At 38.9% G+C, this 57,671-nt stretch carries 55 protein-coding genes, 4 pseudogenes and 1 riboswitch (2 of these 60 cut by a window edge); of the genes and pseudogenes, 27 read left to right on the top strand and 32 right to left on the bottom strand.

The window, feature by feature from the left end; genetic code table 11:
- From NON16_RS08550 to NON16_RS08535, 4 genes and pseudogenes are all read right to left on the bottom strand, one after another.
- Nucleotides 1-149: the beginning of a GNAT family N-acetyltransferase gene (locus NON16_RS08550; RefSeq protein WP_257348447.1), read on the bottom strand. It extends 355 nt beyond the left edge of the window; only the first 149 of its 504 coding nucleotides appear in the window; it begins with the start codon at nt 147-149; its stop codon lies off the left edge, out of view.
- A gap of 5 nt (nt 150-154) precedes the next feature.
- A complete protein-coding gene (locus NON16_RS08545) occupies nt 155-796 on the bottom strand; it encodes an NUDIX hydrolase (protein ID WP_257348445.1) in 642 nt (213 codons plus the stop codon).
- A 202-nt stretch (nt 797-998) separates the two neighbouring features.
- A pseudogene (locus NON16_RS08540) lies at nt 999-2,024 on the bottom strand (ATP-binding protein).
- Nucleotides 2,021-2,692, bottom strand: coding sequence for a response regulator transcription factor (locus tag NON16_RS08535; protein WP_257348444.1), 672 nt, complete (start codon nt 2,690-2,692; stop codon nt 2,021-2,023). Before NON16_RS08535 ends, NON16_RS08540 begins: the two are co-directional and overlap by 4 nt.
- 219 nt (nt 2,693-2,911) lie before the next feature.
- On the opposite strand from NON16_RS08535, the gene NON16_RS08530 reads away from it, so the two are divergent.
- Together NON16_RS08530 and NON16_RS08525 are read left to right on the top strand one after the other, a co-directional pair.
- Nucleotides 2,912-3,679, top strand: coding sequence for an ABC transporter ATP-binding protein (locus tag NON16_RS08530; RefSeq protein ID WP_257348442.1), 768 nt, complete (start codon nt 2,912-2,914; stop codon nt 3,677-3,679).
- Nucleotides 3,666-5,621 carry an ABC transporter permease gene (locus NON16_RS08525; RefSeq protein ID WP_257348441.1) on the top strand — a complete coding sequence of 652 codons (1,956 nt, stop codon included), beginning with the start codon at nt 3,666-3,668 and terminating at the stop codon, nt 5,619-5,621. Before NON16_RS08530 ends, NON16_RS08525 begins: the two co-directional genes overlap by 14 nt.
- 109 nt (nt 5,622-5,730) lie before the next feature.
- Here NON16_RS08525 and NON16_RS08520 read toward each other — a convergent pair whose 3' ends face one another.
- On the bottom strand, nt 5,731-6,270 hold the full coding sequence (locus tag NON16_RS08520; protein ID WP_257348440.1) for a DUF1572 domain-containing protein: 540 nt from the start codon (nt 6,268-6,270) through the stop codon (nt 5,731-5,733).
- 91 nt (nt 6,271-6,361) lie between these two features.
- The gene (locus NON16_RS08515) at nt 6,362-7,462 is read right to left on the bottom strand and encodes a CdaR family transcriptional regulator (RefSeq protein ID WP_257348439.1); all 1,101 of its coding nucleotides are present in this window, start codon (nt 7,460-7,462) and stop codon (nt 6,362-6,364) included.
- 149 nt (nt 7,463-7,611) lie between these two features.
- Between NON16_RS08515 and NON16_RS08510 the strand changes: the two genes are divergently transcribed.
- The gene (locus NON16_RS08510; protein WP_257348438.1) at nt 7,612-8,751 is read left to right on the top strand and encodes a glycerate kinase; all 1,140 of its coding nucleotides are present in this window, start codon (nt 7,612-7,614) and stop codon (nt 8,749-8,751) included.
- Between the two features lie 28 nt (nt 8,752-8,779).
- On the top strand, nt 8,780-10,126 hold the full coding sequence (locus NON16_RS08505; RefSeq protein WP_257348436.1) for a GntP family permease: 1,347 nt from the start codon (nt 8,780-8,782) through the stop codon (nt 10,124-10,126).
- A 404-nt stretch (nt 10,127-10,530) separates the two neighbouring features.
- Here NON16_RS08505 and NON16_RS08500 read toward each other — a convergent pair whose 3' ends face one another.
- The 11 genes from NON16_RS08500 to NON16_RS08450 form a co-directional block, all read right to left on the bottom strand.
- Nucleotides 10,531-11,514, bottom strand: a complete 984-nt coding sequence (locus tag NON16_RS08500; protein WP_257348550.1) for a Gfo/Idh/MocA family protein — start codon at nt 11,512-11,514, stop codon at nt 10,531-10,533.
- A 44-nt stretch (nt 11,515-11,558) separates the two neighbouring features.
- On the bottom strand, nt 11,559-11,933 hold the full coding sequence (locus NON16_RS08495; RefSeq protein WP_257348435.1) for an MmcQ/YjbR family DNA-binding protein: 375 nt from the start codon (nt 11,931-11,933) through the stop codon (nt 11,559-11,561).
- Nucleotides 11,934-11,986: 53 nt separating this feature from the next.
- On the bottom strand, nt 11,987-12,388 hold the full coding sequence (locus NON16_RS08490) for an SRPBCC family protein (protein ID WP_257348434.1): 402 nt from the start codon (nt 12,386-12,388) through the stop codon (nt 11,987-11,989).
- A gap of 23 nt (nt 12,389-12,411) precedes the next feature.
- Nucleotides 12,412-12,846: an NUDIX hydrolase gene (locus NON16_RS08485; RefSeq protein ID WP_257348432.1), complete on the bottom strand. Its 435-nt coding sequence runs from the start codon at nt 12,844-12,846 to the stop codon at nt 12,412-12,414.
- Between the two features lie 161 nt (nt 12,847-13,007).
- The gene (locus NON16_RS08480) at nt 13,008-14,060 is read right to left on the bottom strand and encodes an ATP synthase beta subunit C-terminal domain-containing protein (RefSeq protein ID WP_257348431.1); all 1,053 of its coding nucleotides are present in this window, start codon (nt 14,058-14,060) and stop codon (nt 13,008-13,010) included.
- A 287-nt stretch (nt 14,061-14,347) separates the two neighbouring features.
- On the bottom strand, nt 14,348-16,204 hold the full coding sequence (locus tag NON16_RS08475) for an LTA synthase family protein (RefSeq protein ID WP_257348430.1): 1,857 nt from the start codon (nt 16,202-16,204) through the stop codon (nt 14,348-14,350).
- Between the two features lie 4 nt (nt 16,205-16,208).
- A complete protein-coding gene (locus tag NON16_RS08470) occupies nt 16,209-17,819 on the bottom strand; it encodes an aminotransferase class V-fold PLP-dependent enzyme (RefSeq protein ID WP_257348429.1) in 1,611 nt (536 codons plus the stop codon).
- 13 nt (nt 17,820-17,832) lie between these two features.
- A complete protein-coding gene (locus tag NON16_RS08465; protein WP_257348428.1) occupies nt 17,833-18,423 on the bottom strand; it encodes a glycerol-3-phosphate acyltransferase in 591 nt (196 codons plus the stop codon).
- Nucleotides 18,424-18,909: 486 nt separating this feature from the next.
- Nucleotides 18,910-20,037 carry an MGDG synthase family glycosyltransferase gene (locus NON16_RS08460; protein WP_257348426.1) on the bottom strand — a complete coding sequence of 376 codons (1,128 nt, stop codon included), beginning with the start codon at nt 20,035-20,037 and terminating at the stop codon, nt 18,910-18,912.
- Nucleotides 20,034-20,624, bottom strand: coding sequence for a DedA family protein (locus NON16_RS08455; RefSeq protein WP_257348425.1), 591 nt, complete (start codon nt 20,622-20,624; stop codon nt 20,034-20,036). The genes NON16_RS08460 and NON16_RS08455 overlap by 4 nt, the downstream gene beginning before the upstream one ends.
- The gene (locus NON16_RS08450; RefSeq protein ID WP_257348424.1) at nt 20,621-21,364 is read right to left on the bottom strand and encodes a polysaccharide deacetylase family protein; all 744 of its coding nucleotides are present in this window, start codon (nt 21,362-21,364) and stop codon (nt 20,621-20,623) included. Before NON16_RS08450 ends, NON16_RS08455 begins: the two co-directional genes overlap by 4 nt.
- 345 nt (nt 21,365-21,709) lie before the next feature.
- Here NON16_RS08450 and NON16_RS08445 point away from each other — a divergent pair, with 345 nt between their 5' ends.
- Nucleotides 21,710-21,832, top strand: a complete 123-nt coding sequence (locus NON16_RS08445; RefSeq protein WP_257348423.1) for a hypothetical protein — start codon at nt 21,710-21,712, stop codon at nt 21,830-21,832.
- On the opposite strand, the gene NON16_RS08440 is transcribed toward NON16_RS08445, so the two are convergent.
- The 4 genes from NON16_RS08440 to NON16_RS08425 all read right to left on the bottom strand — a co-directional run bounded on the left by NON16_RS08440 (nt 21,825) and on the right by NON16_RS08425 (nt 24,834).
- Nucleotides 21,825-22,163 (bottom strand): DUF3147 family protein, encoded by a 339-nt coding sequence (locus NON16_RS08440; RefSeq protein WP_257348422.1) that lies wholly within the window; start codon nt 22,161-22,163, stop codon nt 21,825-21,827. The genes NON16_RS08445 and NON16_RS08440 overlap by 8 nt on opposite strands.
- Nucleotides 22,151-22,573: a MarR family winged helix-turn-helix transcriptional regulator gene (locus NON16_RS08435; RefSeq protein ID WP_257348421.1), complete on the bottom strand. Its 423-nt coding sequence runs from the start codon at nt 22,571-22,573 to the stop codon at nt 22,151-22,153. The genes NON16_RS08440 and NON16_RS08435 overlap by 13 nt, the downstream gene beginning before the upstream one ends.
- A 282-nt stretch (nt 22,574-22,855) precedes the next feature.
- The gene (dnaN, locus tag NON16_RS08430; RefSeq protein WP_257348420.1) at nt 22,856-24,043 is read right to left on the bottom strand and encodes a DNA polymerase III subunit beta; all 1,188 of its coding nucleotides are present in this window, start codon (nt 24,041-24,043) and stop codon (nt 22,856-22,858) included.
- Entirely contained in the window at nt 24,016-24,834 is an 819-nt protein-coding gene (locus NON16_RS08425; protein ID WP_257348419.1) for a sugar phosphate isomerase/epimerase family protein, read from the bottom strand. The genes dnaN and NON16_RS08425 overlap by 28 nt, the downstream gene beginning before the upstream one ends.
- 279 nt (nt 24,835-25,113) lie before the next feature.
- On the opposite strand from NON16_RS08425, the pseudogene NON16_RS08420 reads away from it, so the two are divergent.
- From NON16_RS08420 to NON16_RS08405, 4 genes and pseudogenes are all read left to right on the top strand, one after another.
- A pseudogene (locus NON16_RS08420) lies at nt 25,114-25,677 on the top strand (GNAT family N-acetyltransferase); the annotation flags it as partial.
- Between the two features lie 10 nt (nt 25,678-25,687).
- Nucleotides 25,688-25,831 (top strand): annotated as a pseudogene (locus NON16_RS08415) (YiaA/YiaB family inner membrane protein); the annotation flags it as partial.
- A gap of 135 nt (nt 25,832-25,966) precedes the next feature.
- A complete protein-coding gene (locus NON16_RS08410; protein ID WP_257348417.1) occupies nt 25,967-27,013 on the top strand; it encodes an ArsR/SmtB family transcription factor in 1,047 nt (348 codons plus the stop codon).
- 11 nt (nt 27,014-27,024) lie between these two features.
- Nucleotides 27,025-28,245 carry an MFS transporter gene (locus NON16_RS08405; protein ID WP_257348416.1) on the top strand — a complete coding sequence of 407 codons (1,221 nt, stop codon included), beginning with the start codon at nt 27,025-27,027 and terminating at the stop codon, nt 28,243-28,245.
- An 8-nt stretch (nt 28,246-28,253) separates the two neighbouring features.
- On the opposite strand, the gene NON16_RS08400 is transcribed toward NON16_RS08405, so the two are convergent.
- Complete coding sequence (locus NON16_RS08400) at nt 28,254-29,156, bottom strand: DMT family transporter (RefSeq protein WP_257348414.1); 903 nt, start codon at nt 29,154-29,156, stop codon at nt 28,254-28,256.
- 187 nt (nt 29,157-29,343) lie between these two features.
- Here NON16_RS08400 and NON16_RS08395 point away from each other — a divergent pair, with 187 nt between their 5' ends.
- Nucleotides 29,344-30,186, top strand: coding sequence for a YihY/virulence factor BrkB family protein (locus tag NON16_RS08395; protein WP_257348412.1), 843 nt, complete (start codon nt 29,344-29,346; stop codon nt 30,184-30,186).
- A 290-nt stretch (nt 30,187-30,476) separates the two neighbouring features.
- Nucleotides 30,477-30,785: a hypothetical protein gene (locus NON16_RS08390; RefSeq protein WP_257348411.1), complete on the top strand. Its 309-nt coding sequence runs from the start codon at nt 30,477-30,479 to the stop codon at nt 30,783-30,785.
- 19 nt (nt 30,786-30,804) lie between these two features.
- On the opposite strand, the gene NON16_RS08385 is transcribed toward NON16_RS08390, so the two are convergent.
- Nucleotides 30,805-31,353, bottom strand: a complete 549-nt coding sequence (locus NON16_RS08385) for a hypothetical protein (protein ID WP_257348410.1) — start codon at nt 31,351-31,353, stop codon at nt 30,805-30,807.
- A 165-nt stretch (nt 31,354-31,518) separates the two neighbouring features.
- Between NON16_RS08385 and NON16_RS08380 the strand changes: the two genes are divergently transcribed.
- Nucleotides 31,519-32,853 (top strand): tetratricopeptide repeat protein, encoded by a 1,335-nt coding sequence (locus tag NON16_RS08380; protein WP_257348409.1) that lies wholly within the window; start codon nt 31,519-31,521, stop codon nt 32,851-32,853.
- A gap of 300 nt (nt 32,854-33,153) precedes the next feature.
- Here NON16_RS08380 and NON16_RS08375 read toward each other — a convergent pair whose 3' ends face one another.
- The gene (locus NON16_RS08375) at nt 33,154-33,468 is read right to left on the bottom strand and encodes a hypothetical protein (protein WP_257348407.1); all 315 of its coding nucleotides are present in this window, start codon (nt 33,466-33,468) and stop codon (nt 33,154-33,156) included.
- A gap of 271 nt (nt 33,469-33,739) precedes the next feature.
- On the opposite strand from NON16_RS08375, the gene NON16_RS08370 reads away from it, so the two are divergent.
- Nucleotides 33,740-34,744: a S8 family peptidase gene (locus tag NON16_RS08370; protein ID WP_257348406.1), complete on the top strand. Its 1,005-nt coding sequence runs from the start codon at nt 33,740-33,742 to the stop codon at nt 34,742-34,744.
- A gap of 590 nt (nt 34,745-35,334) precedes the next feature.
- Here NON16_RS08370 and NON16_RS08365 read toward each other — a convergent pair.
- On the bottom strand, nt 35,335-36,609 hold the full coding sequence (locus tag NON16_RS08365; RefSeq protein ID WP_257348405.1) for an MFS transporter: 1,275 nt from the start codon (nt 36,607-36,609) through the stop codon (nt 35,335-35,337).
- A 460-nt stretch (nt 36,610-37,069) separates the two neighbouring features.
- Nucleotides 37,070-38,002: a prenyltransferase/squalene oxidase repeat-containing protein gene (locus NON16_RS08360; protein WP_257348404.1), complete on the bottom strand. Its 933-nt coding sequence runs from the start codon at nt 38,000-38,002 to the stop codon at nt 37,070-37,072.
- A gap of 237 nt (nt 38,003-38,239) precedes the next feature.
- Here NON16_RS08360 and NON16_RS08355 point away from each other — a divergent pair, with 237 nt between their 5' ends.
- Nucleotides 38,240-38,701 carry a PaaI family thioesterase gene (locus NON16_RS08355; RefSeq protein ID WP_257348403.1) on the top strand — a complete coding sequence of 154 codons (462 nt, stop codon included), beginning with the start codon at nt 38,240-38,242 and terminating at the stop codon, nt 38,699-38,701.
- Nucleotides 38,702-38,803: 102 nt separating this feature from the next.
- Here NON16_RS08355 and nadA read toward each other — a convergent pair whose 3' ends face one another.
- From nadA to nadB, 3 genes are read right to left on the bottom strand one after another with little or no spacing between them, the layout of a single operon-like run.
- Nucleotides 38,804-39,910, bottom strand: a complete 1,107-nt coding sequence (nadA, locus tag NON16_RS08350; protein WP_257348402.1) for a quinolinate synthase NadA — start codon at nt 39,908-39,910, stop codon at nt 38,804-38,806.
- 1 nt (nt 39,911) lies between these two features.
- Nucleotides 39,912-40,748, bottom strand: a complete 837-nt coding sequence (nadC, locus tag NON16_RS08345; RefSeq protein WP_257348400.1) for a carboxylating nicotinate-nucleotide diphosphorylase — start codon at nt 40,746-40,748, stop codon at nt 39,912-39,914.
- Nucleotides 40,717-42,270 (bottom strand): L-aspartate oxidase, encoded by a 1,554-nt coding sequence (nadB, locus tag NON16_RS08340; RefSeq protein ID WP_257348398.1) that lies wholly within the window; start codon nt 42,268-42,270, stop codon nt 40,717-40,719. Before nadB ends, nadC begins: the two co-directional genes overlap by 32 nt.
- A gap of 117 nt (nt 42,271-42,387) precedes the next feature.
- Between nadB and NON16_RS08335 the strand changes: the two genes are divergently transcribed.
- Nucleotides 42,388-43,512: an IscS subfamily cysteine desulfurase gene (locus NON16_RS08335; protein WP_257348397.1), complete on the top strand. Its 1,125-nt coding sequence runs from the start codon at nt 42,388-42,390 to the stop codon at nt 43,510-43,512.
- A gap of 183 nt (nt 43,513-43,695) precedes the next feature.
- Nucleotides 43,696-44,727, top strand: a complete 1,032-nt coding sequence (ytvI, locus tag NON16_RS08330; RefSeq protein ID WP_257348396.1) for a sporulation integral membrane protein YtvI — start codon at nt 43,696-43,698, stop codon at nt 44,725-44,727.
- 133 nt (nt 44,728-44,860) lie between these two features.
- Here ytvI and NON16_RS08325 read toward each other — a convergent pair whose 3' ends face one another.
- Nucleotides 44,861-45,442, bottom strand: coding sequence for an ECF transporter S component (locus NON16_RS08325; protein ID WP_257348395.1), 582 nt, complete (start codon nt 45,440-45,442; stop codon nt 44,861-44,863).
- A 205-nt stretch (nt 45,443-45,647) separates the two neighbouring features.
- Nucleotides 45,648-45,842, bottom strand: a riboswitch (FMN riboswitch).
- A gap of 153 nt (nt 45,843-45,995) precedes the next feature.
- Between NON16_RS08325 and NON16_RS08320 the strand changes: the two genes are divergently transcribed.
- Together NON16_RS08320 and NON16_RS08315 are read left to right on the top strand one after the other, a co-directional pair.
- Nucleotides 45,996-46,433: a MarR family winged helix-turn-helix transcriptional regulator gene (locus NON16_RS08320; RefSeq protein ID WP_257348394.1), complete on the top strand. Its 438-nt coding sequence runs from the start codon at nt 45,996-45,998 to the stop codon at nt 46,431-46,433.
- Nucleotides 46,434-46,496: 63 nt separating this feature from the next.
- The gene (locus tag NON16_RS08315; RefSeq protein WP_257348392.1) at nt 46,497-48,137 is read left to right on the top strand and encodes an MDR family MFS transporter; all 1,641 of its coding nucleotides are present in this window, start codon (nt 46,497-46,499) and stop codon (nt 48,135-48,137) included.
- Nucleotides 48,138-48,722: 585 nt separating this feature from the next.
- On the opposite strand, the gene NON16_RS08310 is transcribed toward NON16_RS08315, so the two are convergent.
- Nucleotides 48,723-48,932, bottom strand: coding sequence for a hypothetical protein (locus NON16_RS08310; protein ID WP_257348391.1), 210 nt, complete (start codon nt 48,930-48,932; stop codon nt 48,723-48,725).
- A 179-nt stretch (nt 48,933-49,111) separates the two neighbouring features.
- Between NON16_RS08310 and NON16_RS25625 the strand changes: the two are divergent.
- The 7 genes and pseudogenes from NON16_RS25625 to NON16_RS08280 all read left to right on the top strand — a co-directional run.
- Nucleotides 49,112-49,288: pseudogene (locus NON16_RS25625) on the top strand (EamA family transporter); the annotation flags it as partial.
- A 207-nt stretch (nt 49,289-49,495) separates the two neighbouring features.
- Entirely contained in the window at nt 49,496-50,368 is an 873-nt protein-coding gene (locus tag NON16_RS08305; protein WP_257348388.1) for a phosphotransferase family protein, read from the top strand.
- Between the two features lie 93 nt (nt 50,369-50,461).
- A complete protein-coding gene (locus NON16_RS08300) occupies nt 50,462-50,728 on the top strand; it encodes a small, acid-soluble spore protein, alpha/beta type (protein WP_257348386.1) in 267 nt (88 codons plus the stop codon).
- Between the two features lie 317 nt (nt 50,729-51,045).
- Nucleotides 51,046-52,578 carry a carboxypeptidase M32 gene (locus tag NON16_RS08295; RefSeq protein WP_257348384.1) on the top strand — a complete coding sequence of 511 codons (1,533 nt, stop codon included), beginning with the start codon at nt 51,046-51,048 and terminating at the stop codon, nt 52,576-52,578.
- A 614-nt stretch (nt 52,579-53,192) separates the two neighbouring features.
- Nucleotides 53,193-53,990 (top strand): molybdate ABC transporter substrate-binding protein, encoded by a 798-nt coding sequence (modA, locus tag NON16_RS08290; protein WP_257348382.1) that lies wholly within the window; start codon nt 53,193-53,195, stop codon nt 53,988-53,990.
- Between the two features lie 10 nt (nt 53,991-54,000).
- Nucleotides 54,001-54,687, top strand: a complete 687-nt coding sequence (gene modB / locus NON16_RS08285) for a molybdate ABC transporter permease subunit (protein WP_257348380.1) — start codon at nt 54,001-54,003, stop codon at nt 54,685-54,687.
- Between the two features lie 122 nt (nt 54,688-54,809).
- Nucleotides 54,810-55,223: a VOC family protein gene (locus NON16_RS08280; RefSeq protein ID WP_257348379.1), complete on the top strand. Its 414-nt coding sequence runs from the start codon at nt 54,810-54,812 to the stop codon at nt 55,221-55,223.
- 335 nt (nt 55,224-55,558) lie between these two features.
- Here NON16_RS08280 and NON16_RS08275 read toward each other — a convergent pair whose 3' ends face one another.
- Complete coding sequence (locus tag NON16_RS08275; RefSeq protein WP_257348378.1) at nt 55,559-56,044, bottom strand: DinB family protein; 486 nt, start codon at nt 56,042-56,044, stop codon at nt 55,559-55,561.
- A gap of 228 nt (nt 56,045-56,272) precedes the next feature.
- Here NON16_RS08275 and NON16_RS08270 point away from each other — a divergent pair, with 228 nt between their 5' ends.
- A complete protein-coding gene (locus tag NON16_RS08270; RefSeq protein ID WP_257348377.1) occupies nt 56,273-57,349 on the top strand; it encodes a metal ABC transporter solute-binding protein, Zn/Mn family in 1,077 nt (358 codons plus the stop codon).
- Between the two features lie 23 nt (nt 57,350-57,372).
- Nucleotides 57,373-57,671 carry the 5' end (the start) of a permease gene (locus tag NON16_RS08265; protein WP_257348376.1) on the top strand. It continues 694 nt past the right edge of the window, so only the first 299 of its 993 coding nucleotides appear in the window; the start codon lies at nt 57,373-57,375; its stop codon lies off the right edge, out of view.

Genomic DNA, 57,671 nt, shown 5'->3' with positions numbered 1-57,671 from the left:
AAATTATTGGCCACTTGCTCAAGCGGATTCTCCCTTTGTAATGCATCTTCATAGCTTGTCGCAAATGCCTCAGGGTTTTGTTTTAATGCCTCTACTCTCAGTTCCCAATATTGTACCGCATCAGATGATTGTAATTGTCTAATTTCCATTTCTTCTAGCCCCGATCATCATTAATTTGTATAAGTGGATTAATCCCATTTATGATTGCCTTATAGTATGTTTCTTCATATTGCAAAAAGCCGCGTTTACTTACTGTTTTTTCAATGGAAACCTTTTCTCCAACTGCATTCAATTCGAACCCTTGTACTGTTACTTCTTTTTTTCCACCTAACCAAAGTGCTTGGAGGTCATCGAGTTTAACTCTTACAATCCCAGAGACTTCTTCCTTTTGCAGCTGGTAGTCATCGAACGTGTTATTGCTGTAATATAAAAAAACGTTCGCAAATTCGTTATCGATGATTCCCCCGATAGTTTCAGAGTATTTAAGGACCCCGACAGGTACTAGTTCCTCGAAGTAAACATCAATTCCAAGCTCTTCTTTCACTTCACGTACACCATCTTCAATCGTTTCATTAGCTAGAAGATGTCCGGCAGCAGTAATGTCCAATAGGTTTGGATAATCCTTTTTTTGGGGACTTCGAATTTGCAGATAAATATATTCGGTATCGTCTTCTATCTTCACAAACCAGCAATGGAAGGCTTCATGCCAATAGCCTTTTTGATGTACTTCGTCCCGTGGAGCTATGCCTACATGATTGTAGTTCTCGTCAAATATGTTAATTAATTCATTATCCAAAATTATTCCGCCCTTTAAAGAAAACTTGGCTAGCACCAAGCCTTAGCGCAGGTGATCGCCGTAGTTACGCTTATACTATAGAAAGTATTTTTATACTTTCTTAACGTGTAAAGAAAACTTGGCAAGGCCAAGCCTATGCCGATGTGTTTAAAACCCTTCAGGTGATATTCTTCTATAAACAGGACAAGATTCCCTTTACCTATTAAAAATGATAATAATTTCTGATTTTCGGAAAATGGATGGTGACGTTTGTAAACTTGCCTGTTTCCGATTCAATCGATAGATCATGCCCTAATTTAAGTGCTAACTGCTTGGCAAGGTATAATCCCATTCCAGTTGATTTCGTATGTGTTCTTCCAATCGACCCCGTGAATCCTTTTTCAAATACTCGATGAATATCTTCTCGTGGGATTCCGATTCCTGTATCATGAATGAGAAGTCGTTTTTCTTTGCTGTCTTCTTCAAAACGAACGTCAATCCTTCCGCCATCATTCGTATACTTTAATGCATTTGTCGTCACTTGATCGATTATAAACGAAAGCCATTTTCGGTCGGTTTGTACATGATGTTGTTCTTCAAACATTGTAAAGCGTATTCGTTTGTTAATGAAAAGCTTGCTGTATTTTTTTATACTCTCTTTGATAATTTGACTTAACTCAACTTCAGTAATGAAATAGTCCTTTGAGAACGAATTGATCCGTGAGTAATAGAGGGCCTGTTCTACGTATTTATCGATTTTCTGCAGTTCATCTTCGAACTTATCTATAAGATAATCAACAGACTTTCCTGAACTATTTTCTATTAATAACCTCCCTGCAGCGATTGGAAGCTTAACTTCATGAATCCATGACATGATATAATCTTGATGGTCCCTCTTTTCATCATGTAACGTCTGAATATGATCGTTATTTTCTTTATAAAACTATTTGAGTAGATCAAGATACATTGCTTGTGTGTAATTTTGTGGCTCAGGAATCGCTGCAATCATTTCTTCTTTTCCATTTGTAATAATTTCTGTGATTTGTCGATAAAATGAATTGCGATGGAAATAGCCAACGATAATATATGTGCCAGCAAGACAAAAACAAACTATGTTTATATAAATCAAGTTCTTAACAATGTTGCCGTCATTGATGCTCACCATCATCATCAAGGAAACAAAAAACATGATTGCAAAGTACAACAGGAAGAAGTATCGTTTGTCTTTTAAATACTGTAGAAACATCATTGGATTAGATATCCTTGTCCTTTCTTTGTAATAATGTAGTTTTCTTTGCCCAGTTGGGATAGCTTTTTCCGTAGACGAGTAATGTTCACTGTTAACGTATTATCATCTACAAAGCTCTCATCCTCCCAAAGACTACGCATGATCGTTTCCCTGCTCACAATCGTTCCAGTTTTCTGCATAAGGATATGCAGGATTTTGAATTCGTTTTTTGTAAGCTCAGCTTTTTGTTCTTTATAGAAAACATCTCCGTCCTTAATGTTCAATACGACACCCTCATGCTCGATGGCGTTTGGCTGAACCTCGACATAAGAGTAAGTCCTGCGTAGCAAGGCATTGATTTTTGCAACAAGTACATCTGAATAGAATGGTTTTTGTATAAAGTCATCTCCGCCTGTATTCATCGACATCACCATATCCATTGGTGTGTTTCGAGATGAGAGAAAGATGATGGGTACCTTGGATACATCACGTATTTTATTACACCAGTAAAATCCATCAAATGAAGGCAGATTTATATCCATTAGCACGAGATGAGGGTTTTCGTTAAGAAACATCTTCAGTACTTGATTGAAGTCTTCCACTTTCACCGTTTCAAAACCCCATTTAGACAATGCTTCCGCCACCATATCTCTAATAGTTACATCGTCTTCAACAATCATTATTTTCATCACTTCTCCTCCAAATGTGCTAAAGATACGATTAAATTTTGTTACAACACTCGTGATTCAAGTCCTTTAAGTATATTCTTTTATACAAAGGTTTTCATTATGAGTGACAAAAATGTAAGGTTACAATGTGCAGTTGTAAGTTGATTCGATGGTTACCTAATCCAATGCACCGTAGGATAGATCTATAAGCAGTTATCAAATACTCGGAGGAATATATAAATGAAAACAGTTGTAGAAGCAAAAAGAATTAAGAAGGTCTACGGTGCAAAAGGGAATATGTTTACAGCCCTGGATGAGATTGATTTGACTATAGTTGAAGGCGAATTTGTTGGAATTATGGGGCCTTCTGGTGCTGGTAAATCTACGTTACTCAATGTTTTGGCAACAATTGATCAGCCCACATCAGGTGATATCGTCATAGATGGCATAAGTATTTTAAATATGAACGAAGAACGATTATCACGTTTTCGCCGTGATAACCTCGGATTCCTTTTTCAAGATTATAATCTGTTAGATACATTGACGGTTAAGGAAAATATCATCCTGCCGCTTGCTCTAGCAAAAGTGAACATAAAGGAACTAGAACAAAGAGTGAATGAAATTGCCGATACGTTTGGAATCCGACCTATTTTAGAAAAATACCCCTACCAAATATCAGGAGGACAAAAACAACGTACAGCAGCATCCCGTGCTATCATATCGAATCCAAGCTTGCTATTAGCTGATGAACCGACTGGGGCTTTAGATTCTAAATCTGCAACGGACTTATTGGAGAGTTTGAAAGGCTTAAATGAACAAAGGAAAGCGACCGTTTTAATGGTAACGCATGATGCATTTGCAGCAAGCTACTGCAAACGGGTTCTATTTATAAAAGATGGCAAGATTTTCACAGAATTAGTAAAGGGTAATGTATCCCGAAAAGAGTTCTTTAATAAGGTGTTAGATGTCCTTGCTGTTTTAGGGGGCGGTACGAATGACGTTATTTAGTATCGCTAGGAAAAATATCAAAGGAAATTTTCAAAACTATGTAATCTATTTCCTTTCCATGCTATTAAGTGTCGTCATTTATTTCACCTTTGTTTCTTTACAGTATAGTAAGGAAATCCAAAGAAGTATCGAATTGTCTAAAAGTATGCAAACCACATTTATGGTAGCATCTGTTGTCTTAATCCTATTCGTTGCCGTATTTATTTTGTATTCGAATTCCTTTTTCATGAAGAGGCGCAAGAAAGAAATTGGACTATATTCCTTACTCGGTGTACGGAAAAAGAAAATTGGTCAAATGCTCTTTTACGAAAATTTAATTATGGGAGCAGTTGTCCTTATAACAGGGATCTTTCTTGGAACATTGCTTTCTAAATTATTTTCGATGATGTTAATAAAACTGTTAGGTTCAGAGGTTGAAGTAGATTTCACCATTTCGCTTGAGGCAATCATTAATACAAGTATTGTATTTGCTATTCTGATCTTATTTACTTCGATTCAAGGCTATCGGTTGATTTATCGGTTCCAATTAATTGAACTATTTCGAGCTGAAAAGGAAGGCGAGGAAGCTCCTAAAGCTTCGATCATTACAGCCGGCCTGGCAATTGTTTTTTTAGCAATCAGTTACTGGCTTGCTTTAAAGCCGTTTCCTGCAGAACTTACAAATCAGTATTTCTTCACACTTCTTTCTTCCATTTTAGTCGGAATTGTCATCGGAACTTATCTGTTATTCCGATCTGTTACCGTATTCATGTTAAAGATGGCACAAAAAAACAAAACTCGGTATTACCGTGGAATGAATCTAATCGGTACATCGCATTTAATGTACCGGATAAAAGGAAATGCCCGCACATTTTCGATTATTGCTTTACTCAGTGCAATAACATTAAGTGCTATCAGCATCATTTTCAGCCAATATTACAGCAACTCAATACATGCAAACCAGGCTACTCCATTTAGCTACACGCATCTTTCAACAGGGAAGGCGATTGATGAAAAAGTAGAAAGCATTATTACAGCGGATAAAGAACATCCAGTCATAACGCAAATGAGTATCCCAGTCATTAAAGTAGGATTGGACAGTTCAGATACTACTGTTCCAAATTATCTGGCACACATAACAAAAGAGTTTGCTAATGAGAAACCTGTTAAACTCGTTTCTGAAAGTACGTATAATAAGGTAGTTAAAGAACTAGAGAGAGATGAAACTGTACAGCTTTCTCGGAAAGAAGCGGCAGTTATACAACCTCTATATACAGATGAGACTTTTTCTGATTATAAGGGATATTCCATTTCGATAAAATTACCTAAAGATACCCGCAAGTTGGAATTCGTGGAGATGTTAGATGATAGGATAATGAGTTGGAGTTATCCTGATGTTTATGTGGTGGTCAGTGATTCCATGTATACTGACATCGAAAATCAATTGACTCCAATAATCTTCAAAGCCTATGATGTAGCTGATCAGAAAGATACAAAAGAAACCTCGGGAAAACTAAACAAGCTAGCGACAGAAGAGAATCAACTGAGCACGTTCTATACGGGATATAAGGAAGGATTAGAAGGAACAGGATTATTTCTATTTACATTTGGATTTCTGGGACTTGTGTTCTTAGCTGCTACTGGTAGTATGATTTACTTTAAACAGCTTACGGAAGCCAATTCGGATAAGGGGCGTTATGAGATTCTTCGTAAAATAGGCGTAAGTAAAAAGGAAATACGCTCATCAATCGTCAAACAATTATTCTTTGTTTTCGCATTACCTTTAGCTGTAGGAATTATGCATTGTATTGTGATAATCGAAATATGCACGAATTTATTATCGAATTTGATAGGGGTCAATATAACTTTACCCATACTTATTTCCATGTCGGCTTATATAATTATCTATCTTATTTATTACATGTTCGCAGTGAACTCCTACAATAAAATCGTGAATAGGTAAGGGAAGCGCCCTTAATCTATACAACAAAGTTTCATACTTTCTCACCTATAACCATCTAAAGAAAACTTGGCTAGCGCCAAGTTTTCTTTAGACATACAGCCAATTTAATTTATTTTGACTGATGTCGTCTTAGCATTTGTTGAAGGTATTCTTCCGATTTTCCTTTTGGAATACTAAGGCTTTCCCAATACTCACCTTTTAATTGCTTCCCGATATAAACGATTTGTCCAATATGATAAGCATAATGAGCTACCTGTCTTTCTATCGCATCAAGTGCTGTATGACTTTCACCACGAATATATACTTTTTTTAATAAATCTTGCTCTCCTAAATCACTTAATGCTTCAAAAAAAACAGCCCAACCTTTTTCCCATATATTAATCAATTCTTGTTTAGATGATATATTATCTTCAAATTCTTGTTCCCGGTTCCTAAAAGGTTTTTCCCCATCTGATATTAAAAAATCAGACCATCTGGACACCATATTCCCACTTAAATGTTTTACGATAACTGCAACACTATTCGACCCGTCGTTTAAAGTCCAATGAATATTGTCTTCTGATAATTGACTCACTGTCTTATCCCCAAGGCTTTTTATACTCTTACACCTTTCTTGTACAACTTTCAAATACTCATTTTCAAAATTCATAGTCTCCCCCTTATCTGGATTTCATCATTAAGACCAGCTTTTAAACAGTTTCTATACAAAATCCTTCATGATAAATGTTGGCGTATTAACGCTATACTCGTTTCTTATACATCTGATTGATCCAAACAGCAAGTTGTAAGGTAATAACGTCGTTTAATTGCTGTGGATCATAGCCCGTGTGCTCTTTGATTTTTTTGATTCTGTAAATAAGGGAATTTCGATGAAGGTACATTCTTTTTGCACATTTTCCTAGGTTAAGGTTGCTTGCAAAGAAATGTTCTAACGTATCTATCAATTTATCCGATAAATCGCCTAAAATCCTTTCGATAAATTGTTGCTTTGTCTGTTCATCAAGTCCATCTATAAGCGCTTTAGTTTCAACTTCTGTATATGTAATTAAATCTTGTACACTGTTACCTAATGTTAATGCGGATAATGATTGGTCAAACGAATGATGAATATGAGGTTCGGTCTCTACGACCAATCCGATTCCAATTCTTGGGGAGATGATGCCTCTTGATTTCAATTGTTGTATAACCGTCAGCAATTTTTGTTTTACCCGTGTTTCAGGAAGTTTTGAAGTAAGGATGAATAGTCGGTTAGCGTGAAAAAACCCAATCAGTGTATGCGTCTTATCAAAAATATCCTCGAATATTTGAATATAATCACTTCTTTTCAACTGATTCGTTCCAATTTGGAGGACCGCTACTTGATAGGGAGGTTCTAATTTAGTTCCGATTAAATTGAGTCTTTGTTGAACCAATTCTTGATTGAATGAATCCTCTAACAAATCTTCAAAAACAAGTTCTTTTAACCGCTGCTTCCACTCAAGTTGTTCTGTCATGAAGGACTGCTGAATCATCATTTCGGTGATCATTTTTACTAATTCGCCAAACTCCATAATCTCTTTTGGGTTTCCGGTAATCCCGATTACACCAATAATTAACTGTTGAAACTCGATGGGAAGATTGATTCCTGGAAGTGCACCTTCCCATTGATGAGGACCATGTTCATTAATGATCAAAGCCTTTCCGGTCCGAAAAACCTCCACTGCCCCAAAATGTACTTGATTAATTCGGTTTGGGTCGCCCGAGGCTATGATGGTTCCTTTTTTATTCATAATATTGATATTTCTATTAAGCCTGATTGTCGTTTGTTTTACAATTTCTGATGCGATTTCCTGCGTTAACATATAGATCATCCTAAAAAAATTGCCTTTTTGTATAGTATAGATAAAAAATTCGAAAGAGTCATGCTATTTTTTGTTCATGATATACGATGAATAATAAATAACAGAAGATTATAATAAATTAAACAATAGTAAATAAAGGTGGAGGCTACATGAAGATTGTGATTGCACCAGATTCTTTTAAAGGAAGTTTGACAGCATTAGAAGCTTCGTTGGCGATGGAGCGAGGAATTAAAAAGGCATTGCCGAAAGCAGAGACAGTTTTAGTGCCAGTTGCAGATGGCGGAGAAGGTACAATGGATAGTTTAGTAGCCGCAACAAATGGTCGAAAGGTAGAAGTGACGGTGATGGGGCCAATGTTAGATAGTGTTCAGGCTGCCTATGGAATTCTAGGCGATCAAGAAACCTGTGTTATCGAAATGGCCAGTGCTTCCGGTCTAATACTGATCGAGCCAGAGGAACGAAATCCACTGTTCGCCACCACTTACGGAACTGGGGAATTAATAAAAAAAGCAATGGACGATGGCTATCGAAAATTTATTCTTGCTATCGGTGGAAGCGCTACCAATGATGGCGGAATCGGAATGCTCCAAGCTTTGGGGATGAAGTTACTGGATTCAGACGACAATTCAGTCGGTTACGGTGGTGCTAAACTTGCGAGTATTGTTGAAATTGATGAGCAGGATTTTGATCCTAGAATAGCGACGTGTGAATTTTTGATTGCATCCGATGTGCAAAATCCTTTAATAGGACCGAATGGTGCTTCATATGTGTTTGGTCCGCAAAAAGGAGCAACAAATGTCATGGTAGAATTTCTCGATATTCAATTATCTGCTTGGGCCGATTTGGTTGAAAGTAAAAAAGGAATTCGTTTACATGACAAGCCAGGTGCTGGTGCGGCAGGCGGAATTGGCGGGGCATTCCAAGCCTTCTTCCCTGCTAGAACAAAAAGAGGGATTGACATCATCGTTGAATACACAAAACTGAAAGAAAAATTACGCGATACAGGGTGCGTATTCACAGGGGAAGGTCAAATTGATTTTCAAACGGCCTCTGGAAAAACGCCAATGGGAGTTGCCGAGGAAGCGAAGAAGCAAGGGATTCCTGTATTTGTCCTTTCCGGTTCGATTGGAAAAGGGATTGAGGAGTTATATCAACACGGGATTACAAGTGTCCACAGCATTGTAAGCGCCCCCATAACGCTTCAAGAAGCGATAGAAAGAGGGGCTGAATTCTTGGAATCCGCAGCCGAGCAAGTCATGCGCACTTATTTAGCATCTTTTCAAAAGTAGAAAATAGGGAAATTCAGGAGGGAAATACATGTTATTTTTTGTTTTAGTCATTGGGGTTTTATTGATTGTAATTGCAACAACGAAATTTAAGCTACATCCATTCCTTTCACTTTTGTTAGGAACATTATTCGTCGGATTTGCTTCAGGTATGCCATTAGATAAAATCGTAGAAAATATTAACAGTGGATTTGGAGGATTGATGACGAGTATCGGTCTTGTCATCATTTTCGGTACCATCATCGGGACAATATTGGAAAAGACTGGGGCTGCGTTGCGTATGGCAGAGGTCGTCCTTCGTGTTGTCGGTCCCAAAAGACCACAACTTGCGATGAGTTTGATCGGCTATATTGTTTCCATTCCCGTTTTTTGTGATTCTAGTTTCGTCATTTTATCTAGTTTAAGAAAAGCTTTGGCCAAGCGGGCAAAAGTAGCTGTTGCATCGATGTCTGTTGCGCTTGCAACTGGTCTTTATGCCACTCATACGCTAGTACCACCGACTCCAGGTCCAATTGCCGCTGCAGGGAATATCGGTGCAGAGGGGTTCTTGGGTACCATTATCTTAATCGGATTAATTGTGGCGATTCCTGCCGTAGTTGTCGGCTACTTTTGGGCGACAAAGGTTGCCAGCAAAATTAAAGTTGAAGATGATGGAAACGAGATGGATTATGATTATGATGAAATCGTTCGCTCATTCGGTAAAATGCCATCTGCTTTCCAAGCTTTCTTACCCATTATCTTACCAATTGTTTTAATTGGAATCGGTTCAGTCCTAACTGCTCTGGGAATAGAGGGAAGTATTGCGGATTTTTTTATTTTCTTAGGGAAACCTGTAATTGCGTTATTGGCAGGTGTCATTGCCGCACTTACGTTACTGCCTAGATACGATGAAGAAACGTTAACTAAATGGATTGGTGAAGCATTGTTAGACGCCGCTCCTATACTGTTAATTACAGGAGCTGGTGGTGCGTTTGGTACAGTTATCAAAAATACAGGCATTGCAGAAATCATTCAAAGCTGGGATATTGGAAATATTTTGAGCGGCTCGTTATTCCTGTTGATTCCTTTCCTTATTGCCGCCGCTTTAAAGACAGCTCAAGGTTCTTCAACAGCATCCTTGGTGATCACCTCATCGCTGATTGCGCCTATGCTTCCGACAATCGGAATTGAAGGAGCAGTTCCTCTGGCCTTAGTGGTCATGGCGGTTGGAGCAGGGGCGATGACGGTTAGCCATGTAAATGACAGCTTTTTCTGGGTAGTTACAGAATTCACCGGAATGAAAGTGACAGATGCCTACAAAGCCCAGACAATGGCTACTTTATTGCAAGGGATCATCACAATTATCACAACGATGATTTTGTGGATAATCCTCGTTTAATAATCCATATGGAGCAAGTGCTACAGTTAACCAAGAAAGAAAAATGGTAGAAGATGTTCAAGTTGCTGTTGAACATCTTCTATGCTCAAAATGCAATTTGAAACTTTTGCTGTTGCACTCAATCCTTATTCACATAAAGAATTTTTTTTGCTAGCGCCAAGCCTTGAGCAGGTGATCGACTTAGTTGCACTGATATGAAACGAAACTGTCTGGCGCACGGCACGAGCAAAGACCTCTACATTGGTCAGCACTCTGATATTCGTGGGTTCTCACATTTTATCTTACCGTTTGAAGAACCTATTCTGTTTTCTCAGCAATCCTTTTTAGTTCTTTTGCTCGAGTTATTTATAATTTAACCTCTTTTATTTCTCATTCATCTCCTATTATTTCAGGAAATACTATTTTCATTTTTCTACTTCAAACACTATATTATTTTGTTTTCGAGCGGTTTCTGTTATCTTCAGAACGATTCGACTTATCTTCATTAATTCCTCATACTCTTTAAAGTTATTTGTTTCAATAATCCTTGTGAACTCTTCAATCTCATAGATTATATCGTTTTCATACTGGGGAATTTCAAGGTTTTCACTCTCTTTTGTATGACTATCGACAAATTGAAGCTTATTAATAGGGGCAACGTGGTCAAGTATAAATGAACCCTCTTCACCATGAATTTCTGATGGGATGTGTGAATGAGATATTTTAGAACAAAGAACCGTACAAACAAAACCATTGTATTCTAAAATTAGTGTCCCGCCTCCATCAACTCCACTTCGTAACATAATCGGATGGTAGGAAATGTTATCGGGTTCACCGAATAAGGTAACAGCCAGACTAATAGGATAAACACCTAGATCTACAAGAGCCCCGCCAGAAAAAACAGATGAAAAGATATTTGGTTCTTCCCCTTTTAAATATAAATTATAACGTGAGGAGTATTGGATATAGTGTAGGATTGCACTACGTAATTTTCCTGCCTTGGTTATTTGCTGTTTGAGAATTTTCGAATTTGGTGAATGAATATTGCGCATCGCTTCAAATAAAAACACTCTATTTTCTTTGGCAAGTTGATAGGTATCGTCCCATTCTGCTGTATTCGAAAAGATTGGTTTTTCACAAATTACATGCTTGTTATGCTTTAAAAACAATTTGGCTTGTTGATAATGAAGAGAATTTGGTGAAGCTATATAAACGATATCAATGTGCTCGCTTTTTGCCATTTGTTCTAAATCATCAAACGTATGAGGTGCGTTATATGTATTGGCGATTTGACTTGCATTTTCAATCGATCGTGAATAGACGGCACTCAACTCTAATTTTTCACTTTGTCCTGCTGCATTAATAAATGAATTTGTAATCCGACTCGTTCCTACTGTACCTAATTTCATCGTCAATACACTGCCTTTCTTTCTTCTCATTTACTATTTCCTTTTTATTTTTTCATTTGTTTTACAAGGCCTTTTGGAGCGGTTCTTAAATAGCCCTCTAAAATATAGTCTTCGATTTCGTCCCAATTTAGTGAGTCGGTATCAAACGTTGTCCAACCGTGCTGTCCGATGTATGGCGTTTTCTTGTAACCTTCTTGTTGAAGGAGTATTTCTTGTGTCGTTTTCAGGGTCTTGATCGCAATAGAAGGATCATTGTTGTTTTCGCCCAACATTACAAACGGCTTGTCTTTTACCCGAAAAGAAGTGTGTCCAAAGGAATCGACCTTCTCTTCAATCTCCGGATATTGAACGCAAATTTGTCTTACTCTTTTTAACAATTGTTGACCTTTTTCAGATTGGATCCGTTTATCATGTTCCATTGTAGTACCTCCTTACCTTGGTTCATAGTTTATGGTGATGCAAAAGTATCCTCTCACAGGTTCGTTTTTTCTAAAATTGTCTTTAACGTTTGCAAATCCTGTTCAACCATTTTCTTATCTGCGGCAAACTGTTCATCTGTTATTTCCAATAGCTGAAATAGTGTAAACAAGACTTCGCAACCAGTGTCATTAGGAATCACGCGCATTGGATTCAGTATCGATTGCTCGGGTGTCGGTGTCACGTAATGATCCAAAACCCCAAATTCATTTTTATCAACAAATCGAATATTCATCGGACCATCTAGTGTTTCTAACACCCATTGATCATTTACTTTTTTTACGGACTTTGTAAAAGAGGTTAACCAACTAGGTAAGTTTTCAGGGTTACGGATGTACTCATAGGTTTCATGCGGATTTTTGTTAATAGTGATTGATAGTGTTGTGGAGTGGAACATGGGTATAACTCACTTCCTTCTATCTAGTCCTCTAAAATATAAGGCACAGACGGATTTTCCTCACCAAATTTAAGCTTCGTTTTGTCCGGTATGTAAGCGAGCAATTTGCGTGCTTCCTCATAATCAAACCATTGAACATCGACAATCTCACCATCTGGGTCAGCAGGGGCTAGCTCACCCCCGATTATTTTTGCATAAAAGGTGAAAAACACTACATGATGTCCTTTACCAGGAAAGAACTTCTCCCGAATGGACTGCAACCCGCCAGTCACTTCAATATCCAACCCTGCTTCTTCTTTTGTTTCACGGATGACCGCTTGCTCTAGCGTTTCTCCCTCTTCAACAGCGCCACCAGGATAACTCCAGTATGAAGTATCCCCTTTTTTATTTTGAACGAGCACGATTTTTTTATTTTTCCCATCAATGAGTATTGAACTCACCACGTCTACTCTCTTCATTTTTTACCTCCTTATCTAAATTCCCGTTACTTCTGTTAATTCTAGTTTAACATTATGAATCCTTTCAATACGGTTTAAAAAGAAAACACTACCTCACTTGATAAAAAGGCACTACCTCTAATTCGAAGTAATGCCTACGTCTTTTATCTTGTACAACGCACTTAAAATTTTCCAATGTAGCTTAGTTGATCCACTTCTTTCGAATCCATTGACCCGTCTAAAATTTTCAATACATCATTTAAGGTATCTTGAAGCCTAACCGATTCCCCTTTTGTACTAGTGAATTCTTCCGCTACATAAAATGGCTGTGTTAAATATGCTTCAAGTAGCTCTCCACGTTTATACGTCTGAACCTCTGAACTCGGTATACCATCGATTCCTTTTACGGTTACGAAAGAGCGTAATTCACGGTAACGCCGAAGCAACTTTTGTGCACGTTGTTGAATGTTAAAATGATTTTGATCAACATGTGTTCCTTCAAGCAAGGAGGAAGTTGAGTAGATTGGATTTACTGCAGGATATTTTTGTCTTGCTGCGAGATCGATATCGAACTGCCAGAGTGTTTCAAGAGGCCCGTATGGTAGCTCTTCATCCACTGCTTCCCCTTTTAAATCGACAAGAAGCGTTGTCACATTTTCAATACCAATATCCTGGAGTCTTTCCTGCAACTTGTGAATTTCTCCTGTAATGACATGAGCTCGATCGGCAGCAAAGATAATATCTTTCGTTTTATCAGCTGCGGCCATTTTCTCATACGCCTCATCAATTGAATTTGTCACAGTATCCACATAGTCCAGAATATCCTTCACTTCTGGATGTTCACCTTCCGGCATGAGTAGATGCGTACTGTAGCCGTCCTTTTTCAAACTATGGAAAAGCTCTGAGAGGATTACAAGCTGACCCATACCCGGACGAGCAACTAAACCGACAGTTCCCCCTTTTACCAGCGGTGCAAACAGATCCAATGTCTTAATCTTCGTTTCGATCAGTTCCATCTTCTCCCCTCTAATGATTAGTTCATCCAAACTACATTGAGCGAGTGTCGCAAGGGCAACCAACGTACGAACTTCTGCACGTCCTACTGAAATTTTCCCATTGCATAGATTTGAAACAGTTGCTGGGCGTAAACCTACAGATCGAGCTGCACTTGTTAAGTTTGGAACCCGTCTACGTAAAAGGGCGACATTTAATCGGATACTTTCAGTGTTTTCCATCTTCTTACCCTCCTTCTTACTTTACATAGTAAAATATATTACTCCACAATGCAATATTTTTTACCTTTTAACGTAATTATTCTTTCGTCATAAGGTTGTTTCTTTCTTTTTCAAATAAATGCCGTCTAATCGGTGTCTGATTTTTATCACAAAAGAAAGTTGTTTCGATTATTAACCTCGTAAAGAAAACCGTTAAAAAGGTAACACTCCTTAGAGCATTACCTTAGCCACTAAAATATCTATTTTATTACCCACCGTATTGATACGGCTAATTATTCAACTTCTTTTCATTGCTTTCCCGACGCATCCTTTTCATAAAAGCGTAGAAGATCTTCATAGATAACCATGTCTGAATAATGGAGTTCTTGATTTCGCTTTCCAAAGTATTCATTACAATTACCACGGCTTACAAGCTCCCCACTTTCTTTGTCAAAACAGCGATCATCTGTGTAAATATAGTTTTCGGTTATAAAGCTACCATGTCTGAGCACTGTAAAATTTTCTTTTTTAGCAAGCATATCCTGTCCGAGGTGGATATAGTCATCTGTCTTGATACCAAGCAAGTGCAAGAGTGTCGGACGAAGGTCCACTTGTCCTGAAACAGTTTCAACCGTCTTCCCTTGCTCACCTGGCACATGAATAAACAATGGTACCCGTTGAAGTTTAATGTGTTCAGGTGGTGTGATCGGATGACCAAGTACTTGCGAAAGACCATCATCATAATAATTTTGTGAAATCCCATAGTGATCACCCATCAATACGATAACCGAATCTTCATATAACCCTTTATCTTTTAACAGTTGGAAAAGGCGTTTCACAGATTCATCCAGGTATCGCACAGTCTTAAAATAGCCGTTTACAACATCTTCGTCTGTGTTAGGTGGAGAAATCATTACGTCTTCATTCAACAAAAATGGAAAGTGATTTGTTAGTGTGATGAACTTTGCATAAAACGGTTGATCCAGCTGTTCAAACTTAGCTGCGGATTGATTAAAGAATGGTATGTCTTTAATTCCGTAATTTACCGAGTTCTCCTGTGTAACATTGTAAAATTCTTTTGAGAAAAATTTGTCATAACCTAGTGAATCGTACATGATATTTCGATTCCAAAACGTTTTGTCATTCCCGTGAAAAACATAGGATTTGTAGCCATGTTCACCCAAAATTTCAGGCAGTGCCGTATATTCATTTTCCGGTTTACGAACAAATACGGAACCGCTAGCAAGGGGGTATAGTGAATTATCAATCATAAATTCTGCATCCGAGGTTTTCCCCTGAGCCGTCTGATGATAAAACTCATTAAAATAATAGCTATTGTCGATCAAACTATTTAGAAACGGGGTTACTTCTTCCCCGTTAATTTCTCGATTAATGACAAAGTTTTGCGTTGATTCAAGCATAACAACAATTAAATTTTTCCCCTTAGCTGCACCGAAAAGCTCTGGATCAGGCTCGACGCTTTGTTCATCAACATATTTACGGATTTCATCAACTTGATCCCCGTCCGCAAATGCATTTTTTGTTGTCGATTTGACTTGCTCAAATAGATCATAAAGATGATAGTTAAACGTGCCAATAAAGGATACAAGTTTTTCACGATTATAAAGACCAGCCATTAAATGTGGCTGCACGACTTTTGCCGTTCCAATTGTTGCTACAAGCAAGAGAAGGGCAACTGCGACAATGGATAGCTTCTTTTTAATGCTAAATACGGTTGGCTTTAGACGATTTCCTTTTGCAATCCAGAAAAGCGCGATCAAATCAATAAACAGCAATGCATCTGCCGGACTCATCAACTCGACGGTACTTGGACCGAGGCCTCCGACATTATCAAGTTGCAGCAGTACAGGAATCGTTACAAAATCAATATAAAACCGGTAATACAACAAGTCTGCGTATAATATTCCAGTTGCCAGAACGCTCAAAGCAATAATGTAACCGCTCCGCATTTTGTTCGTAAAAAAGAATGCCCATCCAAGCAGAAGAATGACTGAGGCAAGCGGATTCACGAACATCATAACTTCCTCTAGCAAGGTAACTCCTGAAAGGTGCAGATAAAATTTATAAATAATATAGGTCTTAATCCATAATAAAACAACCGCTGTCCAGAATAGGGATTGTGTAGAGCGAATTGAAGAAATCATACCGTCACAACCTCCGTTCTACAGACAATAAGGCAACGTCACACAAAACCTCGAGTAGTGTAATTATCTTTTCTTTACTGTTGTGTCCCATCAAAGCAATTTGGATCCAGTTCCTCTCGATTAAGTACTCACTTCGATAACTAAGCTGATATCCCTTATTGTCTAGCTTTTCACCGACTTCTGTGGAAGAAGCGGTTACAGGTAATGCAATGGTCACAATCCCTGGGGACGTACCGACAAGCTGAAATCCACGTTCTGTGAGCTCCTGCTGCAACCACTTAGCAAGCTCTTCCTGCTGCTGAAAAACAGTTTCCCGTTCAAAGTGTGTCAATGCTGTTTGTAGAGCAAACACAAGATTAGATGAGTGAGTGAAAGGTACGCCTCCCTTTTGGCGATAAAATCCAAGATCAATGTACCTCGGAAGGAAAGAATCGGCTTTCACTTCATGATTATAAAAAACAAACGCTAAACCGGCATAGGACCCAAGTGCTTTCCCACTTCCTGATGAAGCAAGATAAACACCGTCAAGGTCAACAGGGACGCTGCCCAGCGAACTACAACAATCCATACAGAGCTTGATGTCAGCTTTTCTACTTATCTCTTTCAGCATTTCTAAGTCATTAAGGACTCCAGTAGATGTTTCACAATGCACCGACCAGATCCACTTGATGTCAGGGTTATTCCAACATACGTCCTCGAGTTCTTCCTTCCCGAAGGACTGTCCCCACTCTTGTTCTACAATTTCAAAATGAAGACCAAAACGTGAGGCATGATCAACGAGACGTTGTCCGAATTCACCGTTTACCAAAATTAAGCCGCGTTCATTTAACCGCGATAATTGACCAGCGACAACATCATTTCCGAGCGTTCCTGTCCCGAGAAGGATTTCAACAGATTTTGCATTCGCAATTCTGAGTAGCTGCTTTTTCGTTTGCTCGAACTCTTCTATAAATGGTTTTGCCCTATGTGAAACTGGTTCTTCTTGGAACGTATTAATAACTTCTTTCCGAAGTTTGACAGGCCCAGGTAAGAAGTTTTCATTTGGTATCTTCTTTTGTGCTCTTGCTTCAATTTTCCAAAACAGCTTTCCCTTTTTCTCGAAGGCTTCTCGCGTTAAGAACATAGGCTGGAAAAGGGCGCCCTCCTCCCCGACAAGCGGTCCAAACGGAACAAACCCGAGATGTGTATAAAGCTTTTGTTCTCGAACGGTTCCCGAAATAATTGCGAGATCAAATCCATTTTCATTACAGAATTCTATGAGTCTTCTCGACATATTAAAGAACACACGGCCGTTGCGGTACGTTTTATCTACGGCAAGTAAACGGATTTCACAAATGGAACGGTTTTTTGGTAAGTAATCCTCTAGGTTTGTTAATTTTTTATCTAGTGAAAAAGGTCGTTTGGAACGCACGGCCATCATCCCGACGAGCCTTTCCTCATTCAAGCAAATTATATATGTATTTTCATCATTAAATTTGTCAATCAGCTGTCCTGTATTATTCGATTCATGTTGTGGGATTTCATCTACAAAAGTTTGATAGTTTAGTTGATGGATCTGCTCAAACTCCCACGGCTCTGAAGCAATTTTAAAGGTCAGGGATGAGGTTGTATTCATATATGTCACTCCTCTATTTCGGTAAAATAACCCTGTTTATTTCGTCACGAATATTTGTTCTATGTGCATAAATCACGATACCTGTCATGATTGCTGTTCCAATCATTGTAAAGATCCCAATGCCACCAAGGAAAAACATAACAAATGGTGAAAGACTCAGCGCAGTTAATCCTGTAATTGTAAACCTTCTATAAAATAAGTATAACAGCAAGAATACGAGTAAGATAATCCCAACTGTCCGAACATCGAATAGCAGTAGTACCCCAAGGAAAACGGCGATTCCCTTTCCGCCACGAAATTGGAGTTGGATAGGCCAAATATGACCTGCAACTACAGCCAGACCTGATAGAACAACAATGACCTCTCCCCACTCAAAGTATAGAGGGATCCAAACAACTACAAGCCCTTTTACTAGGTCTATGACAAGCGTAGCAGCAAAACCCGTTCGTCCAAGTAATCGGCCCGTATTCGTAGCCCCTGCATTCCCGCTTCCAAACCGACGGATATCTTGTTTCCTTTTATAGCGTACTAAATAATAGCCACCATTTACGCAGCCTAGAAGATAACCAACAACAAGCCAAAAAACAAGTATAATAGGAACCAATTAGATCCCCCTTCATTTTACAGCATGTACTTTTTCGCTCTGTTACTTTATCAAACTTTTACCAATTAGTCGATCATTAGTAGAATTTAGTTGAAAGTTGCAGTTTCGCTTAAATGGATAATGGTTGCTTTGATCAAAAACTGCTAATTTAGAATTTGGTATCAATGCATACATTTCTTGTCTTCATATTGGTCGGGATTAAAATTAGAAAGTTTTGTCGGCTCTTTGTTTCTGCACTTCCCACAATCGAGTTAACATGTACTATTTACATAAGACCATTTCATATGAATAGTTTACCATTTTTAACGAAATATTTTACAATTGTTATACTATAATGCATTAAAAGGGTAAGAAAATGTACTGAAAAAGAGGAATTATATGATGTAGTAGATGTAAAAAGGATTTTTATACTTTCTTAACGTACAATAGAAAAAGGATGACCCGTAATTTCAAGTCATCCTCCATTTAAAATATTTCGCTTATCATTTAGCTTGGTTGTGTAGATAACATTTTGTTATTTTCATATAAGAGATTAATAATTTCGTTTATTGGACAGCTTTCTTTAGACGAAAGAAATTCATCGATCCTATGCCGAATTTGCTTTTGTTTCCAACTATTTTCCAATACAGAGGCAATCTGATCCTCAAATCGATCATCCAGCACTGGCGTAATAATTTGTCTCGTGATTAATTCTTTGAGATTCAGTTGTTCCTGACCGGGCAATGCTGAATGTACAAATATAAACATTCTCTTCTTCAAGGCCTCACTAACCGTTATACCACCTGGTTTCGTTAAAATTGCATCCGCTCTTTCATATAGCTCATTCATCTCAGAACGACAATCAATATAAGCCTTTGGTTGAATGTGATCCACTTTCCATGAAGAAACTTCCTTAAACAACTTTTGATTGTTACCACATAGGACCGTGTAGGAGTAGTTTGAGACTTTACGAACACCTTTCAAGTATTCTAGTATACTCCCAACCCCAGAGCTTCCTCCTGCCACAAGAATATGTTTACGAGCTGACTTTTGTGCAACCGTATCGGAAAGAATTTGATCGTTAGTCGGGATTCCAGTTATCGCAATCCTATCTCCTTGAACCCCTCGATTGATTAATTCCTTTTTCATTGTTTGATCATTTACTAAATGAAGGTCAATTTCCGACTGACCCCAGATTCCGTTCACGAAAAAATCAGTATAGATGTTTACAACAGGCACAGAAATGGAATGGTTTCGTTTTAATCGACTAATAAGTGCGGATGGAAAGCTATGGGTACAAGCAATCACATCTGGGCGTTCTTTCTGAATCAATTCCAACATTTTCGTTTCAAAACCTAAGAGTTGAACGTAATCAATCGCCCGTATATTATTTTTTTTCGGTTCATACATGAAGCGACGATAAACCCAATTGTATGTTTTCGGGAGAGAGCTTATCCATTTTAAATAAAAAGATGCTATCGTCTTTTCAAGAGGCTGGTTCCAATAACTCAGGAAATCAATCTTCTTACATGTAATCGATTCGTTCGATTTTTGAATGGAATCAATGAGTGCATCTGCAACCTGATGGTGTCCCGATGGCATTTGAAACAAAGGCAGAAATAGTATTTTTTTCATGCACGGCTCCCTCCTTTCCAACTGAACTTTTTTATAAAAATGGTTCCTGCAAATAGAACTAACGCAGCTACACCAAGCCATGGTAGGTATTGTAACGGCAGTGTTTCACCAACAAAATACCCTGCTGCAATATAGAACATTGTCCATAAAAAGCTTCCGATAATCGTAAGCACCAAATAGAGATACCTTGGGTACTTGCAAGTCCCTGCAATATATGGCGCAAGCTGCCTTAAACCTGGAACAAACAATCCAAATAAAAGGATCAATTTTCCATGCCGATTAAACTTCTCACTCATTTCACTCCATCGTTCAGGTGTCACTTTAATAAAGCGCCCGTATTTGTTTACAAAAGGAATACCGATGCTTCTACCTATCCAATATGCGCCGATCATCCCTGTTATCGTTCCTATAAAAGCACTACCTGCACTCAACTCCATTGAGAGATGATGATTAGCAATAAGCATACCAACCAATACCATAAAGGTTTCTTCAGGAGCTGGAATACCGACAACCCCACAAAACAGTGTCACAAGAATGATCCAATATCCATATGTTTCTATTGCCTGTATTACATCATTTATATTCATATTGACCTCTTCTCCGGTTCGTGGATTGATTCAAACTCAGACAAGTGATCCTCCAAACGGAGACATTGATAGCTTTGACTTACGATTTCCGGTAAGAATGTTGATAAGGCTTGAATCATGTTAGCAGGTGCCTCTGGATCGGCTCCTTTTGTGGCACCATTATCATGAAGCAAAAAGATTCCCCCACCATGAAGTTCCCTTCTCAGTCTTTCTAATAATGCAGTTGAGTCAGGTTCATTTTTCCAATCTTTAAAAATACCAGACCAGAGGACAATCTGATAAGGTCGCGCAGTGAACAGGGTAAATAGGTTAAACCGTCCCCATGGTGGTCGGTAATAACGCGGTTTATCACCCGTTAATTTTTCTATAATGCTCGCACATTTATTTATTTCTCGTTTAGCAGCAAACGGAGTCATGTACCAATTGCTTGTATGTTTGACGTGATGAATCCCAATGGAATGCCCTTCTCGATGCATCCTTTTCACAATTTCAGGATACCTGTTCGCACACTCTCCTACAATGAAAAATGTCGCTTTAATATGATATTGTTGTAAAAGATCTAATAGCTGCGGTGTATAGGTTCTGTTTGGTCCATCATCAAATGTTAATGCGAGTGTTTTGTGATGGTGTCCCCTTTTCGTCATCCCTATAGAAAAGATTCGAAAGATGACTGTCGGAACAAGACCGTACATCAGCAAAAGCGTTACTGCGATTGATAATACCCAAAACAAGATCTCCATAAGTTTCTCCTTAATCTGTAATATAGCTCGGTTCAAATAAACTCCACCATACCATATCTTAAGTATTTTTTCGATTAGATAAGAAAAGCGCAAGCGCCCTGCTTAGCCACGAAGGTCACTGGAAGACCGACGAGGAGGCTGTTGCCGCCGCAGGAGGCCTGAAGTGATCCAAGTGGTTGGGCGCTGAAGCTGGACATTACATCCATGCCGCAAACTTTTATACTTTCTTAACGTGAAATAGAGAGTGAAGAAGTGACAACATTATGTATTTTACCATTCAATTGTTAATTAATTAATAAAATTCGATATAAGTAATAAAAACGAAATTGAATTGGGGAGATCGCGATGAAAATAGGACTGATTGGCGATAGTTTAACAGAAGGTCGACCTGGAGTTTCTTTCTTTAAAATGTTAGATAATAAACTGAAAGACGATACACTTGTCAACCTCGGAAAACCTGTTAGATGAATTTGTTTAAGACAAAAGTTTGTATCCCTAGCCAAACAGCCCAACCTGCAATCCCCACTAGTAAGCACACAAAGATCGGTGTAGAACTTTTTATCAGCTGTAAAACAATAAATAGCATTAGTGCAGTTGCAGGAAACCCTAACAATACGGATGTAATGAATTGACTCAGTTCATTATGCGTTTCACCCTGCACATATAACCAGACTAAACTAAGCAGACTTACTAAAGGCAACGCTGCTATGTACCCCCCGTAAGTCGGGAATAGCCTTGCAAGCCACGTAATGAATCCGATCAAAAGGGCTGAAACAACAACCTTTATTAAGGTAAACATCTCTTTGACCTCTCGCTTAATAGTTTAAAAGCTGACTTGACAGTTGCCGTCTCATCTTCATTTAAGCTTTCTAAAACCACTTCTAGTTTTTGTTTATCTAGAGTAGTGTTTACTTTAAGTACCTGTGCCCCTTCAAAGGTTAGCTCAATCAAAACCCGCCGCTCGTCTTCTAGATCTCTTATTTTCGTTACTAGCTTCTTTGCAATTAATCTTTTTATATGTGCAGAGGCGGTATTATGAGATATTGATAAATGATTAGCAACATCTTTTACCGTTATTTCTTTCTCCCTGTCTATCAATTGTAAAATTCGAATAGCCTGGTGAGTAATCTTTCCGTCATACGAATAACGCAGGTGAAAATAAATATCAGACCAAAATGTATTTAATTCATCAGAGGAAAATTCGGTCATACCTAACCAACCTTTCTACATGGAAATATATCCTACATAAAGATTATATCTATATATGAGATATAAATCAACCTTAAATTCCCCTAAAGGATGAAGGCTGTTAAAGGTGCAAAACCACCCAAAAAGCTAGCAAATAGCTTAAGGGTGGTTTCTTATTTTTTACACGTTAAGAAAGTATAAAAATACTTTCTATAGTATAAGCGCAACTAAAGCTCAGCCGGCGCCAAAGGCTTGGCTTTGCCAAGTTTTCTTTATGGAAAGACAAACAACCGTTACACTCAGCTATTTTCGCACCGGTGAGATTAGATGTAACAGCGTTGAATCGCTTACAGGTTCAACCAAGACTGGCTTCATGAATCCCCCAAAGCTTAATTTAACCTCTTCATTTTTCAGCGTTTTCAGAGCTTCCATCAAAAACCTTCCATCGAAGGCAAGGTCCAAATTATTTTCACCAGTTATTGAGATAAGATCTTGATTTTCTGAAATTTCACCCGTTTCTGTTGAGTTAGAAGAGATTATTAATTTTGAACCATCAACGATTTTAAGGTGAATGGTGTTGTTCTTCGAATCATTTGCGAATAAGCATGCTCGATCAATTCCCTCTAAGAACTGCTTTGTTTTTAAAGTAACGACTGTTGAATATTCGGTTGGGATTAATCCCGAGACATCCGGATAATTTCCAGCAATTAATCTCGAAGAAATCGTGATCCTGCTTAGTTTGAAAATGAGATAATTCTCTGTTGAATAGATTGCAATATCCTCTGAATACGAGCCCATTAATTTTACTAATTCCGTTAAACTGGAGCTAGGAATAATATATGAACCACGACCATCTCCTTCGATTCTTTTTACCGTTTTTGCTAGTCTGTGAGAATTCGTTGCCACACAAGTCATCCTATCCTCTTCTATGACCAGGTTAATCCCTGTTAATACAGGTCTTGATTCATTTTTAGAAGTAGCAAATATGGTCTGTTTGATTGCTTCAGATAGATCATTGCTTGTTATAGTGACTCTTTTGTTTGGTTGAAAAACAGGCGGGATTGGAAATTCCTCTGAATGAAAACTATGTAAAGTGGTCGATATTTCTTCTGATTGAATAATGACGGATTGACGGTCTACCTTAATTGATATCGGATTGGGCAGTTTTTTTATAATCTCATGAAAATGTTTGGCCGGTATTACGATACTGCCGGGAGAGCGCACTTCCACTACCTCATTCTCACCCATTGTTAAAGGAATGAACCTTTCAAGAAAGAGATCACCGTTTGCACCGAGTAGTGTAACACCATTGGAATTGACTACTAATTTAAGCCCTGTGTGAATGAGATCCAATGCCTTTCCTGGAATCACTTTACTGACCTCTGAGACAGCTTGTAAGAAGTATTTCTTATCTATCTTAAAATCCATTTGTACGAATCCTTTCTGGAAACGGTATTTGATCGTTAATTCAGCAGATGTTTTCTCACCCATTGAATTCCTTCATCTACGAACTTATCGGTAGGATTAGAATGAGGTGTATGCTCAAAAACAAAATGAACGTCCTTACATCTCGTTAAAAAAAGAAGGATTTCTTTTATGCAGAAATGCTTCCCATCCCCTTCATGTGACGGATGAACAGGCACCCAGATGTATTCACCACCATGAAACTCAACATTGTGCAGATGGGCGACCTTTATGAAGTCTCTCCATTTCGAAATGTAATCAAGTGCTTTCTCCCCGACTGCCAACAAATAGTCCCCAATATCAATACAAAGTTTTAGGTTATAAGTTTCCCAGATTTCGAGCGGGAAGTTATGAAGATACTGAATTCCTACTGGAGAACGATCCAAGCCTAGTTTCGGTTCACAGACAATTGGAATTGAGTATTTATCCTGCAATTTACTTAATCTTCGCAGTCCCTGTTCAATCGTTATGTCTACATTTTCTACAGAGGCCTTTTTAAAATAAGGAAAATGAACAAGGACGTATTCTGCGCCTAAATTAGCCATATATCGGACTTCATTTTCAAATTGCTCCCAAGCTTGCTGCGGCTCGAACTGCACTTTTTCCAGCAAATCATACTTGCTTTGGTTTCGATACAAAGGTGAATGCAGCCCGAAAGACACTTTATGTTCTCTTACTAATTTTAAAAATTCATCAAAAGATTCTTCACTCGGAAACTCACCAATTTCAATGTGATCCATATCGTCTCTAAACAGCTTTGTGAGTTGACTTGGATTGGTCATGATTGTACTACCTGAAAGACTTAAGCGATGTGACATGTTGTTCCATTCCCTCCAATTCTTCACCTAATCAATTACTGTTAATTCATAATGGAATCTTTCTACGATTAACCTAAAAACTATTGTTTCTGAATGTATGTAAGTACTTCATTTTATCACTAATGTTATTTTTTTCAAAATACTCTATTAACTTATGCTGTCTTGTTGGTATAATAGTTCGTGTTCAAGAGGGAGGACAAAATAGCCGTCATAACTTTTTGAACAACGTCTAAAGTGTTTCATTTAATTATGTAAATTAATAGCAAAGGAGTAGAACAATTGAAAACAACAGAACTTGTACATATACGTGGAAAAAAAGTGATTCTTAGAGATTTAACAGTAGAAGATGTGCGTGAGATCTATTATTGGAAATATGAAGCGGATGACCGTAAGCATTTAAACTGGAATGGCCCTTATTATAAACTTCCCCCTAAAACTCGTGATGAATTTCTAACAGATTATCAAGAAGAACTTAACAGGGTTGGAACCTCCACTCCAAGAAATACGCTTGTAATCGAAGCAGATCGAAAGTTAATTGGTACCGTTGGGTGGTACTGGGTTGATGAGGTAACGAATTGGCTTTGTAACGGAATTGCAATTTATGATTCTAGTTATTGGTCTGGTGGATATGGTACCGATGCATTTCCACTATGGACCGATTATATTTTCGAGCATATGGACGTGGTTCGAGTGGGGATTTCAACATGGTCCGGTAACGAACGTATGATGAAGCTTGCTAGTAAATTTGGAATGATTGAAGAAGGTAGAATTCGAAAAGCCCGAATTGTTAATGGGGAATACTATGATTCTATTAAAATGGGGGTTTTAAGGGAAGAATGGGAGCAACTGAAGAAAGGGGTACTACATAGCAGTTATGATCCTTGTCGCAGTTGGTGCAATCCTAACTCAGAAGGTTACGAGAGATAACGCAGAGGATAACGAGATGATCGCTGAACAGGAAAGAAAACAGCAAAGCGTATCAAGTAAAGCAGAATAATCGTCTTTGAAAATTACTTTAAAGGAGCTTGGACATCCAAGCTCCTTTTTTTATAATAAATTAATTCTAAATATATTGAATAAATAATTCTAAAAGTATAGAATATATTTAACCAAATATAAATGAGGTGTTCATATGGATGTTATTCAAACGACTGGTCGAAAAAGGGAAACGTACGAGGTACAAATCAATACTTCTTTGTTGTGGGAGTGCGCGCTCGGTATAGCCGCAATTACAAACAAACCGTTATTAAGGACATTAGATCAATTAGATAGCTATTGGGCAGAGATTCGGCAGTCGATGTCGGAGGAAATGAACGGTCAACTCGATTTTGTAGAGAAATACAATACCTGGAAGTCCCTACTTCTGCTGCTTCACGAAAAACCGTTCTCCGACTTGGTCTCCTTTCAAACATACATAGAGAATCTTACAACTGAGGAATTACGTTTTATTTGTATTCCCTATTTAGGCGTTAAGTTTCAAGAAATTCGAACACAAGCTTCTAAGGGTGATAATAATGCTTTGCTTGAGCTTCAGTCCAACTCAAAGTACAACATTTTCTTCCCCTCTTACATCGAGTTTATTTGCACATATGATATTCAGAAATTAAAGGAGCATCTCATTACAGTAATGACTGGATGGTATGAAGCAGTCATTAAACCTAACGCTGAAAACCTTTCCTCCATCCTAAAAACGGACTATACAAGCAAACAAAGCATGAAAGGGAAAATGAATAGTGAGGAACTCGTTGAATGGGCAACAGCTGGAATCACTTATCTACCTGAGCCCAATGTCCAAACTGTCCTTTTAATCCCGCAATATATTTATCGTCCTTGGAATATTGAAGCAGACATCGAAGGTACTAAGGTTTTCTATTACCCGGTCGCGAATGAAAGCATCCATCCCTCTGACGATAGTACGCCGAATTATTTCTTAGTGCAGAAACACAAAGCTCTCGGTGATGAAGTCCGGCTTCGTATTGTAAAACTTCTTTCAGGACATGATCGTACGCTTCAAGATTTGACCGATCAATTGGAGCTTGGAAAATCAACCATTCATCATCATCTGAAAATCTTACGCTCAGCTAGATTGGTCGAAATTAGAAGTTCGAAATATTGTCTAAAGCGTTCTTCAATTGATGTTCTGTCAAAAGAGTTAGTGTACTATTTGGAAAGTAATTAGGAGGCTTAACTATGGGTGAACCTGCTTTATCTCTACCTAAAAAGAACGAAATACCAAAACTAAAACGAAACTTCCTGGTATTCAGGTTTATGGGAGGCAATTTAATTTCATTTCTTGGAGATCAAATCTACCTAATCGCCCTTCCCCTTATCGTACTAGCAATTACAGGGTCTCCAATCAGCATGGGGATTGTCGCTGCACTCGAGCGATTACCCGTTTTACTCCAACCTTTCGCAGGGGTCCTATCTGATCGATTAAATCGGAAAAAGGTTCTACTTATTTGTGATCTGGGAAGATGCCTCCTCGTTGGCGGACTTGGGATTCTTTTTACCATAAACAGTTTGGAATTGTGGCAGTTATATAGTGGGGCTTTCCTGATCGGAATTCTAACTCAACTCTACAATACTTCACAGTTCGCAACGGTACCTGGTTTAGTTCGGAAAGAAGACCTTCAAGCAGTTAACTCAATTAATTCTGGTATTTTTAATGCTGCGGTAATGGTCGGCCCTGGACTTGGAGGTTTGATCATCAGCTTTTATCACCCAGGTTATGCTTTATTTGTAAATAGCTTAAGTTTCCTTATCGCGTTCATAATGATTTGGAGTATTCCTATCAAGACAGCGATCCGTGAACATCGAAAGAACTTCTTCTCAGATTTAAAAGAAGGCTTTTCATTTGTGATTCGAACTAAGGCGATCCTAATGACCAACCTTGCAATGATTTGCTCAATCTTTGGAACAACACTCTTTTTAACAATGATGATTTTTCATTTAAAAGATTCACTGCATTTTAATACTCTGCAAATTGGTTGGCTGCTTTCCATTGGAGGGATCGGTGCAATAGGCGGGGCGCTTTTAACAAATGGTTTGAAAAAACGGTACACATATCGAAAAATTTTATTTATCGGGTCTTCAATCGGTGGCTTATCAATAATCTTATTTGGTTGGGTCGATACATATGGATGGCTTGTGCTTGCGAATGGAATTGGAACTGCGGCTGCCGCAACGATGAGTCCATGTATTGTAACTATTCGCCAAACCCTTACCCCTGATCATTTATTAGGAAGAGTACAGGCAACAAGCCGATTCATGACATGGACATTAATTCCAGTTGCAGCTTTGGTTTCTGGGATTCTAGCAGAGAATATCGGTACAGGCTACACAATCATGATAGGTGGGATTCTTTCAACGGTGGCATCTATCATTTACTTACATCCTTCGCTTTCAAAATAAAAAGCGAACTAGTATACTGCTTTCTTTGTCACTGAGCGACGCCTTTTCCCGAATCCATTGACTACGATCACACCGAAAATCGCAACAATGCCACCAATTATAGACAGGGTACTAGGCCATTCTGAGAGCCAAACCCAAGCGACGAAGATGGCAATTACGGGTTCAATATATAACATGCTGGTTACAGAACTGGTATTACCTAATGAGAGTGCGGTAGCCCATGTGACATAAGCGATGGCTGCTGGGAAAATACCTGTATAAAGCACTGATAGATTTGCTTCTAACGTAGCCTGCTGAATATCTTGAAAAAGTCCAGGGGTGTACAGCAGAAACGGCAACGTTCCTGCCCAAGTAAAATAAGCCGTCAATTCAACTGGCTTATAGTGGTTATGTAGGGGTTTTTGAAAAACAAAAAACACCGATGTTGCTACTGCTGCCATTAATACTAACAGTGCTCCTAAAGAAATGGTAAAGGATGAACTTCCAGTTCCCATAGTAATTAGGGTAATGCCGATAAAACCGATTCCGAGACCAATCCATCCAAACATGCCTAAACGCTCTTTTAAAAAAAGAACAGCAATCAATGCAGTGAATACGGGAGTTGAACCGATTAGCATCCCTGCGTTTCCTGCCGAAATAGTTTGCTCGCCGAATGTAACACCTATGTTATAGATACTGATGCCAATCCAACCAAGTATTAAAATTTTTATTAAATCCTCTTTCTTAGGTAACCGAAACTTGACTCCAGGCAACAAGGCGTAAACAATAAAAATCCCAGACGCTATAAGATAACGAGTCAGTACTAAATGACCTGCAGAATAACCTCCATGAAGACTAGCGCGTATCGCCGCAAATGTGGATCCCCATATAATAACTGTAATAGTTGCCATCAAAAAAGCCTTTGCATTCAATTCCTCTCTCCCCCAAACACCTTCTATCTTAAACCGAAGTTATCATGGAACTTGGAGAATGGCAATCAATTAGTAATCTCATTAAAGTAGCAAAAACAACACAAATCACTGGAAAAAGAATGAAATCCCGTAACTTGGAGATACCATTGCTAGAAGACAAATGCGCTTAAATTTGAGGATGGTATTGATGAGGGATTTTACATGGCTTGTTAAATCATTATATCGCGAGTTTTTTAATCGGAAAATTTATGACCTCGCCGCACAGATGTCATATTATTTCCTCCTGTCGTTATTCCCATTTTTAATTGTAGTAATTACGCTTGCTAGTAACTTGCCCATTGATACCGGTTCTGTCCTTGATTTAGTTGAACCGTACGCACCTGAGGAAACGGTCGAATTCCTCCGCCAGACCTTACAAGGGATTTTTGCAAATCAAGAGGATAACGTACTTACCTTTGGGTTTATTGCTTCAATTTGGCTCTCATCATTCGCAATCCAAGCATTTTCACGCATTTTAAATGAAAGCTATCCGGAAAGAACGAAACGATCATTTTTTGTACAACTATTGGAAGGTTTATTGCTGACAATCGCTTTTATAAGTGTGGTGGTCATCTCAGTATTAATACCGGTTCTTGAACGATTGGCATTAAATTTCATTGAAGAGGATGCATGGTTGTATCACTTCATCATTACGTTCTGGAACCCGATAAAGTGGGTGATCGGAAGTGTCGTCTTGTTTATTTTCTTTTATGTGCTCTATCATTTTGTACCTAAGGCTAAGCTCACATTTAGAGACGTGGTTCCTGGGGCTATCTTTGCAACAATACTTTGGCAGATCATCTCAATTGGCTTTTCATTCTATGTAAGATACAGTCAATATTCTTTGATCTATGGTAATGTAAAAACCATTATCATCCTAATGATCTGGCTCTACTTAACCGCACAAACTCTAATACTTGGCGGAACAATTAACGCCATTCTTTTTAAAAAGAAATATAACAGTAAAAGTGAATCTAATGATTATATCTGATTGGAGTAGTGCTCTATTAACCTTTTGTATTTTATTCAATCTTAGAAAAACCAAGGAAAATTCAAATATTGATCAACCAGAAGAAGGGACGGAAAAGCAGAATTTTAAGGATTCCTGGAAAGAGGGCTGGACGTATGTTGTAAGGTAGCGAATTATTTTTAATAGCATCCTCTTTTCATTAATCGGAATCATATGTATCAGCTTGTTGATTTTCAGTTCCCCGTCCTTCTAAGATCGATCAATATGGAAGATCCCATGGGTATTCGGTTTAATTTTAAGTAGCGTCGGAGTTGGCCCAATCATTACGATTATTTGGATACAATCGTTTCCAAAACCTTCTTTACGGAAGGGCAATCTGTGGTGGAATGAGCTTAATCAGAGCTGCGACTGTAATTCAAACAGTAGGTATCGTTGTCGGTGGCATTGGATTTATTGGAGCTGTTCTTGAAAATGGTTGTGGAAAAAAGAAGTACCTGTTACTTCAAAAATCGAGGCAGTTCTTGTTGCAGAAAAAACGAGTGTTTAACTTTCGCTTAGTCCTACCCGAAAATAATAAAGTCAATGGACATCCGTCTTCGGGTGTTTTTTGTTCCACGTAAGGAACTAGCTTTATTTAGTCTATGCATTTATAGCTGGGCTGTCCGGCCATACTGGATCTGAGAAAGTAAGTGCTGGAGAATCGGGCCATACTGGGTCATCTGCTTGTTCAGGGCTGTCCGGCCATACGGGATCTGAGAAAGTAAGTGCTGGAGAATCGGGCCATACTGGATCTTCTGCTTGTTCAGGGCTGTCCGGCCATACTGGATCAGAGTAGGTTAATGCTGGAGAATCGGGCCATACTGGGTCATCTGCTTGTTCGGGGCTATCCGGCCATACGGGATCAGAGAAAGTTAATGCTGGGGAATCGGGCCATACTGGATCTTCTGCTTGTTCGGGGCTATCCGGCCATACAGGATCAGAGAAGGTTAATGCTGGAGAATCGGGCCATACTGGGTCATCTGCTTGTTCGGGGCTATCCGGCCATACGGGATCAGAGTTTACTAGACTTCCGGGATCGACGCTACTACTCTTAGGTATAACCTCGTAGGTTTGTATAAAAAATGATATTACCAACCCTACTACAACACTTCCTAACAAAAAGAATAAAGATTGTGCAACTTTTGACATAAATAACCTCCTGATAATAGAATTATTTTACAATTTAATACTATTATTTGCCTAGTTAATTTGTCAATAGTTTTTTTGAGTAATATATTTTAAAATAAAAATAGTTTAAATATTTTAACATCTATAAAATACTTATGGTAAAATAAATAAGGGAGGCGATTTATATTGGAACGTTCAGTTGGTAAACGTATAAAAATATTAAGAAAAGACCTAGGATTGACCCAAGGAGATTTAGCTGGGGATAAACTTAGTCGTGCAATGTTAAGCCTTATTGAGAGAGATCTCACAACACCCTCCCTCCGTACAATTGAATATTTATCTTACAAACTAGGTGTCTCAGTTGGGGACTTACTTGGGGAAAAAAAGGATCTCTCAAACAAATCAATTACTTATGAAGAAATCAAAAATGGGATTAATATATGTACAACATTATACAAGGTCGAAAAATACAACGAGGCCAAAATACGTCTAAAAGATATCGTCGAGATTGAAGAAGTTCATTTTGCTGAAAAGTGGCTCGCACATCGATTACTCGGTCAAATTTATGAAAAGCTGGATCAAAATGAAAAAGCCTTAGAACACTTCAACGAAGCTCTCTCCTATCTTCCTTCAACAGAAACGAAAGAAATCATCGAGGTCTATTACTACATAACACTAGCTAATCGGAAATTAAAAGATTACAAAAGGGGGATCGAGTCTGCCTTAAATGCTACCGCACTCATCAACTCCCGATATGTAGATATAGAATGCTTACTCCAGTTTGAGATTTTATACAATCTGGCTCTTTGCTATTGCCGTATTAGTGAGTTTCAAAAAGGATTAGAAGTGGTCCATCAAGCAATGAGAATAATGGAAGCAAATAAAGTGACGTATGTCAATGGGCACTTTTATATGCTCAAGGGACTCGCTGAACTTTATATGAAAAAGTATGCGGAGGGTATTGTTTCTACAAATGCTGCTCTTGGATATTTAAAATTAAATGAGGAGCCTCGTAAGTACATCGGTTCAAAGATTAATTTAGGCATTTTAAAAAGAAAACATGGTAGTATTGAGGAATCTTTTATACATCTGCATGAAGGTTTACAAAAAGCGAAGGAATATCAATTCTATGATCTTTCCAATAACGCCTATTATGAACTTGCACTCTCGTCGTTCTATAATGATGAACTGGAGAAATCTGAAAAACACGCTCAGTACGGTATAAACTTAGCTGGAAAAGGTAGTTATATTTATGCTCAATGCTGTTATGTGTTAGGGAAAATCAACCTCAAAAGAGGACTGTATTCGGAGGCACTTACCGAACTTAACAAAGCAGAAACCATCTTTCAGTCCTCTAAACTTAAGAATCCGTGGACGTCTTTAATAAAGATGGAAAAAGCAATTTGCTACAACAAACTTGACGATTCCACAAACTCGTTCAAAAATCTAATCGAAGCAAATCAGTTGTTGTTAGAAAAAGAAATTGACATAATTAGCACTGAGATACCCGTAATTCATTAATCTCAAAACTTTACAGGTTCCTCGAAGATTAAAGAAAGGGAGGATTCGCCTTGCTCAAAGGGGACAAAGTAATCTATAAGGGAAAAACCTACACCGTTATCTGGGTATACGAAACAGGTTACATTGAATTAAAAGGCGATTACAAAATCCAACTCGTGCACCAAAAAGAAGTTAGGCGGATTAGTTAGTTATAATGGAGAAGTTAAAGTTCCTGTTCAAATTACAGAAAAAGAGTGAGGGGTTAACCTGCATGGCCTCAGTTAACCCCTTTATAAATAACCTTCCTAAATATTTCTTCTTCTATTTTCCCGGCTCTCGTTCATACTTCAGCCATACACCAGCTGTTTCATCCTCTACATAGATTACACTTTCCTTTTTTTTATGAAATATTTCTATCCCGGGGATTGTCCCATCATCTTCATCTGTAAATTTCCCTGTAGGTACTAACTGGATCGCTTTCATCTTCTCTGATGAAACTGTACTCGAAAAATAGTATTTTTCACCTTCAAATGTGATCCAAGACTTTGGTAGTTGGTTCGTTTCTTCTACCGACGCTCCACATCCAAATAGAACAAGGAACAATACGCCAGCAACGACAAAGGAAAACTGTTGCATAACGACCTCCGTTTGCAGAAATTATTGTCCATACAGTATACGTAGTGGATTTCACTTTTAGATTGGTAAATTTCGATTATCTTTTTGGATGTAATGTTCCATCTATAGTACAAAGCTTATCTTATAACATGACAGGCTCGTATAACTAGGTCAATCTATTTATTTTTTGACTTTTCTGATAACATAATCACAAATTGTGGTATAGTACTGTAAATGGGATTGTTATATTGGTCTATTTTTCTTAGATTCTACTAATCAAAGGAGGATTACCATGAGTGAAATTCGGCTTATCCCGTATCAAGTGGAAGAAATCATCTCAGATCTATCAAACATCCCTGAGGGAGTTCAGATGATTGAGGCCCCACTACTATGGGAGCGAACAAAAAAGGGTAAGGGAAATGTCGTAGCAGTAATCGACACAGGATGCCAAATTGAACATCCCGACTTAGAGGATCGCATTATTGATGGCAAAAATTTCACAACCGATTTTAACAGTGATGTAACGAACTTCTCAGATAATAATGGCCATGGAACACACGTAGCCGGAACGATTGCTGCTTCCGGTTCTGGAAATGGTGTTGCAGGGGTTGCTCCTGGTGCAAATTTATTAATTTTAAAAGTCCTCACAGGTGAAGGCAGTGGTAAATACGAGTGGATTATTAACGCCATCCAATACGCTGTAGACTGGGAAGGTCCAAACGGAGAAAAAGCACGGGTTATTTCTATGTCACTCGGTGGCCCACAAGATGTCCCTGAGCTTCATGAAGTGATTAAGTATGCAGTCAATCATAATGTATCCGTCGTTTGTGCAGCAGGGAATGAAGGTGATGACCGGGAAAATACAGACGAATTCTCATACCCCGGCGCCTATAATGAGGTGATCCAAGTAGGGGCAATTGATTTCCAACGAAAACTAGCAAAATTCACAAATACGAATGCAGAAATCGACCTAGTGGCTCCTGGTGTGAAAATCCTGTCTACCTATCCTGACAACCGTTATGCACGATTGACTGGAACTTCTATGTCGACTCCACACATCTCAGGTGCGATTGCTTTGCTTATCACATTATGTGAAGGTGAATTTGAACGGAACCTATCAGAGGCAGAAATCTATGCACAATTAATTAAACGAACCACACCGATTGGGTTTTCAAAGCAGGGCGAAGGCAACGGCTTATTAACACTCGGCCTTGTGGACAAAATTGCCGACCTATTTACCACTCACACAAAAGACTGGGAAGATACATCCCCCGTTTTGTCTACTATGAAAAGTTAGAAAGGTGGGCAAAGACAAATTAGGAATGATTACTATAGAAAGTATTTTTATACTTTCTAAACCTGGAACAAATAACCACCGTACAAAGTACGGTGGTTATTATATCTTCTCATTGTAATAAAAAACTACATGTCGCCTTATAATCCTGAAGCCCGAATCTTTTAGTTGAATTATTCACCGTTCGGATGATATCCAGATTTTCCTGATGAATTATTCTCAGTTCAGATGAATTCCAGGTTTTCCGGATGAATTATTCTCAGTTCGGATGAATTCCAGGTTTTCCGGATGAATTATTCTCATCATGGATGAATTCTGAAGAATCCGGATGAATACTTTTGAGTACAGCTGGTAAATCTGTAAGGTTTTCATTAAATATGATCTTCTTATACTCTTTAAGAAGAGTCATTGCTACTTTTAACGCTAAATTGGTCTCTGACAGCCTCTATATGGTACAACCACCACGGACTTAAGGTCATTTTTGAACGAATAGTTATCCACAGCTTAAGAATTTATAGTTTCCTAACCATCGAGAAAAAAGATGACAGCATTTAGCTCGTCATCTCTTTAATTTCAAGTTACTCCTGTTAGAGCTACTCATTAGCCATACCTTCTTTTTTGGGAGCAGGTGAAATTAATGCAAATATAAAACCAATAATAGGGAAGATCATTGTCAATAGTAATATTTCACTGTATCCATTAAAAAGGTCATAGGCAAACCCAAAAGGAAGCGGACCAAAAGCAGATCCGATAACCATCGTTGTCATTGCGAGGCCTTTAATACTACCGAGATGTTTACGACCAAAATAATCTGGCCAAATAATTGATAATGTAATTCGCTCTAATCCATTTACAATACCCCAAACAACTCCAAATAAGATTGCCATCCCATAGGATTCAGTAAATAATAAGATAATAACAAATACCAGCTGTCCAATGAAGCTAGCTGCTAGGACAATGTGTACCTTAATACGTTCAAGGATGAAACCAGAGACCATGGTTATTGGAAATCCGACAACTGCCATAAGACTGAGAACAAAAGCAGCAGTACCTCTTCCCATACCGTTTCCTTCGAATATGGATACCAAATGGAAGGTAAGCCCGGTATTTACTAGCGCAGGAATACTAACACAAATGAGGATCAGCCAGAATTGCCTTGTCCTTTTAGCCTCTTTTAGCGTCCAGGAGACATCATACTCTGAAACCTCTTCGGTCCCATCACTTCTCATTTTTTTCACACGATTATCGGGTCTCAACCCCAGTTCCTCTGGCCGGTTTTTCATCATTAAAAAAACAAGCGGCACAAACAGCGTAAGCACCAAAACCCCTAATATGCGAAAAGCAATCTCCCAACTAAATGTTGTAATCAGCCAGGCATTCAATGGCGGAAACAATGCAGAGCTAAGGAAACCACCAATTGCCATCAAGCTCAATGCCCTTCCACGTTTGTCAATAAACCATTGGGGGACCAATGTATTGGGCAATAGTGTCATTGACCCTTGTCCGAAGAACCGGATTAAGAAGAAACCGACAAACAACATTGCTGGGGTAAATACAAAACTATTCCAAAAGCAAGCAATTGCAAGTGAAATTCCTACGATAATCGACATAGTCCGTTGCCCGAAACGATCAACACCTCTACCCATCAAAAATAAAAGGGAACCAGATAATAACGTGGCTGCTGAATAAATACCTGAAACGAGAGATCGACTCCAGCCGAACTCATTGATATAAGAATCTATAAAGACGGATATTCCGTAAGTCTGACCTGGTCCTGAAAAGAATAGACCTAGTGCACCTAGAAAAACAATAATCCATCCATAAAAAAACGGGAAACGTGACTGAATCTGTGCTTGTAAATTTTGCATGGTTCACCTCAAAAGCAGTTTAATCTTTTAGGATTACCTGAACCATTTTATCAAATCATTCAGAAAATATATAATATTTAGCCTGATGAACCTTTCGAAAACTGAAATATTCTCATCATTACAAACGGGACCTCCTTATAGGGGTCCCGAGCCTTGTTGGTTATCAACATATCTTTAGAGATCATATAATAGTTTTTCTTCTTAAATCCACATAAAAATCGATGTTGTTCAATGAAATACATCTATGACTTGTATCATTTTCCACTCTAAACGCTGAGCCCAATAAGAAAAGCGCAAGCGTCCTGCTTAGCCACGAAGGTCACTGGAAGACCGACGAGGAGGCTGTTGCCGCCGCAGGAGGCCTGAAGTGATCCAAGTGGTTGGGCGCTGAAGCTGGACATTACATCCATGCCGCAAACTTTTATACTTTCTTTACTCATAAAAATAAGAGGATTTTCACCTACGATTTTACACTTTGGGTTTCAAGCCGTCCAAATGATTTCAAGAGCTTGAGTTGTCCGTAGGTTAATATCCCTTGCCATGCTACTTTTGCTTTCGGCCAGTCATGCTCGTATTGGCCCCATTGCCAATTCGGGTGCCATGAGCCATCATTTTCCTGTTGCTCAATAGCATAGTCGAGATTTTCTTCCACACTTTCTTTCATCATTTCATAGAAGGCTGAATCAGGGCGATCAGCAAGCTGCACCGGCTGTAGTCCATAATTCCCCCACTGTTCTCTTTTTAGGTTCACTAGTTCTGGAATGTGCTCTTGAATCTTATCGTTAATTTTCTCTTGTTCAGATAGACTTAGTTCTTCTGCAAGCCTTAAGTAACAGAGGGTTTCATGCATATCAAGGTTATCCAGCCCCTCGAAATGAGCAAGACATCGTTCCCTTAAGTTGTTTGATACTTCCCTAGGGACGAGTTCTTTGTAACGTAATAAGTAGCCCGTAATTTCAGCATTCGGGTTCCCCCATGCTGATTCAACCATCACACGCTCCTGTGCTTCATCATAGTGCCACCATGGTGCATGCGGAACATCGTTCACTTCTCGTGGTACTGCATTCCATCGACCTTTTTCAGGGTGATAGTTTTTCAGAAGATACGTGATTGCTTCGCGTACCATCGGATGATCTGATGTCAGATCTAGTTCTTTGAAAACTTGAAAGGCTATTGTTGTTGCCATTGGTGAAGACTGATCTAATTGGAAATCCGGTTCAATTTTCTTGCCAAATCCCCCATCTTCATTTTGGTATTCCCGCAACGCATCGATCACGTCATCTTTCGAACCACTTTCAAAGTAATAGTTAAACAATGCTTGCTCTAATCTTCTCCCATGTTCAAAAAGATAATCTTTAGCTTTTTGAAAAGAATTACTGTCCAACCTTTTCATGAATATCCTCCTCTATCATCCATCGAAAGTATGTTCCTATTTAACATTTCGTTATTTTTTCAGCTTCTCCTTCCTATTTGAACAAATATTTCAAAAATTGAATCGGCTATACTAGTCTTCTAATCGTTGCGTTTTACTTACTATAAATTGCGAATTAGTAGGTTTAGAAATGTTAACGTTTTCATCTCTTGCTTTCTTTTTGTATGATTAGATTAATTGAAATTGGGAGGCTTACTTGTGAAAAAGCGATATAACGACCTTGATGTACACAACAAATTTTACAATCAGATCTTTAAAATGATGGAAGAAGAACCATATGCTCAGTTTTTGGGAGTTAAATTAATAGAGTTGGGAGAAGGTACAGCAACAGCTGAACTTGATGTGAAAGACTTTATGCTTAATACACACGGGACTGTACATGGTGCGATTACCTTTGCACTGGCCGATTACGTGTTTGCTTGCGCTTGTAATTCATATGGAAAAACATCCGTCGGGTTGTCGAACACTGTGAACTATATGGCACCCGGGAAAAAAGGTTCGAAGTTGCGGGCAATCGCCACCGAGGAAAAAAGGAAGCATCGAACGTCTTGGTACAACATTAGTGTGGAGAGTAACGGGGAATTAATCGCAAAGATGGAAGCACTTTCTTATCGTAAAGATAATTATTTTGTACCTGTTGAAGAGCTGGACGAGGATTAATTTAATAGGTTAGTAGGGGTTGAAGTTTGGAAGTCAACCCCGCCTAAATTAAATGTCAAAGCTTCTTAAGATTTACAAATGTATACGTTTAACACATTCACATTATTTAGAATACTCCAGCATCCGGTCAAGAGCGATCTTCGCGAAATGAGCTGTACCTTCATCAACTTTAATCGCATTGACAACATTTCCACCGACAATAGATTCAAGTGCCCATAATAGATGAGGCAAATCAATCCGGTTCATCGTCAAGCACGGACACATATTCGGATTCAATGAAACGATTTTTTTATCCTTATGTGTATTGATCAATCTGTTGACGAGATTCATCTCGGTTCCAATTGCCCATACTGAACCAGCCGGTGCTTTTTCAATCGTATCGATAATGAATTTCGTTGACCCGCTCAAATCAGCTGCTTGCACGACATCGAATGTACATTCTGGATGAACGAGTACCTGAGCTCCGAGCATCGTCTCCCAAACTTCACGGATGTTCTCCATCGTAAATTTTTCATGGACAGAGCAATGTCCTTTCCAGAGAATGATTTTAACTTCTTCAACCGGCCCTGAGCATTCCAACGTCTCTTCAATCGGGTCCCAAACAGCCATTTCGTCTAACGGAACACCAAGTGCATAAGCTGTATTCCGACCAAGATGCTGATCTGGTAAAAACAGTATTCGTTCCTTTTGTTGCAAAGCCCATTCAACCATCGCATTTGCGTTTGATGACGTTACGGTTGCTCCACCATATTTTCCGACGAAACTCTTGATACTTGCGGTTGAATTCACATAGGTTAACGGTAAAATGGTGTCTCCGAATGTATCCTGCAGGATATCCCAAGCTTTTTCAGTCTGGTGAATATCAGCCATGTCAGCCATCGAACAGCCTGCTCTCATATCGGGTAAAATGACGGTTTGATCCGGAGCAGATAATATATCAGCTGTTTCGGCCATAAAATGAACCCCACAGAAGACGATATATTCTGCTTGGTGATTTTCAGCAGCCAGTTGTGCGAGTTTAAGAGAGTCACCAGTATCATCCGCAAACTGTATCACTTCGTCCTTTTGATAGTGATGTCCCGGTAAATAAAGCTTATCACCCATCTGCTTTTTTATTGCCTCAACCCGTTTAATCATTTCTGCTTCCGGTAAGCTTCGATACCGCTCAGGCAATCCGGCTGTTGTTTTTAATAAATCAAGTACACTCATTCTAGTCGACCTCCAATTCTAGACTGATATCAATGCTTTTCACGGAATGTGTCAATGCTCCCAATGAGATGAACTGTACACCGCTTTCTTTATAAAAAGGTAAATCCTCAAGCGTGATGCCACCAGATGCTTCCGTTGCAATATGTTTCGGCACGAGCGAAATCCTTTCGGCAATTTCTTCAGGTGTGCAGTTGTCGAACATAATAATGTCAGCGTTTACCTCAACTGCATCCCTCACTTGGTCGATTGTTTCTGTTTCAACTTCAATTTTCGTCATCGGTCCTAATGCATTCCTAACCTGTTTAACTGCATTTTGAATGCTTCCGTACATGGCGATGTGGTTATCTTTGATCATTACCCCACCGTCCAATGTCAGTCGATGATTCACCCCTCCACCACAACGGACCGCATATTTTTCGAACATTCGTAGCCCAGGTGTTGTTTTTCGCGTATCACATATTTTAATGGAGGATCCTTGAACAAGTTCCGTTGCTTTTCGCGTTAGCGTTGCAATTCCAGACATGCGCTGCATCAGGTTTAAAATAACGCGTTCTGCCTCAAGTATTTCTGCAACAGGCCCACGCACAACTGCAATTGTGTCACCTTTTTCCAATTCCATTCCATCCCGTGCAACCATCTCAACCTCAATACGTGAAGATACAAGCTGCATCCCCTCTTCAAGGATTCGTGTTCCTGAAAGTACACCGTCTTCCTTTATAAAAAATCGTCCCTGACCGGTTTGGTTTTCCTCAAAAAGAAGCTCGCTCGTTAAGTCCGCAACTCCTACATCCTCTAAGAAAAATCGTTCAAGCTCCTGACGAACTTTTAAACGGTTCATGTTCAAATTTCCCCCTCTTAATTCTCTTTTGTTTCCACTGGACGTCATCTTGTGTTGGAAAATCTGTACGGAAATGACTGCCTCTGCTTTCCGTCCGTTTTAGTGCCGAGGTTGCGATCATCCATCCGATGAGAACCTGATTTCGCATCTGAATTTGCTCTAGAGTTGGTGCCTCAATACGTTCTGTTTTTTGTAATAGCTGATTGAAGTATTCAGTAGCTTGTGATAATCCTTCACTGGTTCTCTCTATACCTGCATACTCGTTCAAAACTTCACAAAGTTGCGTATGTGAAGGTACCTGCTTCAAGATTTCCAGTCCGTGCCACTTTAAATCGATCTGGGCTATCCGTAAAGGTTCGTTTATTAAATGATCAGCTAGGCGGTTGGCGAATACGATTCCTTCAAGCAAGGAGTTACTGGCGAGGCGATTTGCTCCGTGCACCCCTGTATTGGCAGCTTCACCGACAGCGTATAGGCCTTTAATCGTAGACCTCCCAACCTCATCAACGTCAATTCCTCCCATTGTAAAATGGGCACCAGGTGCAACTGGGATTTTTCCCTTTTCAAGGGGGATTCCGTTTTCTACGCACAGTCGGGTAATCGTTGGAAAGTTACGTTGAAAGTCCGGGACATTTCGAATATCAAGGAACGTTTCCCTTCCGTCTTGTCTCACCCGATATAAAACACGAGAAACGACATCTCTTGGTGCTAGGTCCTTCATAGGGTGTTGATTCTCCATCAAGGGAAGCCCTTGTTCATCAATCAGAATAGCGCCTTTTCCACGTACAGCCTCAGAGACAAGTCCAACTCCAAACCCATTTTTCACAAGTAATGTCGGATGGAACTGAATGAATTCCATATCTGAAACTAAAGCCCCGGCGTCATAAGCGAGTGAAATTCCATCGCCTGTAATCGTTGAAGCGTTAGAATGAAGCGGATAAAGACCTGAATACCCACCTGAAGCGATCACAACAGATGATGCTATGTTCGCTGTTAACTTCCCATCTCCGTTAATACTCCAAACACCAACACATTCATTGTTTTGTAAAATGAGTTCAACAGCCGTTTCCCCTTCGACGACCATCCGTTTTTCAGTTACATGTCTTTTGAGTGCCTCGACAACATGCTTCCCTGTTGCATCTCCACCAGCATGAAGGATCCGTGAAAGACTATGAGCCCCTTCTTTTCCATACTGAAAGTGACCGTCTAATTCTTGATCGAAATCCACTCCATACTCGATTAGCTTATGAACCATTGCTGGTCCTTCCCGTACGAGAGCTTTCGTTGTTTCTGCATTATTGTGCAGACGACCCGCTTGGATTGTATCGATAAAATGAGAATACCAGCTGTCACTTTCTTGAACTGCAGCGGCAATTCCACCTTGTGCCAAGTATGAATTACTGGTTTCAAGTCGTCCCTTTGTGAGAATAATCACATTCTTATCCAAACCAAGGAGTTGTGCTGTCATTAAGCCAGATAGTCCACTTCCTATAACCAACACATCTGATCTTCGTATATTCATAGGGACCTCCTCCCTATTCCTGTAGTTTATATCTTTACATATGTCTTGACACCTATATTTACATAAAACTAAACTATTAGCAAGATGTTTTAGTTTTGCAATACGAGGAGGAATGTTATGATTTATCTTGATTATGCAGCGACAACACCTATCTCCAGCACAGCTCTTCATGTGTATACTGAGGTGGCAACCAATTTTTTTGGAAACACCGAGAGTCTTCATGATGTTGGCGATGGCGCATTGAATATATTATCTGAAAGCAGAAGACAGTTAGCGAACTATGTGAACGGGCATCAAGACGGGATTTATTTTACAGGCGGAGGTTCTGAAAGTAATCATTTAGCAATCACTTCCATCGTTCGTGCACATTCTTCTAAAGGAAAGCACCTGATTACGACCATGACAGAGCACGCATCTGTCTTAAATACGTTCCAGTTACTTGAGGGTGAAGGCTTTCGGATTACCAAGCTTCCAGTTGATTCACAAGGAAAGGTTTCTGTTAAGGATCTTGAGGATACCATCGAAAGTGAGACAATTTTTGTAAGTATTGGGCATGCAAACAGTGAAATCGGCACACTTCAACCACTTGAAGAAATCGGACGTCTTTTAAAGGAAAGGAACATTCTGTTTCATAGTGATTGTGTCCAAACCTTTGGGAAAATACCAATTGATGTGAAGAAGTTACAACTCGATAGCATTTCGGTTTCAGCACATAAAGTTTATGGCCCTAAAGGAGTTGGGGCGTGTTATCTATCTCCAAATCTATCATGGAAGCCAAATATTTCCGGTTCTGTACATGAAAAGGGATTTCGACCTGGTACTTTAAATGTCCCAGGAATCGCAGCGTTTGTGACAGCTGTCGGTGAGCTCATCGAGAATATAGAAGCTAATGCGGAAAAATTCGTCGGATTGCGTGAGCACTTTTTAAAAGCTATGAGTAACGACGCAAAATTTAAGGTAGAAGGTCACCGCAGTAATCACCTCCCTTCCATTTTGGGTATACGAACACATGGAATCGAGGGGCAATACGCGATGCTGGAGATGAACCGAAAGGGATTTGCAATTTCTACCGGATCAGCTTGTTCAGCGGGGAAACAAATGCCGTCGAAGACTATGCTTTCCATGGGCTTAAATGAAGATGAGGCACGCGAATTAATACGAATTTCGTTCGGCACTTCTACAAGCAAGAAAGACATTGAAGGCGCTGCGAATGCTTTAAATGACATCCTTAATAGCGTGTAAATTATAAAGACCAGGCTCATTATTGTAAAAATTATTTAACAAGTTTTAATTCTATAAAAAAATCAAGGAAATTAATACAGAAGGGATGCCCTTTTCCCCGATAAACGGTATAATATTGTTAATTTCACTCGATCAAACCGCTATTCAAAAATACGGTTCCTGTTCGATAAGGAGAAGCTGAATTTGGAATTAAAAAAATATGTACCATTTTTGATACTTGTAGGGATAGTTGTTTTTCTAATTCCATATAGTATCCCTATTGTTCTTGCCCTAGTTACTTCAATCCTCCTTGAACCGTTTATCAAACTGTTGATCAATACATTCTCAATTAAACGGGTTTGGAGTGTGACAATCGGTTTCAGTTTATTTCTTGCCTTAATGTTGCTTGGATGTTATTGGGCTGTTACAACGCTTGTAGTCCAAGTAATCGATTTCACCCAACAGCTTCCACAGTTTGCACAATATACCTTTGAAAAGGTCGAGGGCTTTGTCATTCAGATGGAAGAGTATTATAAGGAAATTCCAAGTGAATACATATCAACTGTTCAGGATGCTTTAAACGACCTGCGCCAGTTTTCTGTAGATTTTCTTTCCGGCTTAACGAAAGGTCTTGTGGAATTTATTACAGCCGTTCCAATTTTGCTTATCCAGTTGTTGATTTATCTTGTTTCGGTATTCTTAATCAGCCTTGATCTACCCAAGCTCCACCATGGATTTTTAAATATGTTTTCTGAAAAAGCAAGGGTGAAGGTCGAATTAGTTATGAAGCAATTATCCTTGGCCTTCGTTGGATTTTTGCGTGCGCAACTGATTCTTAGCTTTTTAACCTTCCTTATTGCATGGTTTGGGCTAATGATACTAGATATTGAATACGCATTGATCTTTGCGATTCTGATCGTAATCGTGGATATTCTCCCTATACTTGGAACAGGATCCTTTCTTGTGCCATGGGGGCTGTACAACCTATATGCTGGAGATCAACGGCTTGCAATCGGATTAATTGTCCTATTCTTCCTTATTACGATCTTTAGAAGAATTATTGAACCTAAAATTCTTGGGTCAAGTCTTGGGATTAGCGCACTTGCTGCACTTGCAAGTTTATACATTGGATTTGAATTACTCGGATTTGTTGGATTCATTATCGGCCCAGCGATGGTCATTATCGTCAAGTCACTTATTAAGGCAGGCTTTTTAAAAGTAAAAGTCGATTTTTAAGTTATACCTACTAGGATGACATGTTTATTGTCATAGGGTGTACTTTCTAAACATAAAAAGGGCGATTCATGATGAATACGCCCTTTTTATGTTTAAATACTAAATATAGTAATAGAACTTTTGGTGTGTAATGTTATGCTGCTGGTTGCTCCAACCTTTTCAAATGTGGGGCAATTTTTGTATACAGAATAAAAAACAGGATGGCAACAATCCCACTTTTTATCAAGTTAAATGGTGTGATTGCTTTAACAATAAACTGAATCATTCCACTTGTTGACATTTGTTCATAACCTAGGAACCACGTATACGCTGGTAAAATGATGATATAATTCAGTACTGCCATAAATAGTGTCATGGACAAAGTACCTGTGATTAAACCGAGTGTAAGCCCTTTTTTAGATCGGTACTTACGGAACAATAGTGATACCGGAACCACAAACAAGCTTCCAGCTAGGAAGTTTGCAATTTGGCCAACAGGCACCCCAGTCATACTTCCTTGTACCCCATAATGCAATCCGTTTTTGATTGCTTCCACCGTAACCCCTGCTATTGGACCAAAAACTACTCCCGCTAACAGCGCAGGTACGTCACTGACGTCGATTTCCAAAAATGGCGGCAAGCCTGGAAACGGAAAATCCAACATCATTAATAAATAAGCGATGCTGCTTAAAATCGAAACAGCAATCATTCGGTACAACTTCCCCTTTTTTTGCATAGGAAACCTCTCCTCTTTTCCTAAACGCCCATCTTGCTTCCAATGCAACACACGGTTTAACTTCTCTGAACACACACATAAAGAAACTTGGATAAGCACGAAAAAAGATTGACTAATAGGAGCCAATCTCGGGAGCATGCCTTATATCTGTCCAGAAATACATACTGAACTGAGCTTCTTTTATGTGTCAAAAAGAAACCTGTGCATACATCTTCTCCCATCCAGACTATACTGTCGGCTCTGGCATTTCACCAGATCAGCCACGTTTTACCGCTCGCTGAAAAGCGACCCAAAATATCAGCCACTGTATCAACTAACAATAAAAGCAAAGCTCGCGGGCTCGTGAAGGGGAACTTCACATACCGCCGGTCGGGAATTTCACCCTGCCCCGAAGATGGTGTTTATAGATTTGTCATAATTAGTATACCTTGTATATAAATGTTTTGTAAAACGTATTGACTTAAGAGGATTTAGGGATTGACAGTAACTTAAATCGGAGTATAATAAACGAAGTAAATAGTTAACTAAGTGAATTATATGTGTGGTGAATCTTATGAACGGTAGAGAGAAATTAATATTGGAATTCGAACAATCATTTCGATGGTTATTACGCTCTCATCGGAAGGCAATGGCAAATGTATTCGATAAGGAGATAACTTCAAGTGAATTTATGTTCCTTTATTATTTGAACGAACATGGTCCTAAAAAAGTTTCATTGCTTGCTGATGAGTTTCAGGTTAATCGAAGTCATGTGTCAAATGTCATGGAGCGACTTTATTCAAGGGACCTAGTTGATCGTATTCGTTCTTCCGCTGATCGCAGGGTTGTTGAAATGATTATAACTTCTGATGGGTCCGCTCTTCTTAATGAAATGAAACAGAAGCGTGCAGTATACTTCCAACAACAGTTCGAGCTTTTTAAGGATGAAGAAATTGAACAAATGGTACTTTTTTTCAATAAAATCCAAGAAAAAAACTCACATTCACAATAAATTTTTTAACATTTACTTAACTTTATGAACTTTTCTCAACACGAAATGAATAGGAGTGAGACGATGGAACATTTAGATCACAAGAAAAAGATTACAATTATGATTGCTATTATGTCCGCAATGTTGTTTGCAGCAATCAATCAGACGATTATTGGAACAGCACTTCCACGCATTATTGCAGACCTCGGTGGTATGCAATATTTTAGCTGGGTATTTACAATTTTCATGCTTGCATCTAGTATTACTGCCATTTTAGTAGGGAAATTATCGGATATCTATGGTAGAAAACCATTTATTTTAATCGGTATCGGTGTTTTCATGGTAGGTACCCTTTTGTGTGGAACATCGAGTACGATTATTCACCTAATTGTTTATCGTGGTGTCCAAGGGCTTGGTGCAGGAATGATCATGTCTACAGCATTCACAGCAGTTGGGGATCTTTTTTCACCACGTGAACGAGGACGATGGCAAGGAATTATGGGGAGTGTTTTCGGACTCGCAAGTGTTTTCGGTCCTACCCTCGGGGGTTATATTGTTGATAACTTCGACTGGAATTGGATTTTTTGGATTTTCCTACCGATCGGCGTTGTAGCCTTCATTTTAATTTGGCGCTTATTTCCGTCTGTGGATAAAAAGGCTACTGAAAAAGTTGACTATCTCGGATCTATTTTCTTAACACTTACAATGATGCCAATGTTACTGGCCTTTTCATGGGCAGGTAAAACGTACGCATGGACTTCACCTCAGATAATTGCGCTATTTTCTGGAGCCGTCATTGCATTCATTATTTTTATCCAGATTGAACGTAAAGCGAAGAGCCCAGTACTACCATTACATTTATTTAAAAACAGTATTTTCTCATTATCGAATATGATTGGCTTTATAATGGGGGCTGGGATGTTCGGAGCCATCATGTATACTCCTTTCTTCATTCAGGGTGTAATGGGAAGTTCAGCTACAGCATCCGGATTCATTATGATGCCAATGACTTTAGCAATGGTTACAGCCTCTGCAATTGGAGGACAGATAATTACAAAGACAGGAAAATATAAAATCATTGCAATCCTCGGTCTTACGATCATGAGTACAGGAATGTTTTTCTTGTCCCTTATGGATGCTAATACCTCACCTTGGATTGCAGTATTGAATATGATTACTGTCGGACTAGGGCTTGGGATGAGCTTCCCTGTGTTTACACTAACCGTACAAAACGCAGTGAGTCATAAGTTTCTCGGTGTGGCAACCTCTTCAGCCCAGCTGTTCCGCCAGCTTGGGGGAACAATAGGGGTCTCAATCATGGGGACGATCATGGCATCCTCTATGAAAGATGAGATGTCACAGGCTGCTAGTAGTGGAAGCGCAGCAGATGCTTTTGCTAAAAACCCTGATGCTGCTGAAAAGTTAAAAGCATTACAAGATCCACAAGCCTTAATGGATCCAGAAGCATTAGACAAAATAAAGTCTTCTCTTCCAGACGGATTACTCGGTGTGTTTGACCAGATTGTTGGTGTGTTACGAACAGCGCTCAGTCACGCACTGAGTGACGTGTTCCTAACAGGTTCCATCATCGTTGGAGCTGCGGTTCTTTTAACCTTCTTCTTAAAGGAAATTCCTTTAAGAATGAGCAACACTGATACAAAAGAGGAAGAAAAAAAAGAAAACGATGAGAATTCCCGCGAGAAATTAAAGGAACGATCGATTTAAGAAAAGCGCAAGCGCCCTGCTTAGCCACGAAGGTCACTGGAAGACCGACGAGGAGGCTCGGCCCAAACAAGTTCGGCCCTGCGTGGGAACATACATGGAGTAATTCAGTGTGTTGCCGCCGCAGGAGGACTGAAGTAATCCAAGTGGTTGGGCGCTGAAGCTGGACATTACATCCATGCCGCAAACTTTTATACTTTCATTACTCATAAAGAAAACTTGGCTAGCGCCAAGTTTTCTTTATTTCAACACAAGATCAAAAGTCATTTACATTTAATTCTAGTCAGTGTTATAATTTGGAATTGAATAGATTGAATTCTTGTTGTTAGGAGTTGTGTTATATTGAGGTATTTCAAACAATTGGGAGCTGTTGCATGGGCATCAATCGTATTTCTTTTTACACTTCTGACCTTTGGAATTAATCGTCAATTGAACAAGAAAAGGAAATCATGATAAACGGGGTGACCCACTTTTTTGGGATCCCTCGTTCCACCTGCTTTTCTAGCTTTTATTATATTGGTTATAAAGCTTCTTACTTTCCTCAAGTGAATATCTATTCACTTATGAGCCCACTTTTATGATTAGGCGTTAACGCTTTACTTCGTTAATCTTTTTTATTTTTATGGATGAGGATATAATTTTGGCGTGCTTTAGATCTTTTACCTTTTGGGCTCTTTTTTCTACGATATTTTGTAGCTCCCCCGCTGAGATTTCTTCTGGTATTTCTAACATTTCCACATAGAATTCCTTCAAGCCATCCGTTATAAAATCAATCGTTATTTTAGCAGTCAAATCCATTTCCATCATCCTTTCGCACTTTATTCTATGTTATTTTATCAAGGAAGGACCTTTATTTTGATATACTAAGTGAATGATTAGTTGCTGTACTTTACGATTATAGTAGAAAAATGTTTCAAGAAGGAATTTCTTATTTTCTACTAAATACAATTAAGTAATAAGGGTGAGGTTTATTTGCATCTGTCATTGCCTTTTATTTATCGAACACCGCGGTTGGCAGGATTGGACCGAGCCAATCATCGGTTTATTTGAATCTGATTCCAATGTTTGCTGCAATCTTAGCGACACTATTACTGAATGAGCATGTTCACTGGTACCAGATTGTCGGGGCTGTATTTGTATTGATCGGGATTTGACGTTCATCAAGAAAAATACAGGTTCAAATACATACAGCCGAGGTCACAAAATAATCAATTCAAAATTAGAAGTATATATTCAGTATCACCACAAGAGTAATTATGTAAAACCTAATAGCAATTCTTGTACGAAGAATACTTTCTTAATGTGCAAATAAAAGGATTATTCCCCTTGTGGTCGAATTTTGATGAAGGGAGGAATTTTTTATGGCTCTTGAACAATATTTAAAATGCATTCAATCATTTTACCCAGCTCTTAAGACGAATCGTGTTGAGTGGAATCATACCGGACAAAACAATGACATTGTATTTCTAAACGATGAATGGGTCTTTCGTTTCCCGAAGCATGATCAAGCATTGAGCTCTTTACAAACCGAATATGAACAGCTCGCATTTATCCGCTCCTACATCTCCCTTCCGATCCCAGATCCGCATTTTGTCAACACAGACACAAACACATTAGGACAGGCATTTTTTGGTTATAGAAAAATACACGGTCACCCTTTAAATCCAGAAACTATTCTGGAAGCTGAACCTTCTGATCGGCAGTCGATTGCAAATGAATTAGTTACATTTCTCAATCAACTTCACTCGATACCAATTGCTGATGCCCCAGGGGAAAAGGTCACCGGAAATGAAGGATTTCAAAATTGGACTCACCTTTTTACTGATATAAAAGAAAATCTGTTCCCTCATATGAAACCCCTAAAAAGAATCGAAGTCGCTGAGCATTTTGAAGCTTTCCTTGGAAACAAAACACAGATTGATTTTAGTCCAGCTCTCATTCACGGAGATTTTGGTAGTACAAACATTCTATACGATCATCATTTAAAGAATTTAAGTGGAATCATTGACTTTGGCAGCTGCCACATAGGTGACCCAGCAATTGATTTTGCAGGTCTATATAAGCATTATGGAGAGGATTTTATAAAATTAATGATACCGCACTACCCTGGGCTTTCAGATTTATTTCCAAGAATCCACTTTTATTCAGGTACTTTTGCTTTACAGGAAGCATTATATGGTCACCGGTATAAGGATGAAGAAGCGTTCAAGAACGGCTTAAAAGAATATGTATGATTATTAACTCTCTTGCCATGTTTCCATTCCTGAAGGAACACTAAAAAGAATGAAGTTCGCGCATACTAAAAGAAAAATGGAGGCGAACTAAAAATGGCGAAACAACGAAGACCGCTTGTACCTGAAGCCCGCGAAGGACTGAATAAGTTAAAAGCAGATATTATGAGAAAAGAAGGTTATTCGGTTGATCCAAATTCACCGGGTAATACAAAATACGAAGTTGCTAAAGATCTTGGAATCCCACTTAGAGAGAAAGGAAATCAAGAATTGAAGTCAGGTGATGCAGGCAAGATTGGCGGTCAGATCGGCGGTAAAATGGTCCATGAACTGATCCGCATGGCAAAAAATCAACTTAAATAACTAAGGTCCACGTACAAAAAAAGGTAGTTTTTTAAGAAAAGCGCAAGCGCCCTGCTTAGCCACGAAGGTCACTGGAAGACCCACGAGGAGGCTGTTGCCGCCGCAGGAGGCCTGAAGTGATTCAAGTGGTTGGGCGCTGAAGCTGGACATTACATCCATGCCGCAAACTTTTATACTTTCTTTACTCGTGAAAAAGTCCTTGTTTTCAAGGTCTTTTTTCTTTTTACAAAGTATTATTTCGTTTCTCGAAGGATAAATAACTTTTATCAAGAATATGTTTAATATTGCTTTGTAAATTGATTGAGGAGGGTTTTTGAATGACTCAACAGCTACTAGATGAAACGATTCAAAAGACTGTAGGACAATTTACTGCTCTAGATGAAAAGATTTGCCACTTTGGGAACATCATGGGGGTGCTAGGCTGGGATGCACGTACATATGCCCCGAAAAAAGGACGTCCGATTTTTGCGAAAGCTAAAGGTACCCTCTCAACAGAAATGTTTAAGCTTTCCATTTCGCCGGAGATGGGTAATTATCTTGAAGATTTAACAAAACCAGATGTTTTTTCACAGCTCGATCCAGCCACTCAGGCTTGTGTGCGTGAACGTAATAAAGAATATAACAAATCGAAAAGTATACCATCAGATGTGTATAATGAGTATGTCATTCTTTCTTCCAACGCAAACGATGCTTGGGAAGAAGCTCGTTCAAATGATGATTTCTCTCACTTTGAACCATATTTAGAAAAAATGATTGATATGAAGAAACAATTTGCAGAATACTATGGCTACGAAAAACACCCTTATGATGCATTACTCGATGATTTTGAACCTGGGTTGACGGTTGAGAAGCTTGACCCACTTTTCTCTGATCTTCGTGAAAAAAGCATTGATTTATTGAACCGGATTCAACAATCTTCTAGTAAACCGAGAAATGAAGTCTTCGACCAGACATTTGATGTGGCAAAACAAAAGGCATTTGCAGAATTTATTATCCCGAAATTAGGTTATGATCTTGATGCCGGACGCCTTGATGAAACGACCCATCCTTTTGCTATGGGAATCAATACCGGAGATGTGCGAATTACTACAAGATATGAACCTGAAAATATGCGTATGGCCATTTTCGGTACAATACACGAAACAGGTCATGCTCTTTATGAACAAGGGGTTAATGCGGAATATGAAGGTCGTGTGATTCGTCGCGGTGCTTCATTTGGAATCCATGAGTCCCAATCAAGATTCCTTGAGAATTTTGTTGGTCGTACGAAGGAATTCTGGACCTTCTTTTATGATGATTTAAAGCAACACTTCCCACATGAGCTTAGTGGCATCTCGCTTGAAGAATTTTATAGAGCGATCAACTGTGTAGAACCTTCACTTATTCGAGTTGAAGCCGATGAACTTACGTATAACCTTCACATTATGGTCCGCTATGAAATTGAAAAAAGCTTAATCGCTGGTGATATACAAGTTAAGGACCTTCCGAATGTCTGGAATGAAAAGATGGTTGATTATCTCGGAATCACTCCTCCTTCAAATCGTCTCGGCGTTTTACAGGATGTTCACTGGTCCCATGGCGGTGTCGGTTACTTCCCGTCATACTCATTAGGAAATCTTTATGGTGCACAAATGTTAAACAAAGTCGTCAAAGACCTACCAGATTTTTATTCCTCCATCCAAAATGGGGAGTTCATGAATATTCGGGAGTGGCTTCGTGAAAACATTCATCAGTATGGCAAACTATACACTCCTGCTGAACTGATTAAGAAAGTAACTGGTGAAGAGCTTAACGCGAAATATCTCGTCGACTATCTCGAACAAAAATACACAAAAATCTACAACTTATAAGAAACAATATCTTGCCTATTATCCTGGTGTCTCGAATCTTTTAGTTGAATTAGTCTCAGTTCGGATGAATTCGATGTTTTCTGGATGAATTAGTCTCAGTTTGGAGGAATTCCAGATTTTCCGGATGAATTATTCTCGATATGGACTAATTCCAGGTTTCCCGGATGAATTAGTCTCAGTACGGACGAATTCCAGATTTTCCGGATAAATTAGTCTCAATATGGATGAATTCTAGGGTTTCCAGATGAATTAGTCTCAGTTCCGGTTGAATTCTGAAAATCCAGATGAATTCTATTGAGAACAGCTGTTAAATCGGCATATTTTTCATTAAATATGATCTTCTTGTACTCTTGTAGACGAGTCACTGCTACTTTTAACGCTAAATGGCTTTAGACAGACCTCTAATATGTACAATCACCAATCTATGACCATTCAAATCTTTCTTACCTTATAAAAGGATGGGGCTGATTCAAAAGGTTCACAAATGAACATTTTGGCCACAGCCCCCTTTTCTTTATTTCACCCTCCCCATTTCTTCACTTGTTCCTGGACAGGTGACTTTTCATTTCTGTATAGTAAGATATAAAGGATTTTACATACTGGAAGTGACTTAAATGTCTCATCAAACGAATTATATAAAAGCGATTCAAATTATACTTTTAGCGATCGTATTCTTAGCAGGATGTAATCACTCAGGGCCAACACAGCATGGGGAGCAAAGTACGCTTTATGTTTCAGCCGCATCAAGCTTGACCGATACATTGAAGGAGATCGAACTTGAATTTGAAGAAGAGCATCCTTCCATAAATGTTATCTTAAACTTAGCCTCTTCAGGAACCCTGCAACGGCAAATTGAACAAGGTGCACCTGCTGATGTTTTCCTCTCAGCCTCTGAGGAAAAGTTTGAAGCGCTTATGAAAAAAGGGTTACTCGATACTCAGCATACAACGAAGCTTTTACAAAATGAACTCGTACTCATTACTCAAAAAGATCACACAGTTCATTTAAATGAACTGCAAGGCATAACTCGATCTGAAATTAGACGGATTTCGATTGGCGTTCCCGCTTCTGTGCCAGCTGGGCGATATGCAAAGGAATCACTACAAAGTACAAACATCTGGAAAACGGTTAAGAATAAAATGGTCTATGCAAAAGATGTTCGACAGGTTCTAACCTATGTTGAAACCGGTAATGTTGATATCGGATTCGTCTATGCCACTGATGCAAAGGTTTCTGATCAAATTAAAGTGATTAATACAGTAAAATCGAGGCATCATTCACCTATTATCTATCCTGCTGGAATTGTAAAGGGAACCGAAAAACAAGAAGCAGCAATCGACTTTTTCACTTTTTTAAAATCTGAATTTGCTCATAAAACATTTAAAGACTACGGATTCATTCCGATTGACTGAGGGTTTTCATATGATACATTCTTTCTGGACACCTATACTTCTTTCTATAACTGTGGCTTGCACGGCCGGTTTTATCGTAGGAGTTCTCGGACTTCTGACTGGTCGATTAATGGCTCGAAAATCCTTTAAAGGAAAAACAGTACTGGAAACATTAATTATGCTCCCATTAGTACTGCCGCCCACTGTTGTTGGCTTTCTATTGCTCGTTATTTTCGGATTGAAAAGCCCAGTTGGCCAATTGATTGAGGCGATATTTAAGCAACCGATTATATTCACATGGTGGGCAGCGGTCATTGCAGCAGTTGTCGTTTCCTTCCCGCTTATGTATCAATCTGCTAAAACTGGATTTGAGGCCGTCGATGACGAAATTGAAGATGCGGCTAAAGTCGATGGTGCTACAGACTTTCAAGTTTTCGTCCGAATTTCAATCCCCCTCGCAGTTCAGTCGATTCTTACTGGATTTGTTCTTAGCTTCACGCGTGGACTCGGTGAATTCGGTGCGACCCTAATGTTTGCAGGAAACATTCCTGGCAAAACGCAAACGGTCCCAACAGCCATATACTTAGCTATCGATACGGGTAACATGACAATGGCCTGGCTATGGGTCGGGGCAGTCATTCTCCTATCCTACATCCTATTATTTGCGGTCTATCGTTTCCCAACCACCCTATCGTTTACCACTATAAAAAGAAGGTAAGGATGCTGTTTTGTGTACCCTTTTTTTGAACAGGAAATAAGCCTACTATTATCGAAATTTGTATAGATATAGAATTTTAAAACTTTGTTAACGTGTAAAAAAAGATAAAAGGGGTTTTTCTCATGATCTATGAAATGACAGTTCAAGTTCGTGTTTCGGATATAGAAAAAGGTCAAAAATGGTATGAAACACTGTTAAACAAGAAGCCTGATTTTATCCCACACGATGGCTTCGCAGAATGGGAACTTATCCCAGGCTGCTGGTTACAGGTTGCTGAAGGAACACTGACAGAAGGAAACGGACCGATTCGATTGGGTGTTACTGATATAGCAGCTGAACGTGATAAGTTGATAAATGAATTAAATATTGAAACATTTGAAATTCATTCTAGAGAAGAAGTACCTGTGAAATGGGGCACTTTCACCGATCCATGGGGAAATCGTATTGGTCTTTTTGAATATAAAAGTGAGGATGAAAAGCAAGAGAGAATCGCAACTATTTTAGGGGGAGAATACTTGGAGGATGCCAAGTTTTAACCCAGGCTGGGCCTAAGTCCTTAAAGAGATGACACGAGGCTAATGCGTTTTTTCTTAACGGTGTAAATGAGCTTTTATGTTACTAATTTGATGGTTTAAAAGTCTTCATAAGTTCCTTAGTTTTTTGAGGCAAGCCGAATTACATTGTGACCGTACTCTTCCATGAGCCATTCCAATCGTTCTTCTTTATTATTATAATTAGTTTTTCCGGGCACATTTTGTTTAGGCTCAATCACCCTCGCCCTCCCCCTCTCGATTTTTCAGTAGTTAGATGAGGATCCTATCGATATGGTTTGGTTTAGATGGCAAAAAGAAAAAGCGATACAATAACCGTATCACTTTAGCTCCTTCTCTTTCTGAGATTTGTTAAGAAAATCTTCAATTTGATGTTTATGATGGCGGTCATGTTCACACAGGCTGATTAGATATTTTCGCAAGGTTGCTTCGTGTCCTCGAATTTTAAAGGGCTCATCCATCTCTTCTTCACTTCTAGCATTAATCGCTTTAATTAATAAATCTCGTGTTTCTAAGAAGTCCTTCACGATTGAATCTGCTGTAACACCACTTTTCGCATAAAGAGAAGCTCGTTGGTTCATTATATCTACATCGATAACACGGGGTAAGTTTGCACCGTGCTTCATGAGTGGGTAACGTTCTTTTAAAAAGTAGCGATCCCAGTAGGTCAAATGAGCAATTACTTCTGCAATTGACCATTTTCCGGACTTCATAGGTTGAAACCAATCCTTTTTAGGCACTGACTCCAAACTTTGAATCCATTGATCAAAACGCATAAAATTCCTGATGATCTCTGTTTTCGTCATATATTTCCTCCGATTGTATATGATATTTGTCTATTCCCTATTTTCGCCTTTTTTACACATATGAGGTTAAAGACTGTTTACCCTTTGCTGATTACTTATTCGGGAAAGACATAATAAATTCCTGCTTTTCATATATTAAAACGTAAATATTACGGTTTGAAAACCGTAACGATTACGATATAATAAAATGAGTTTGTCCATTTTATATTTAATTAGGGAGAGAATAATATGCAAAAATTGATTCCAATTTTACTTATAGTACTATTGGTCCTAAGTGCTTGTGGAAAGAACGAATCATCATCCAGAGAAGGTAACGAAGACAAGGATCAAGGCCTTGTAGTAATGACAACTCTTTATCCACTCCAAGATTTTACTGAAAAAATCGGTGGGTCACATGTAAAGGTTGATACTATATTTCCACCAGGTGTCGATGCTCATACTTACGAACCTACCCCTTCCGTTATGAAGGATTTGGTTGATAGTGATCTATTTATTTATAACGGTGCAGGAATCGAAGGTTTTGCGGTAGCCGCTGTGAAAACATTAAAAAATGAGGATGTAGCCATTTTAGAAGCGTCTCATGGAATTAAGCTAAAAGAGCTCAGTGAACATCACCATGACCATGATAAAGAGCATTCAGAGAACAAATCATATGAAGACGGTGAGGCTCATAAAGAAGACGAACATGTCCATAAGGATAGTAGCACCCCAAAAGAGGATGAACATGCTCATGAAGACTCTGGTACTCACAAAGAAGATGAGCATGGTCACGATCACGGAAGCGTTGATCCTCATTTTTGGCTTGATCCTATACAAGCGATAGAACTAGCTGAAAATATAAAAGATCAATTGATTAAGAGTAAACCTAATGCAAAAGAAGATTTCGAAAAAAACTTTAACAGTTTAAAAGGTGACCTTCTTAAGTTAGATAGTGATTTCCAAGAGATGATGAAGGCAAGTAATCAGAAAGAAATACTTGTTTCCCACGCAGCCTATGGTTATTGGGAAGACCGTTACGGGATTGAACAAATCAGTGTTTCTGGTTTATCACCAACTAACGAACCAACCCAGAAACAGATTAAGTCAATCATCACAGAAACAAAAGCACATAATATTAATTATATTTTATTCGAACAAAATGTTAGCACTAAGCCTGCCGAAATGATTAAAGAGCAGCTCGGACTAGAGATTCTGTATCTACACAACCTTTCCGTACGAACCGAAGAGAATATTACACAAAATGAAGATTACTTCGATTTAATGTACAAGAATTTAGATACACTTAAAAAGGTATTCCAAAACTAAAGAAGTAAAGTGGTGTAATGAATATGCTTCAACGCCAAAGACGTGAAAACGTTATTGTAATACTATTATTTTTTTTATTTTTATTTGGTTTTTTCTTTTTAGAAGAAATCAAGAGCTCAGGCCCAGCATCTCAAATCGACGATTCCTTTATCGATTTAAATACTATTTTTCTTAGTATCGTGCTCGAGGCTTTTCCTTTCTTGCTACTTGGGGTATTTGTGTCTGCCCTAATCCAATCATTTGTTTCCGAAGCCACCATTAAACGTTGGACTCCAAAAGGCGGATATATAGCACTGCTCCCTGCCACTTTGCTTGCAGCCCT

The organism is Pseudalkalibacillus decolorationis, from assembly GCF_024609785.1.
In the GTDB taxonomy this organism is placed as follows: domain Bacteria; phylum Bacillota; class Bacilli; order Bacillales; family Fictibacillaceae; genus Pseudalkalibacillus; species Pseudalkalibacillus decolorationis.
This window is presented reverse-complemented; position numbering and strand designations above follow the sequence as displayed.

Coding starts and splice junctions, on each gene's coding strand:
- NON16_RS08535 (WP_257348444.1), bottom strand. CDS start 2,692: ATGAAAATAATGATTGTTGAAGACGATGTAACTATTAGAGATATGGTG.
- NON16_RS08530 (WP_257348442.1), top strand. CDS start 2,912: ATGAAAACAGTTGTAGAAGCAAAAAGAATTAAGAAGGTCTACGGTGCA.
- NON16_RS08525 (WP_257348441.1), top strand. CDS start 3,666: ATGACGTTATTTAGTATCGCTAGGAAAAATATCAAAGGAAATTTTCAA.
- NON16_RS08520 (WP_257348440.1), bottom strand. CDS start 6,270: ATGAATTTTGAAAATGAGTATTTGAAAGTTGTACAAGAAAGGTGTAAG.
- NON16_RS08515 (WP_257348439.1), bottom strand. CDS start 7,462: ATGTTAACGCAGGAAATCGCATCAGAAATTGTAAAACAAACGACAATC.
- NON16_RS08510 (WP_257348438.1), top strand. CDS start 7,612: ATGAAGATTGTGATTGCACCAGATTCTTTTAAAGGAAGTTTGACAGCA.
- NON16_RS08505 (WP_257348436.1), top strand. CDS start 8,780: ATGTTATTTTTTGTTTTAGTCATTGGGGTTTTATTGATTGTAATTGCA.
- NON16_RS08500 (WP_257348550.1), bottom strand. CDS start 11,514: ATGAAATTAGGTACAGTAGGAACGAGTCGGATTACAAATTCATTTATT.
- NON16_RS08495 (WP_257348435.1), bottom strand. CDS start 11,933: ATGGAACATGATAAACGGATCCAATCTGAAAAAGGTCAACAATTGTTA.
- NON16_RS08490 (WP_257348434.1), bottom strand. CDS start 12,388: ATGTTCCACTCCACAACACTATCAATCACTATTAACAAAAATCCGCAT.
- NON16_RS08485 (WP_257348432.1), bottom strand. CDS start 12,846: ATGAAGAGAGTAGACGTGGTGAGTTCAATACTCATTGATGGGAAAAAT.
- NON16_RS08480 (WP_257348431.1), bottom strand. CDS start 14,060: ATGGAAAACACTGAAAGTATCCGATTAAATGTCGCCCTTTTACGTAGA.
- NON16_RS08475 (WP_257348430.1), bottom strand. CDS start 16,204: ATGATTTCTTCAATTCGCTCTACACAATCCCTATTCTGGACAGCGGTT.
- NON16_RS08470 (WP_257348429.1), bottom strand. CDS start 17,819: ATGAATACAACCTCATCCCTGACCTTTAAAATTGCTTCAGAGCCGTGG.
- NON16_RS08460 (WP_257348426.1), bottom strand. CDS start 20,037: ATGAAAAAAATACTATTTCTGCCTTTGTTTCAAATGCCATCGGGACAC.
- NON16_RS08455 (WP_257348425.1), bottom strand. CDS start 20,624: ATGAATATAAATGATGTAATACAGGCAATAGAAACATATGGATATTGG.
- NON16_RS08450 (WP_257348424.1), bottom strand. CDS start 21,364: ATGGAGATCTTGTTTTGGGTATTATCAATCGCAGTAACGCTTTTGCTG.
- NON16_RS08445 (WP_257348423.1), top strand. CDS start 21,710: ATGAAAATAGGACTGATTGGCGATAGTTTAACAGAAGGTCGACCTGGA.
- NON16_RS08440 (WP_257348422.1), bottom strand. CDS start 22,163: ATGTTTACCTTAATAAAGGTTGTTGTTTCAGCCCTTTTGATCGGATTC.
- NON16_RS08435 (WP_257348421.1), bottom strand. CDS start 22,573: ATGACCGAATTTTCCTCTGATGAATTAAATACATTTTGGTCTGATATT.
- dnaN (WP_257348420.1), bottom strand. CDS start 24,043: ATGGGTGAGAAAACATCTGCTGAATTAACGATCAAATACCGTTTCCAG.
- NON16_RS08425 (WP_257348419.1), bottom strand. CDS start 24,834: ATGTCACATCGCTTAAGTCTTTCAGGTAGTACAATCATGACCAATCCA.
- NON16_RS08410 (WP_257348417.1), top strand. CDS start 25,967: ATGGATGTTATTCAAACGACTGGTCGAAAAAGGGAAACGTACGAGGTA.
- NON16_RS08405 (WP_257348416.1), top strand. CDS start 27,025: ATGGGTGAACCTGCTTTATCTCTACCTAAAAAGAACGAAATACCAAAA.
- NON16_RS08395 (WP_257348412.1), top strand. CDS start 29,344: ATGAGGGATTTTACATGGCTTGTTAAATCATTATATCGCGAGTTTTTT.
- NON16_RS08385 (WP_257348410.1), bottom strand. CDS start 31,353: ATGTCAAAAGTTGCACAATCTTTATTCTTTTTGTTAGGAAGTGTTGTA.
- NON16_RS08375 (WP_257348407.1), bottom strand. CDS start 33,468: ATGCAACAGTTTTCCTTTGTCGTTGCTGGCGTATTGTTCCTTGTTCTA.
- NON16_RS08370 (WP_257348406.1), top strand. CDS start 33,740: ATGAGTGAAATTCGGCTTATCCCGTATCAAGTGGAAGAAATCATCTCA.
- NON16_RS08365 (WP_257348405.1), bottom strand. CDS start 36,609: ATGCAAAATTTACAAGCACAGATTCAGTCACGTTTCCCGTTTTTTTAT.
- NON16_RS08360 (WP_257348404.1), bottom strand. CDS start 38,002: ATGAAAAGGTTGGACAGTAATTCTTTTCAAAAAGCTAAAGATTATCTT.
- nadA (WP_257348402.1), bottom strand. CDS start 39,910: ATGAGTGTACTTGATTTATTAAAAACAACAGCCGGATTGCCTGAGCGG.
- nadC (WP_257348400.1), bottom strand. CDS start 40,748: ATGAACCGTTTAAAAGTTCGTCAGGAGCTTGAACGATTTTTCTTAGAG.
- nadB (WP_257348398.1), bottom strand. CDS start 42,270: ATGAATATACGAAGATCAGATGTGTTGGTTATAGGAAGTGGACTATCT.
- NON16_RS08335 (WP_257348397.1), top strand. CDS start 42,388: ATGATTTATCTTGATTATGCAGCGACAACACCTATCTCCAGCACAGCT.
- NON16_RS08325 (WP_257348395.1), bottom strand. CDS start 45,442: ATGCAAAAAAAGGGGAAGTTGTACCGAATGATTGCTGTTTCGATTTTA.
- NON16_RS08320 (WP_257348394.1), top strand. CDS start 45,996: ATGAACGGTAGAGAGAAATTAATATTGGAATTCGAACAATCATTTCGA.
- NON16_RS08315 (WP_257348392.1), top strand. CDS start 46,497: ATGGAACATTTAGATCACAAGAAAAAGATTACAATTATGATTGCTATT.
- NON16_RS08310 (WP_257348391.1), bottom strand. CDS start 48,932: ATGGATTTGACTGCTAAAATAACGATTGATTTTATAACGGATGGCTTG.
- NON16_RS08305 (WP_257348388.1), top strand. CDS start 49,496: ATGGCTCTTGAACAATATTTAAAATGCATTCAATCATTTTACCCAGCT.
- NON16_RS08300 (WP_257348386.1), top strand. CDS start 50,462: ATGGCGAAACAACGAAGACCGCTTGTACCTGAAGCCCGCGAAGGACTG.
- NON16_RS08295 (WP_257348384.1), top strand. CDS start 51,046: ATGACTCAACAGCTACTAGATGAAACGATTCAAAAGACTGTAGGACAA.
- modA (WP_257348382.1), top strand. CDS start 53,193: ATGTCTCATCAAACGAATTATATAAAAGCGATTCAAATTATACTTTTA.
- modB (WP_257348380.1), top strand. CDS start 54,001: ATGATACATTCTTTCTGGACACCTATACTTCTTTCTATAACTGTGGCT.
- NON16_RS08280 (WP_257348379.1), top strand. CDS start 54,810: ATGATCTATGAAATGACAGTTCAAGTTCGTGTTTCGGATATAGAAAAA.
- NON16_RS08275 (WP_257348378.1), bottom strand. CDS start 56,044: ATGACGAAAACAGAGATCATCAGGAATTTTATGCGTTTTGATCAATGG.
- NON16_RS08270 (WP_257348377.1), top strand. CDS start 56,273: ATGCAAAAATTGATTCCAATTTTACTTATAGTACTATTGGTCCTAAGT.